We start from the raw sequence: 57671 nt of genomic DNA on the forward strand, positions 1-57671 counted from the left end.
CGGAAGTTACTTCCGTGCCTAACGAATAAATTAAAGGAAAGTCACGGAAATAACTTCCGCGCCATAGTAGGCAATCCTCAAGGGGGAGAATCACTTCTTCACTACCGCTACAGCCACATCTGTACGAACTTCCGGCAGCGTAAAGCGGCAGATTCCTCCTTGCATTTCTGCCTGGAACTGCTCGCACATTTTACCTTCTAACGTGTTCCAGGTAGTAACTTGGTAAAGGCCATCCTGCAAGCCGGGGATTTCTACCTCTACAGAGAGGGGAGCCGCCTCTGGGTTCATCAGGCGCTTTCTTTGGTAGAGGGCATCGGTACGTAAAAGCCACACCACGGCCTGCTGGGCATCGGCGCAGCCGAAAACAGAGAAAGAGGGTACTGATATCTTTATTTCTTGGTTCAGGTTTTTTCGCTTAAAGATAGACCAGTTGATCAGTTCCAGAAAGCCAACCATGTTCTTCTGCGCCACCCGCATACCGGGCGTTAAGGTGTGTGGGTGGCGGTTGGGCCAGCGCATGCCGCCGCCCGCCGCGCCCGAGGCCAGGTGCGCCCACTGGATGTGCCGGAAATACTCGTCGTCAAACTCAGGAGCCAGGGTGTGCTTTTTGTCTTTGAACAGGTGAATGGGGCCGTGTTCGCTATCAAAGAACGGACGGTTTTCGGGCGCGTGTTCCAAGGCTTCGCGCACCAGTTCCCCTACTTTGATGGCCGAGTCTACCGTATTTTTAGGGTAGTCAATGGTTTTGGCGTCATAGAAGTGGGTGCTGGCGAAATCAAGCAGGGGGTGCCGGAAGATGGTGTCGGCGGTGTCTGGGTGCGTGTGCAGGATGGGCCCGAAAATAGAAACCGTCTGTGGGTGCGAACGGCCGTAGAGGCGCAGTTCCAGCTCGCGCACGTGTTCGCTTAACTCGGTAGCGGCCTCTGAGAATCCGGCGGAGTTGTTGCCCATGTGGGCGGGATGCATCTCGTTCCAGAGGTCCCAGGCGAAGAGTACGCCGCTGCCGCCCCAACGCTCTATCACAAACGTGAAACGCGCCTTGATGGCCGCCATGGTGTCTGGGCAGAGCAGCCATTGCCCGCGCCCGGCGCAGGGGCCGCCCAGTTGCTTGTTGTACGGGTGGTATTTCCACTTGAGCCACATCCAGAAGGTGTCATAGGGCGTGAGTAAAATGCGGAGGCCGTACTTGGCACAGAGCGCAAAAAGGTCATCCCAGAGCTGGATCATTCTGGGGTTGAACGTGCCAGCGGGCTTTTCAAAATAGCGGTGCTGCACTTGGGCATATTCCAGCATAAGCCGCAGACAAGTGACGCCGTGCTGCGAAACGTGCGCCAGGTATTCTTCTACGGTTGCCAGGTCTTTGCGGCGGAACAAGCCCTCCAATTCGGGCCACGTGATAGCATCGTTCTGGCCCACAGGAGTCCAGGGTTGGCCGTCTTCGGTAATGAAATAGGGAGCGTCTGGTGCTACTTGTATCCAGGGGAGGGTAGCAGGAGCAGGCGGTAAAGGCATAGGAAAGGCAGGCGTGGTTTTATGATAAAAGGGTGATGGATTCTTCCTGGTCTTGAATCAATTGGTTGATTTCAGAAAGGATACTGTTGATTTCTTCCCGGTCCTCGGGGTTCTGGATGCTTCCATGCGCATCGTCTCTGATGACGAGGGCCTGGCGCACCAGTGTTTTGGTATGGGTCTGGTGGGCCTGGTCAGCGTACAGCATGTGCTGAAGCGTCATGAGCAGTTTGCGTACCACCATCACATCGGTCTTGCCATAGGTACGGATGGGGGTAAGAAAATTGTAGAGCAGCGTTTCCAAAGAGGTGGGACGCTTGATGATACGCAGCTGTCGGTTAGCGTCCAAGAGGCAACTGGGCGTGAAGCTCTTCATGCGCCGGATAAGGAGTAAGGCAAGAAAATCAAGCGAAGCCAGGGCGGTGCCGGGGTCATTGATGCCGGGGCTCAATGCTTTTACGCCTACTTCACATATCTGCCTCAGTCCGTTTTCAAAATCATACACCACCACTTCCTCTAAAGAGAAAATGAAACAGTCCTGTATGTCGCCTAAGAGCGGTTCGTCTTCTTGTATATTCCGGTTTACCCGTACAAACGGAAAGCCCGGTACAATGAACTTGCCGGTAGAAATAGTTATCTCCAGGACCAGGTCATTTTCCTGGGCCAGTTTGTTCAGACTTTCCAATTCTATGACCCGCAGGTAGCCGCCCTCTTTGCTTTTCACCTCAAACCAGGTCTCGGGGTTTTTAAAGTTTTTGAGCACCTCATTTTCCTGCATACTCTCCATTTCTTTCTCCAAGGCAGTGATGGTAGTGCCATAGATGCGGGTGAGAATGGTATCTGGTTTAATGGCCCGGGAGATGGAATGAATGAAGTACACAAACAGCGCCACGCACAGAATAGAGAAGAAAACCCCTAGCAAAATACCCAGCATGGGCACACTGGCGTTTTCTTCGCCGGGCTTGAAGCTCAGGATAAGAATAAGGGTGTAGAGAATAGTGCCTATGTTCACCCCCAGCACCACCTGGTTCATTTTGTCTGAAATAAGACCGGGCACCACCCTTGGGGTTAAGTTAGAAGTGGCCTGGCTTAAGACAATCATCACCATGGAGAAACTGAATACCATTAAGGTAATAGTACCAGAGGCAATGGTGGTTAAGACGGTGCGGGCGTTCTCTGGTTCACTGTTCAGCTGATAGAGAAATTTTCTCTCTATAAAAGTACCCAGTGTAGTACGTTCAAAGTATAAGACGAAAAAGCCCAGAAGCAGAAAACCTAATGCTATCACTGAGGGCCAAAGCGCAATGCTATTGGTAAGGGATAAGGAAAATTGGCTGAATCTCTTGTATAGTTTGTTCATGAAACAGACAGCATAGGTTCTGTGTTTGCAAACCTAAACGTAAAGCAAGGGGGTAGGGATGATGAATAAATACTATGAATGCCGAGACGTTTTTCTAAAAAAACAGCTCTGTCACCACAAAGGAAAAGACGGAGATCACAAAGCCTACCATAAAGAAAATGTAGGCAAACCGCAGGCTGGTGTACTTTTTCTGCAGCACCAGGCCCAAATGGTAATTGTCTTTGATTAAGCTGCCGTACAAGGTTTTAGGGCTGGACATCATATCGGTGACTCCTTGTTCGTATTCCAGCAGGCTCATGCTGTGGAAATCTCCAAAGAACATGAGGTTCACCTTTTCTGAGCTCGCATTGGTTTGGACTGGTTTGTCTTTCTTGATGCGGGGCATGGTGACCAGAATGGCTTGTACCATGGTGCTCAAAGAGGTAAGCAGAAACAAAATGGCCGGCACAATCAACTCTGGTTCCGTATCTAGTTTCCTGAACAGCACCGAAAGCAGGATGGAGACGATGATGGAATTGATGGTGAGCAGAATGTGGGCTTTGTTATCGGCCATGTCACTGAGCCGCATCTGGTTGGCCGCCGTGATCCGGAACATGGTCTCCACGCCCTTTCTGGACTTCTCTAGCTTGTCTTTCTTGATCTTTTCGTCAGGGAGTTGACCCTCTTTCACTTCAGCCATCGCGCTGCGGTCTTTAAGCATATTGGGGATTGGGTATTCTGCATGGGCAGGAAGAACGGGTAAGGTTCTTCTGCGGCTAATTCCCTATACTTAGTTTTGGCATTGTGGTTGAGGTCTGCCTCTAATTTCTTTCGGAGGGCCGTTTCTGAGCCGTTTTCAGCTTATCAGGCTTAAAGCACCTGAAGGTGCCGAAGCGCCAGAAAGCACAAGGCCACTGAGCCTGACACGCAAATCTCGCCGCTCAATACCTTGTTCAGCACTTGGTCAAGAGGCACCCGTACCACTTCAATGTCTTCGGTCACGTCAAGCACCTGAGACTTTTCTACACGCACATTCAAGGCCAGAAACGCATAAATACGGCTGGTGTCTTTGGCGGGGTTGTCATACAAGTTGGCCAGCGGAATAAGTTCTTGCGTGAGCACGGCGCCGGTTTCTTCCAGCAGTTCGCGGGTGGCGGCGTCTTCGGCTTTCTCTTCCTGCGGGAAGAAAGAACCGGCGGGCAACTCCAGAAATATTTTACCGGCGGCGTGTTTGTACTGGCGCACGAAAAGCACTTCGTTCTGCTCCGTCACCGGAAAAATATACGCGCCGCTGGGCCGCTCGCTTACAAAGAAATCATCTACTACGTGGCCGTTGGGCAGTTCCACCTCGTCGCGGCGAAGGGTGTACCATTTGTGTTTGTAAGCAATCTGGGAGCGAAGCAATCGCCAGGGGCGTGGGGTAGGCATGGTTTTAAACTGTTTGAAAACAAAGATGCTCGTTTTTAGCCTTATTTCAAGAATATCGGCTAAAAACGAGCATCCGTGAGGGGATATTCTTAGCGGGTGAGGGTTCGGTTTTTGCCTTCTACTTTGGCGGCCACCGCTTCTTGCCAGGCCTGCCCAGTAGCCGAGAGCAGTTCTGAGCTGTTCCAGGTATGGGTGCTGTTCTGGTTGTTGGGGTCTGGTTCGCAGACGTAGATTTCGTGGTCTGGCTTGCTGGTGACTTTCAGGCCGCAGGAGCGGAGCATGGCTTCAATGCAGGCGTGGTTGGGTGCCCACCAGTTGGTGACATCACCGGCCAGTTTGTTTTCAATGAAGGCCATTTTAGGGTAGCCTTTTTCCAGCATCACCTCGCGCTCGTTAAAATCAATATCATTCGGAATTTCGGCCACTTCCTCGCCCGGCATAGTCAAGGTCTGGAAGACCATGAGGCGGGTGGTTTTCTGCGAGAGAATATCCAAGGAAAGCAACGGGTACCGCAGGTGGTACATCACGCCCATGTACCAGATCAGGTCGAATTTATCGGGCAAGTGCGCCACATCATAGACTTGCATCTGCCGGAACTCCACTTTGTCATCCAGTCCGAACTGCTCGGCCACCCACTGGGCTTGGCGCAGGTAATGCGGGTCCACGTCAATCCCTAGCACATTCGCTCCTCGCTTGGCCAGTTCCATGGTGTAGAACCCGGCGTTGCAGCCCACGTCCAACACGCGCCAGCCGGTTAAATCCTGCGGAATGGATGCTTTGATGTGTTCCCACTTAAACGACGGAAAATCGCCTAAAGCATGATGAGGGGCCGTTTGGGTGCCATCTGGGAGGTGAAGGTTATGAAACCAGGGGCCTAGTTGGGCTATTTCCTGCGTTAGGTCCATATGTGTAGTTGCGTTAGAGTAATGTTTTACCGCTTCTACGGAAAACAGGATAGTAAAAGTTATATGTTTATGACGAAGAAGCAAGCGGCTCATTCTCTTAGGGTAAATTGCTCCTGAAAGCCATTTACTAATCAAGGCTTTAGCTTTGTTTTAGGCGAAACATGGTAAAAACGGGTGCTACATGCTGCACTTTTTAAGGAGTTAGTGTAACTTGAAGCAAACTTATCTTACACTCTCACGCCTTTTCATACGCCCAATGCTCCTGAAAAGAACCCTGACTTTCCTGCTCTGCTTGGTGAGTATTTCCGCTTTCGCACAAGACTGGAACAAGAAGAAATGCGCCGTGGTGCTCACCTATGACGATGCCCTCAACACGCACCTGGACAAAGTGATTCCGGCCCTGGATTCCCTGAAACTGAAGGGCACTTTCTATTTGATTGCTTCTTCCCCCGCGTTTACCAAACGCCTGCCCGAGTGGCGAAAAGCCGCCGCCAACAAGCACGAACTCGCCAACCATTCCCTTTTTCACCCTTGCGACGGAAGTCAGCCGGGCCGAAGCTTCGTCACCAAAGACTATGACCTCGCCACCTACTCCGTGCGCCGCATCACTGATGAAATCAAGATGACCAACGCCGCCCTGGAAGCAGTAGACGGCAAAAAAGAGCATACCTTCGCCTACCCCTGTGGTGATACCAAAGTGGCCGGGGTAAATTACATAGATGGCCTGAAAGGAGACGTGTTCGCGGCCCGTGGCGTGCAAGGTGTTTACGTGCAGAACAAACCCACCACAGACCTATACAACGTAGGTTCCTTCATGATTAACGGCCAAACCGGCGATGAACTCATTGCTATGGTGAAAAAGGCCATGGAAACCAACAGCATGATTGTGTTCCTGTTTCACGGTGTAGGCGGCGAGCATTCCCTGAACGTTTCCTTGGAAGCCCACCGGCAACTGCTTCAGTACCTCAAGAAAAACGAGAAAGACATCTGGAACACCACTTTTATTGAAGCTGCTAAGCATATGAAGGCTACTGCATCTGCTAAGAAGTAATTCAGTTTCTGGTTGTAAAAATCCCCTTTGCTTTCAGGCTGTTTTTAGTAAAACAAGCTGAAAGCAAAGGGGATTTTGTGTTTGTTGCTCCTATTTTTACTATTCTCTTTTTGATTTGCCTCACTCTTCTATCATTATTTCTATCCATGCTTCTCTCTTCTTTGTCATCCTGAAAGGATCTTGTGGGCGAACGGTAGTAGCGTTTACTAAAAGCTTTTCTAGTTCGCTCACAAGTTCCTTTCAGGATGACAGGAGGGTAGATGGTGGTGTTGGAGAAAAGTTTGTTGGACAAAGACGCACAAAAGTTCTGCGTTCTACAACTTCGTTCTTTCCATTTAAAAATACGTCGCGTACTGCTTCGGCATTTCGTCTAGTTCTTTGATCAGGATGTCTTTGTAGTACACCTCAGCGGCTTCGCTTTGAATTTGGATTTTGCCTTTGGTGAGCGGAATGGTTTTGTCATTTTCCACATAGCGGGAGTTTTGTAGTACCATGACTACCTGACCGTTTACAATGTGCAGACTTTTGCCTTGGAAACAAATCAGTTCTATCTCAGTCCACTCACCGTTTTTGCTTTCTTTGTTTTCACTGCGAAGACACAGGCCGTCTCTTCCGGAACCCCGGCCGAAACTAAGGAACAGCTGTTTTACATCTGCCACTGAGTTCATCATGCCCTCAGGCAGAAACGCCCTTATGTCAATGGCCGAGTTGGCGATGCTCCAGTAATCGCCGGTGTGGCCTTCCATAATTTGGAATTCCTGCGAGAGCATCCAGGCGCGCCAGTAGTCCACCCCAGACTTCCCGATGGAGTGGTATAGCACACCCGAGTCCTTCAGTAGGTCTTTCCTAGGCTCGAACTTGTTCTGGCCCCACTTGTATTTCAGTTTGAGGTGATAATTCTCGTACACCTGTTTGGTGTACACACATCCGTAAATTTCGCCGCTTACCTTCAGCATGGGTTCGCCTTTCTCCTCCAGGTACGTGAATACCGTCTGGCCTTTCTGGTTGTAGCCAATGGGCGCAATTTCATTTCCTTGAGCATCAACCGGTATTTTGCCGTTGTAGCCCAGTTTATGCCGGTAGCTTAGGTAAGTCTCCCATTGCGACAGGTCTTTGTCCAGCATGGGCGTCCATTCCTTTTTGGGAAGGAAGGAAGACAAACTAAAACAAAGGAGAAGACAGGCGAGGAACCCAAAGGTGATGTTGACCTTCATGTGGTGGATGGTTTTAGATGCGTTTCAGGAAAAGTAGGTTAAAACGGAAAGGTAGGAAGAAATTCTAAACCTCAAGGAAACAAGGAGGCCATCTACCAGAAAGGAAGCTTTTTACTTCTTCATTGGCAGATGGCCTCTCAGGTTTTCACGTGAGGAGCACCGATTACTTTTTGGTAGCTAGCTCATCCAGTAACAAGTACCGGCCACGGGTTTTATCCGCTTCGATGCGGGTGTTTACGTCTATGTTCAGGTATTGCCCGGCGTTTCCGGCAGTGGCAGTGGGCCACTTGGGTAAACCTGCCCCGTTAGGATTTCCAGTTTTGATGAAATTAGCGAAGTAGTCCTGCATCACTTTAGAGACCTTGTAATCCTCGGGAGTCCAGGCGAAGACTTTGTTCGTAGCTAGGTTGCCCATGGCGTACTCAATCTCGGCGGAGTGAACGGCGCCTCTGGCAGCCGGAGCTTTAGGAGCATTGGCGTCTTTTACCACGCCTCCGGCTAAGCCAGCCGAGGCATTGCCCATCTCGGGCACCATGGCTGGTCTGGGGCGGGAGTACAGGTAACGGTACACCGGTTTGCCGCTGGTTTTGGCGTGTAAGTCAATCCATTTCCAGGTACCGAAGGCAATGAAACGGTCTCCGGCTAAGTCGGTGGCGACTTGCATCACTTCCTCGTCTGAGTTGGCTGCGTATTGCTTCAGGATGTCATCGGCACGTTCGCCATAGAGTCTTTGCACGGCTTGGGTGAAGTTCTCTATGGTAGGAGCTTCCTGGCCCAGTACAGCTTTGTAATCCATTTCCTGCGAGTTCCAGCCAGCCAATAATGGAACCTTCGCCTGCTCACCGGCTGCGAAAACATCAGTGGGTGATTTAGGGAAGAAGTAGCCGTCCAGGTTCGCTGAAAAGCGGGGTACGCCTGGTTTTCCTGCTTCGTTCAATAGTTGGGTGGCGTCCATGGCTCTTAGCTGTGCCAAAGAAGTAGCGCCAATGCTGGTGGCGAATTTCACCCCATTTTGTTCTGCCTCAGCGAGCAGAATAGGACCTAAACTGGAGTTTACTAAGGCACCGCTTTCGCCAATGGCCCCGGCAATCAGGTTTTTGGACAGCGGAGAAGCCATCTGGGCGCTCACCGAGATAGAGCCCGCTGATTCCCCAGCGATGGTCACTCGGTTAGGGTCACCGCCAAATGCTGCGATGTTTGCTTTCACCCATCGCAAAGCTGCCGTTTGGTCAAGAAAGCCGTAATTACCCGATGCTTTGTGCGGTGACTCCTGCGTGATTTCTGGGTGTGCCATAAACCCGAACACGCCCAAGCGATAGTTCACAGTAATCGCCACAATGCCTTTGGTGGCCATGCTCTCGCCGTCATAACGCGGCTCAGAGCCGTCTCCGGCAATAAAGCCGCCGCCATAGAAGTACACCAGCACCGGCAGCTTTTCTTTACCAGTCTTCGCCGGCGTCCAGACATTAAGGTACAGACAATCTTCACTCATGCCATTACTCCGGAAATTCATATCCCCGAACACCGGCAACTGCATGGCCCTCGGCCCGAACTGCGTAGCCTTTCGCACGCCTTGCCAGTTCTTCACCGGCTGCGGCTCCCGCCAGCGCAACTCGCCCACCGGCGGCGCAGCAAACGGCACGCCCTTGAATGAGCGGATGCCGCTTTTCTCCAGGGTGCCTTCCAGCGTACCGTTGGCGGTTTTTACCTGGTTAGTAGAAGAGGTGGAAGTAGTTGATGCCTTTTTGGTTTGGGCGTTTACTACCGGTGCCAGAAATAAGGCAAACAGTAGCAAGGCTAAAATTTTAGGAATGCGGTGGTTCATAGTTTCTTGATTATAGCTAATAAAGCATTCTTGTATTAGTGAAGGTAAGAAATTGAATGATTAAATGAATAAGAGATAAATTTCTCGTAAAGCCTTTCCGATTAGCTGAACTCTAAAAATAATTTCGGCCTGTTTTTCTCAAAACAGGCCGAAAACGACATTCACGTATGTGGTAGCAGTACTAGCTTCCCAACTCTAATTCCTCTTTCCCGCTCAGGACTCCAGACTCAGAACTCAGGACTTCCAAAATGTAGCTTTCCAGTTCCTGTGTACGGTGCGCAGCGGTGTGGTGGGTCAAGACTTTCTGGCGAGCACGTTCGCCAATGGCGAGGCGCTCGTCTTCAGGTAAGTCAATCAGGAAGCCCAGCGTGTCCTCAGCGGAGTAAGAAACCAGAATCTCTTTCCCAAATTCAAATAGTTCATTCAGTCCGTCCCAGTAGTCAGAGATGATGGGAGTACCGCAGGCGGCGGCTTCAAAGAGGCGCACGCTGGGCGAGTAGCCGGCCTTGATCATATCGGCGCGGGTAATGTTTTGAGTAAAGCGCTGTTGGTTGTAGAATTTGCGGTGCTCGGCGGGCGGTAGGTGGTGGATGTACTCACAGTTCTCCGGCCACTGAATGGTTTCCGGGTACTGCGGACCAGCCACCACGAAGGAGCCCAACGGCCATTCACGGGCAGCATCCAACATCAGTTTCTCCAACGGCGGCTGACGGTCATCGGAGTAGGTGCCCAAGTAACCTAAATCCCACACTTTTTCTTCCTGCGGCTCAGGGAAGTACAGCTCAGGGTCAAAGGAGCAGTACAGCGGCCTAGCCATAGGCGAGCCAAACTCTTTCTCCAGTTTCTCCAGCGTAGGACCACCAGTGAAGGACAAGTACATGTTGTACTGCGGAATAAGGCGCGGATGCAGGTACTCGTAGTCTTCGCGGGCCAGTTTGGCTAAGGTCACCGGAGTATCAATGTCATAGAAACCGGTCACGCCCTGAGCGGTCTGGATAGCCCACTCGCCCACGGCCACACCTTCGGGCACGTACGAACCTACCAGCACGAAATCGGCATCGCGCACCTGCTGGGTAAAGCGAGTCTGGAGGTCTTCCAGAGACTGATACAGCTCAGTCTGGCAGTACTCAGGATTCGGTAAATCACGGTTAGAGGCATACCACGGCACATCGCGTTCCAGGAACAGGATGTGGTGGCCCCGGTTCCGCAACTCGCGCACCAAGCCTCTAAACGTGGTGGCATGCCCGTTTCCCCAACTAGAGGTAATGGACAAGCCCAGGATAACTATGTTCAACGGTTTTTGACTCATATTTTTAGACACAAGTATCAGGTATCATGACTTTTTCGCTGGCGCAAGCGTCCCGCTCGTGTCCGCACGTATTTCAAGATTATCCTTTTTTGTCATCCTGAAAGGATCTTGTGAGCAAACGGTAGTGGCGTTTCTCTAACGCTTTTCTAGTTCGCCCACAAGATCTTTCTAAGATGACAGAAGTGGGTGAATCAATATGCCCGGAAATGCGTGCGGACACGAGCTGCAAGCTCGCGCCAGCGGCTCAGCTATTTTCCCGTTCTGGGGCCGATATCAGAAAATCAGCCCCAGAACGGAAATCCTTTAAGACACCAAAGCGCCTGCCGAGGAAGGAGTGGCCGTGGTGGTGCGCGGAGTGGTCAAAAGCAATTGCTCCAGTTCATCGGCTCGGTGGCCGTAAGTGTGCTTGTCCAGTACTTTCCGGTAAGCGGCTTCGCCGATGGCTTTGGCACGTTCCGGGGTCAGGTTCTGTAACTGCTCGGCTACTTCAGCGCCGTCTTTGGCAACCAGGATTTCGGTCTCGGGCTTGAAGAAAAAGTCGATGCCTTCCCAGTAATCGGTGATGATGCAGGCACCTGCCCCGGCGGCTTCAAACACGCGGGTGGCAGGGGAGAAGCCGTAGCGGGCCATGCTTTCGCGGCTGATGTTCAACACGGCTTTGGGTGTGCAGTTAAAGGCGTTGTGCTCTTTGGTGTACACGTGCCCGATGTAATTCACGTTGGCAGACATGGGTTTGTCGCCCCATCCACTACCGCCTATGATGAACTGCTGCTCTGGCAATTTGGCGGCTACGTCCAAGAAGAACTGCTCCACGCGGGCTTCACGGTCTGGCAGGCGGTTGCCTAAGAACGCTAAATCACATTGGAAACGCTCCTCGGGTTCCACCGGGTAGTGGGTGGCAGTGTCTAAGGCATTGTAAATCGGCACGCATTTCTTTGCGCCCAATTTGGCATACGCGTTGATGACCGGGTCACCGCCACCGTAGGTTAGAATGAGGTCATATTGCGGAACATGGGCTCTAAACGGGTCGGCAGGGTCGTTTTCTACGCGGTCCAGCGTGGCGGGCGCATCTACGTCCCAGAAAATCACAAGGCAGTTCTGGCTTTGCAGTTTCAGTACTTCGGCTTCCAGCAACTCGTCAAAGACTCCTACGCCACTGGCTTTTACTACTACATCGGCCGAGGCCGCCTTTTCAAGCATCTGGTACACGGCTTCCTCGGTGGCCGGATACACGACTACTTTGGCATACTCCGGGTCCGGAATGTCGCGGTTTTCCTGGCGTTGGTAGGCATCGGGCTCGTAGAATGTTACCTGGTGGCCGCGGTCATGCAGCGCCCGCACGATGCCGCGGTAGTAGGTGGCGGCACCGTTCCAGTACGCGGAAACCAGACTAGAACCGAAGAAGGCGATATTGAGCTTTTTATTCTGCATGGGTCACAGGAGATTTTGAGGATGGATAGATTTTTTCAGGCGCGATGCCCAGTTCTTCGCAGATTTCCTCCAGCTCGTTCACGCGGTGCGAGCAGGAGTGTCTGCGGTTGATGGTGCGCAAACCGTCGGCCACCATGTCTTGAGTGAACCGTTGATCTTGTAACACGGTTTTTAGATATTTTTTCATTTCCTCGCCGTTTTTGGCCACAAGGAAATCTTGGCCCGGGGTGAATAGGTGTTCGGCATCTTCCCAAGGCGCGGTAATCAACGGAATACCACAAGCCAGCGCCTCAAACGGACGAATAGTGGGAATACCCGGCAGCGCCTCAACGTACGGTCGGCGCGGCACGTGCACCGTTACTTTGTACTTGGCGAACACCTCGGGGGCTTTGTAGTTGGGCAACCACTCACCGTATTCAATTCCGGCCTCAGCCAGAGATTTGATGGCGTGATCCGGGTAGCGCACGCCGTACACCTTGGCTTTCAGGCCGAGTTCTTTCACGGGGTTCAGCAGGAACTCGTGTAGTTCGGCGGTACGCTCTTCGTCGCCCCAGTTGCCAATCCAGACTAAATCGCCTTCTTTCTCCGTGGCGGTGCGCGGATAGAAAATGCGGGTATCGGCAGCTTCGTGCCAAGTCCAGGCTTCCTTCGTCCAGCCTTCGTTCAGGTACAATTCTTTTATAACATTCCCGAAGGCCAGCACGCCGTCATAGTGACTCAGGTCATAGGCGGCCATGCTCTCGCGCTCAGTTACGGCGCGGTGGTGGGTGTCATGGAAGAGCAGGCGGTAGTTGTTTTTGCTTCTATGCTCACCTACTAAGCGCACCAGGTCATGGTCGTTCCATTCGTGCACCAGCACCAAATCAGCGCCCGCCAGCACCTCATCTAAGTTGAGCGTGTCCAGCTCGTAGAAGTTGGTGTCCAGGCCCGGGTAGTACTGGTGAAGTTCCTCAATCTTCTCCTCGCCATATTGCGAGATGAGGTTGCTGAGGCTCCAGCCGTCTTTGGGTTCGTAGACCTGCACGTCATGGCCCCGGCTTTTCAGCTCCTGCACAATGCCGCGAAGGAAGTGGGCGTTGCCGTGGTTCCAGTCAGAGAGCAGGGAGTGGTAGAATAATACTAGTTTCATAGTTGTATTTGGATGCTAGTAGTTTGATCTTAGATACTAGACTTATTTGTTCTTTCTTTTTCCCATGGTTCAAGTCTGTGACTTGGACCTACAATGATGGCAGTTTGTAACTGCCGTGTGGCTTATGCCTGTCAACATGTGTTCTTGAGGCTCTCGCCTCACTGAAGTTGCAAACTTCAGGTCATTTTAGGTCCAAGTCGCAGACTTGAACCATGTAGATTTTTTATCAATCGCAGAGATTACAACGTCTCCACCTGATTAGGCGCTTTGGGTTTCACCCTAGAGGGCAAGGTAGCGTAGGCTTGCAGATATTCCTGAGCCATGAGCGCGGTGGTGTAGTCTTGGGCTTTTTTCACCGCCCGACAGGCCATGATGTTGCGCAGAAATTCATCTTTAATCAATTTCTGAAGGATAACGGCCAAACCTTCAGCGTCATTGGTGTTAACGTACTCAGCGGAGTTTCCCCAGATTTCCTTGAGGCTGTTGATTTTACCCAAGACCAAGGCGCAGCCTGAGAATGCGGCCTCCAGAATAGACAAACCGAACGGTTCATACATGGCGGGCAGCACGTACAAAGAGGCGCGGGAAAGCCAATCGGCTACTTCGCGCTGGGAGAGCTTGCCCAAGAAATGCACGTTCTTGAAAAGCTTGTTATCACCGGTGGAGGGATGCACGGCATCTCCGGCGATGTAGATGGGCCAGGAAACCTGGTCGGCTACCTGGGTGAGCAGGGTAATGTTTTTGGCCTCGTCCCACACACGTCCCATGCTGAAGATAAACGGCTCCTTCTGCCCGAAGTGAAAGGCATGCGGGTCGCGTCCATTGTTGATGACCTTCTTTTGGGAAAACTGCCCATAAACGGCAGTGGCTTCTTCCAGCATGGCTTGGGTAGGGGCAATTACCAAATCGGCAGCGTGTAAGCCCTCACGTACCCGCTCAAAATACGTGTTCCAGTTGGTGGGGGCGTTCTCCTTTTTGAGCGCTCGCCACCATGTTTGCACGCAGGAATGGATGACCATGAGCACCGGCTTGGTCCAGGGCAGTTGGCCATGGCAAAAGTTGTTCAGGTGAATGAGGTCGGGGTTGAGTTGTTCGTTCAGCTCCATTAACCACTCACCCGCCTGGTCTACCTCGGCCCAGGGATTGTCCATCCATTCTAACTGGTACTCACTCTCATACACGGTCACATTGGTGAGAGCCGCCAGTTCCTGCCTTTGCTGCAGGGTAATAGCCGCGCCCATGGTAGCCAGGTAAAAGTGCACGTTATGCGGTGCCAACGCGCGGATGAGCTCCAGACTGTAGGTCCAGACCCCGCCCACACTGTCGGTGGTCATGAATACGCGCCGATGCGGTTTATCTACCATAAATCTTGTCCAGTACTTCTGCTACTTTCACAAACTGCTCGGCTTCTTCGCTGAACTTCTCGCCCTTGGCCACGCGCTGTGCCCATTCCACCCCGGCACGTCCGCCCCAAGCATCCGGAGGGGAAACCAGGGTTTCGGTTTGGGTGCCCCAGAACCGCTCGGCCACGAAATCATAGAAAGAGCCGTTTACGTTTTTGAAGGCCGCGCCTCCCTTAGTGCCGTAGAACGTGGCGCTGATGATGGCTTCCTGCCCAGCGGGTAAGTTCCAGGAGCAAGTCAGTTGCACGTGCGGCCCAGTGGCTAATTGAATGCTGGCAGTGGCGTAGTCTTCCACCGTATCGGCAGAAGACGTCAGGCGTTTGCCTTTGGAGAAGAGACTGCTGGTCACGCTTTCCACTTCGGGAAAGTCAAGGGTCCAGAGCGCCAAATCCACCAGGTGCACGCCCAAGTCAATCACGCAGCCGCCGCCGGAGAGTTTAGGGTCATAGAACCAAGGCTTGTCAGGGCCATAGGCATTATGGAACACCAATTCCACTCCGTAGATGTCGCCCAGTTCTCCAGATTTTACCAGGTCATAGACTTTGCGCATGGCTACGGTGCTGCGGTAGGAGAGATCCACGCCCAAGAGCGTATCGGCTTTGCGAGCAGCTTCTACTACGCGTCTGGTTTCCTCCGCAAATCGGCCCAATGGTTTTTGGCAGAAAACGGCTTTGCCGCTTTCCAAGGCCTGAATGGATTGGTCGGCGTGGAAAGCGCTGGGTGTAGCGATTACTACGCCGTCAATTTCATCCGTCAATAGATCTTCAATGCTTTCCCCCACTTTGGCTGCAGGAGCGGTTTTCTGCGCTTCCTCTACGTTTTGCGGGACAGGGTCTACTACGGCAGTCACCTCGGCTACGCCTGCATTGGCAATGGCTTCCATGCGGTTGCGGCCAATCCAGCCGATTCCTAAAAAGCCTAGTTTCAAAGTGTCTGAAGTAGAAGCAGTCGCTTCTGGGGTAGGTTCTAGTAAAGTATCTTCAGTCATTAGAGTAAAGGGTCTGTATGGGTTAAGCTTCTTTGTAGAAGCAAAAGGTTTCCCACCTGTTTTGGAAAAAGAGGCGGGAAACGGGTTTGTTGTGGTCGTAGGGACAGGTCGCGACCTGTCCTAAACGGTTATTCAATGGAATACCAGCTGCCATTGCTATGAATTTTGGTTCATTGCGCAGGGAAACGGGTGGGACAGGTCGCGACCTGTCCGTACATAATCGTTATTGTTACATGGTTACAATCGCCTTCATGAATCCTTCGGGGCGGTCTATCAGGGCGGTAAAGGCCTCCTCCATGTTTTCCAGCGGGAAAGTGTGGGTGTAGAGCATCTCAGGTTTCAGGCGGCCGCTTTCCACGGCTTCCACGGCTTCTTTGATACCGTCTAAGTACATCTGTGGGTCGCGTTCGTGGGCGTTGATGACGTCCAGTCCGCGCCAGTTCCAAAGCTGGATGTTCACCTGGCGCATGCCGTCTTGGTGGAAACCGGCGATGATGAGGCGGCCGCGCTCTTTGCACAGTTCGCCGGCCAGGTTCAGCGGCCATTCTTTGCCGGTGCACTCAATCACGCGGTCGCAGAACACTTCGCCGGTGAGGTCTTTCACGCGCTCAATGATTTTGTAATGGTCATCCATCGGGATGATTTCATCGGCTCCGCACTGCTGCGCGATGTCCAGAGAGAACGGACGCTGGGAGATGGCAATAACCCTGGCGCCCGCCTCTTTGGCTAATTGTACGAGTAAAGCCCCCAGGAACCCGATGCCCAGAATGGCCACGGTCTGTCCGGCTTTGATATCAGAGCGTTTGAAGATGTTCATGGCGCAGCCCAAAGGCTCGCCCGGGAACGGTTTTCCCGCCAGTGACTCCGGTAACTTCACCACCGAGGTGGCTTCGGCTACGTCATAGGCGGCGTATGAATTATAGGAAAGGGCAGCTACGCGGTCGCCTACGTTCAGGTCTTTCACGTCTTCGCCCACGGCGTCAAGGATGCCCCAACCTTCGTGGCCGGGATTACCACCCGGGATAGGGTAGGTGAACCACTCGCGGCCTTCCCACACTGGAATATTGGACGCGCACAGGCCGCAGCCTTCCAGCTTGATGCGGACTTGCGTGGCGGTTGGTTTTGGCAGAGCCAGCTCCTGAATTTCTACTTGTTTAGGAGCGGTAATCACCGCCGCAGCCATGGTGGAGGCAGAGGCGGTGTGAAGGGTTTCTTGGAATAGGTCGGTTTGCATGTACTGTTATGCTACTGCTACGTTATCGGTTTCTTGTTCTAGAGCGACAGGCGCTTTCAAGGAGACTTCAATACCTCTGGTCTCGCAGAGCCACTGATAGAGTTTTGCTACACCTTCGGCCACACTGTTTTTAGGGTACCAGCCAGTGGCTTCGTGGAACTTGCGGATATCAGACACATAATAGTGCTGGTCGCCGGGGCGCCAGTCGCCGAAGCTCAGGTTTACTTTCTTGCCACGGTAGTTGCCAATCAAATCCAGCAATTCCAGCAAACTGGTGGTGTTTTTCACGCCACCGCCAATGTTGAAGGCTTGCCCGGAAAGGTCTTTCATGTTCTCTTGGGCCAGCAAAAACGCATCTACCAGGTCTTCCACAAACAGGATGTCACGTACCTGCTTGCCGTCGCCGTAAATGCTAATGGGTTTGTTCTCAATGGCCCTGATAGCAAAGTGCGCCACCCAGCCCTGGTCTTCGTTGCCGTACTGGTGCGGGCCGTAAATGCAGCTCATTCTGAACACCACGGCCGGAATGCCATAGGTTCTGGCGTAATCTACCACGTACTGGTCAGCAGCCCCTTTGGAGCAGCCGTACGGACTATGGAAATCCAGCGGACGTGCTTCTGAGATACCGTTGGCCTTGATGTGCTTGTCCGATGGGTTATACCGGGTGCCGTTCTGGATGAAGCGTAAGTCTTCCAGGCCACCGTACACTTTGTTGGTTGACGTAAACACCAAAGGCGGCGGATTGTCCTGGGCTCTGATGGCTTCCAACACGTTCACCACGCCACGGGCGTTGATTTCAAAATCCTGGATTGGGCCAGTCAAGGAAGTAGTCACCGCCACCTGTGCCGCGAAATGGAATACCTCGTTGGCATACTTCATCACGCGTTTCATGGCCTGCAAATCACGGATATCGCCTACATACACTTCCAGCCGGTCACCGTAATTCTGGTGCAGCCATTTCAGGTTGCGCTCTACGCCAATGCGGGAAAGGTTATCGAAAATGAGCACACGCTTGCCTTGTTCCAGCAGGCGCTTGGCAAGGTTGGTGCCCACAAAGCCGGCTCCGCCGGTTACTACCGAGTAGCGCTCCTGGTCTGAGAAATCTTCTTTGCGACGAATGAAATTGAACTTGTCCAGCCCATCCAAGCCGTTCTCGGCCCATAGGCGGTACAGTAGTTTAGGGCAACCATCCACGTGCTTCAACCCGAAGTGATATTTCCGCTCATCCGCGTGAAACTCTTCGGTGCTGTTCATGTCCAAGTCGTGCACACTAGACCAGTAAACTTTGTTTACCGGGGCCTTGCATACGTTGCGGAATTCCTGGAACTGCTTGAATTCATCATGCTGCCAAGTAGAGAAACCCGCCTCGGTAATCCAGATTTCAGCTTTGGTGTTGTTGCGGTCCAGTACCTCGCGCACGCGTTGAATGTTGGCATCCCAGCCTTCCCAGTCTTGGTCAACGACATCAGGGAACCCGTGAATGCCTATAGCGTCTATGTTCTGTAGCACACCCCTGTTATACATGAGCTGCAGCCAGTTGGGGTCAATGGGGCTCATGCCGCCCAGCACCGTTTTCTTGCCGTGTTGTTTGGCTACTTGGGCCGCAATGGCAATCATCTGGGAGAACGTGTTCCAGTTCTGGTCTAAGGTGTAGTCGTAGTGGGTCTTGTTGTTGGGCTCGTTCCAGAGTTCCACCCATTCAAAGTGGGTACCTAGTTCAGAGAGTAAGGTATCCAGAAAGGCAGCGAAGGCGTTAGGGTCTTGCGGCGGAGCTGATGTTTTTGGGGCAACTGCTAAGGAAGCTGGAGTCTCATGAAAGCAAGGCAATACCTGTACTTGCTTGGCTAAGGTTGGAAGTAGCCAATTGTACCAGGCCTTTCCTTCGGCAGTGGTATAGGCGGCCCAGGAGATGCCGGTGCGCAGTTCCGTGACGCCCAACTCCTTTACCTCCGCCAGAACAGTTTCTACGCGGGCGTGCTCACCAGGCTGGAACCATTGCACCAAGCCGATGGTGGGGGCGGCCAGGGGAGTATGTTTAGGATGTGTTTCGGCGATTCTTGTCATACGGTTTTAAGCTTCTTTTTAGGAAAACAGGTCAGAAACGCGACCCTACACGGTCAAGCCCCGGGCTGCTAACTCGGCGCTCGCCTCATTGACGCGGTCGTACGCAATCTGTCCTTCCAGCCAATCGGCTAGCTCCGTTAAACCGCTGTTGAATTCTACTTGTGGATAAAAGCCCAGTACTTCTTTGGCCAGGCTGATGTCGGCGTAGCAGTGGCGGATGTCGCCTACGCGGTACTTGCCGGTAATCTCGGGAGTTAATTCCTGTTTTCCCATTACCTCGGCCAGACGCTCGCCGATTTCTTTGATGGTGTAATTGTTGCCGCTGCCAACGTTGAAGACCTGTCCGTTGGCTTCTTCTTTCTCCATGGCCAACCGACACGCCAACGCCACATCGCGCACGTGCACGAAATCACGCTGCTGGTTTCCGTCCTCGAAAATCATGGGCGCATTGTTGTTCAGGAAGCGTGAGGCGAAGATAGCCAGCACGCCGGTGTACGGGTTAGACAAGGCCTGACGCGTACCGTACACGTTGAAGAAGCGCATGGCTACGGTTGGGATGTTATAGGCGCGACCCACCATGAGGCAAAGGCGCTCCTGGTCATATTTAGAAAGGGCGTACACCGAAGACAGGCACGGAATCTTAGATTCTGGCGTAGCCACGGGAGTGAGTACTTCGCCTTTTTCGCTTTTCAGTTCCCAGTCACCGGCTTTGAGTTGCTCTAAGCCACGTTCGGCAGCGATTACTTTTTCGCCGGTGGCGGAATGGTACAAACCTTCACCGTAAATGCTCATGCTGGAGGCAACCACCAGCTTGCTTACCGGCTTTTCAATCAAGCACTCCAGCAGAACGGCTGTGCCGATGTTGTTCACATCGGTGTATTCCTTGATTTCATACATGCTCTGGCCCACACCCACCATGGCGGCAAAGTGGAACACTGCATCAACGCCTTCCAGGGCTTTCAGCACGGCCGCTTTGTCGCGTACGTCACCTATCTGCAATTCTACCTCCGGGTGAAGGTATTCGGGGCGCTCACAGTCTTTGCCGTGCACCTGCTCAGAAAGGTTATCTAATGCGCGCACCTCATATCCGAAGTTGATTAGTTCATCTGCCAGGTGAGACCCAATGAAGCCTGCACCGCCGGTAATCAAGACTTTCTTTTTCATAGTTGTCAGTGGGTGTTATATTAGGGGGTTAGAAGGGTTGCGGAGTTGCGGCATGGTCGCGAGGTTCTCGTAGGCGCGCAGGGCTCCGTACCCAATGGTTTCAACCGTGTTATAGCTGGGAATTGTATTCTGAAAGAAGTTGGGGTCCGCGCTATGAGCGCTAAATTTTTCTGCGATAGCTTTCCCCTTCTAAACGCTCCGCCACGCCCGAGGGCAACCGAGGTCTGCGTACGGAAGGAGCTTACAACCATAGAAGAAGATGCTGATGAATTAATATATAGCTTTTTTACTTTTTTCTAATAGAATGAAGAACGTTTAAAAGCAGTTTTGGGTTGTAGCTACAAAGCTTAATTGGTATTTATACGGATGCTTTATGCGGGTAGATACTATGATTATTGAAGCTTAAGAACTGTTTAAGCCAAATATAGACGCTTTGATAGTAACCTGATTTTCTGAATGTTTTCTTAAAATGAGGCTAAATAGAGAGCAAAAAAATACCTTCTGGCTTTTGACCAGAAGGTAGAAAGAATATTCCGTTTTTAACCTAATTTCTTTGAAATGGGCCTGAAACAGCTTACAAGATATCGTCGCGTTTGTCTTCGGTGACGGTGAGCAGTACAGATTCTACGTTGCGCTCGGTTTTCTCCAGGATCTTGAATTCGTACACGCCATGCACCACGGTTTCGCCAATCTCAGGGATGCGGCCGTAGATCATGTTGAGGTAACCGCCTACGGTTTCGTAGTCCTCGCCTTCTGGCAGCGGGTAGGGCAGATCATCGTTCACGTCCAGGATGGAGGCCGAGGTGTCCACTTTGTATTGAAAGTCGCCTACTTTCTCTACCAGCGGTACTTCCTCATCGTACTCGTCTTGGATTTCGCCTACCAGTTCCTCAATGATGTCTTCAATGGTGACAATGCCCGAGGTGCCGCCAAACTCATCTGACACCACGGCTATATGCATGCGGTTGCGCTGGAAATCTTTGAGTAAACGGCTTATTTTCTTGGTTTCGGGCACAAAGTAGGGGTGGCGCATAAGCTTCTCCAGGCTCACCTGTTCGCCAGCCCGTAGGACTACCAGCAGGTCTTTCACGTACAGGATGCCCACAATATTATCAATGGAGTCGCGGTAAACGGGCATACGGGTGTAGCCTTCGTTGAAGACCACCTCAAAGATTTCCTCTTCGGTAGCGTCCAGGTCCAGGGCCACCAACTTGGTGCGGGGCACCATGATCTGCTTGACCATGCGCTCATTGAACTCAAACACGTTTTCAATCAGCTCCTGCTGGCTGCCGCCAATCTCGCCGCTCTCGGCACTCTGTTCAAAAAGCAGGCGAAGTTCCTCGGCGGTATGCACTTCAGAGCCGTGCATGGGCGTAATGCCTACCCGTTTCAGGATGAAATTGGAAAAACCGTTCAGAATCCAGATGAAGGGCAGTAACACGTAATACACAATCCGCAGCGGAACGGCCACGGCCAGGGTAGTAGCTTCTGGCCGTTGGATTGCCAGTGATTTTGGGGCCAATTCCCCGAAAACGATGTGTAAAACGGTAATGACCGCAAAGGATACCGGCAACGCAATCTGGTGGGCCAGTACCGGGTCTGGGGCGGCACCGAACGCGTGCATGGCCTCTATGATAATCTCTGACACCACGCCTTCGCCAATCCAACCCAAGCCCAGGGAAGCCAGCGTAATTCCTAATTGAGTAGCCGAAAGGTAAGCATCCAGGTGCCCAATCATGTGGTAGGCAATCTTGGCCAATTGATTTCCGGCCTGCGCCCGAAGCTCAATCTGGGAGGCCCGTACTTTTACCAGGGCAAACTCGGCGGCCACAAAAAAACCATTCAGGGCTACCAGCAGAATGGTGAGGAAGATGTTGAGAATCATAGTTGGAGGCGATTCCTCAGGGGTTAGAAAGAATCGCTTGCATCAAATTTAACTGTTTATCGGCACTATCAAAGTGTGCAGGCTCGTTTCCTGTACGTGAACGAAGCGAGAAAGTAAGCTGTTACAAAACATAATGGACCCGCGTGGGTTAGGTATGTTCGGGTTTACGAGGGATTTGTAGTAATTTGCCCCTCTTTATATAGAAGCAAAAAATCAATGACAATAATTTTGAAACGCGGCTGGGGAATTTTGCTGGCCTTGTTCTTTTTCGTGCTATCGGTGCAAGCGCAGGTACTCAAACCTTCTTCCTGGAGCCATGATGTATCAGCGGGCGAGGTGAAAGTGGGCGAGGAGGTAGAACTTATCTTCAACGCCAAAATCATCCCTGACTGGTACCTGTATTCTTCTGACTTTGACCCAGACCTGGGGCCCATTGTCACCACGTTCACCTTTCAGAAACACCCTTCTTACGCACTGGTGGGCAAAATCAAACCCGTTAACCCCAAGAAGAAGTATGACGATACCTGGGGGGGCGAGTACACCTATTTTGTGAAAACGGCCCAGTTCCGGCAACGGATTAAAGTGCTGCAACCCACACTGGTGGTGAAAGGAAGTTATGAGTACCAGGTGTGTTCTGAAGTGAACGGCCAGTGTATTCCCGGCGAAGGTGATTTCAACTTTACCCAGATCAAAGTGCTGCCCGGCACTGCCCCGGCTAACACGCCGGCTCCCGGCACGGGAAACAACAATGGGGGAGGAACGGCACCCACAGCCAGTGGCATAAACCCGGCCGCCCCAAGTGCCACCTCGGCTGCGCCGATCTCTGCTTCGGCGGTAGCCGTAACAGAAGACACCTCCTTGCTAACCGCCGATGCTTCTGTAACAGCTTTTCCGGAGGCCACGGATAGCAAACAGGCAAACATCAACACCCAACCTCAAACCCAGAGCGCTTTGGCCGGTATGTCTTCTGGAACCACTTCGGCTGCGCCCATTGGCCTTTGGGAGTTTATGCTGGGTGCTTTCCTCTCAGGCTTGGTGGCCCTGCTCACCCCCTGCGTGTTTCCTATGATTCCTATGACGGTGACGTTTTTTACCGGCGGAAGCTCCAGCCGCATGAAAGGCATTGTCAAGGCGTTGGTCTATGGCTTGTCCATCATTGCTTTCTACACCCTCATTGGTACGTTGGTGGCCAAATTGGCCGGGCCCGAAGTCGCCAATTTCTTGAGCACCCACTGGCTGCCTAACTTGTTGTTTTTTGCGGTGTTTTTGCTCTTTGCTATGTCGTTTTTGGGCATGTTTGAGATTACCCTGCCGCACTGGCTCGTGAACAAAGCCGATGCCCAAGCCGATAAAGGCGGTTACTACGGCGTATTTTTCATGGCGATAACGCTGGTGTTGGTTTCTTTTTCCTGCACCGGTCCCATTGTGGGTTCTTTGCTGGTGATGTCGGCGGGCGGTGAGACCTTGAAGCCCATCTCAGGCATGTTCGCCTATTCCATGGCGTTTGCGCTGCCGTTTACCATGTTCGCTATCTTTCCTAACTGGCTGAGCACGCTGCCAAAGTCAGGGGGCTGGTTGAACTCCGTGAAAGTGTGTCTGGGCTTTATTGAACTCGCCCTGGCTCTTAAATTCCTGAGCATCGCCGACCAGGTGTACCACTGGCGCATTCTGGACCGCGAAATCTACCTGGCGCTTTGGATTGTGATTTTCACGCTCATGGGCTTTTATCTGCTGGGCAAGCTGAAGTTCTCCCATGACTCAGACTTGCCGTACCTGAGTGTGCCGCGTACCTTATTTGCGGTAGTCGTTTTCTCTTTTGTGGTGTATATGATCCCGGGTTTATTCGGTGCTCCCTTGAAAGCCTTGGCTGGGTATTTACCTCCTCAATCTACCTTAGACTTTGACCTGATGACGAATCGGGGAAGTTCAGCAACTGCTACTTCTACCTTATGCGAAACCCCAAAATATGCCGATAAATTTTTACCTATGCCTCATGGCCTGAAAGGCTATTATGATTTAGAGCAAGCCAAGAAATGCGCTCAGGAACAAGGTAAGCCTGTTTTTATTGATTTTACCGGTCACGGTTGTGTGAACTGCCGCGAGATGGAAGCCAACGTCTGGTCAGACCCCGAAGTGCTGAAGCGCCTAAAGGAGAATTTCATTATTGCTGCTTTGTATGTTGATGACAAAACAGAACTTCCTCAAAATGAGCATTTCACCAGCAAATATGACGGGAAGCAGAAAACTACTATCGGCAAGAAGTACGCCGATTACCAGATTACCAAGTTCAACGTTAACGCGCAGCCGTACTACGTGCTCATGGATGCCAATGAGAACTCCCTGGTAACGCCTATTGCGTATGAGCCCAACGTGCAGAATTTCATCAAGTTCTTAGATGCGGGCGTAGCAGCGTACAAAGCGAAACAGCAGGTGCAGTAGGAAAACTACGCATATAAATAGAAGCCTCGGTTTAGCCGGGGCTTTTCTGTTTTAGGGCTGTTTTCTGGCAAACCGCTTCTAAACGCTACGGCTCATAATACCTGTCCCTAAACTGCTGTTTCTGCCTTAGGTACTCAGAATGGTCTTTGGCTTTGAACCAATATTCTTTGAAGATAGCCGCCGCCTGCGCTTTCTCATTGGTTAACGCATCTGCCTCTTGCGGAAGAACTTCGTTGCCTTTGTTCGCGCTGCCTGAGGAATAGGGATAAGGCAGTTCTTCGTTGTTTACCTCCGGGGAATTCTGGTACTTTTTGCCGCCTTTGTGGTTGGCGTAGCGGCGGGCGCGGGTAAAGCCCATCTGCAGAAATTTACGCGCCATGTCGGCCCCCACAAAATCTTGTTGCGCCAGGTATTCCTCAAATAAAACGTAAATTTTGTCTGCTGATTCTTGGGCTACCTCCACGTTTTTGAACCGCCAGTGCGGCAGAATCTCGCTTTTGTACGGTTCCACCAGCAGCACTCCTTGTTCGCCTATGCCCACGCGGTACAGTTCTGGATGCTGCCTGAAATCAGTGGTTTTGAAATCCAGGGAGTAATTGAAGCCGTTTTTTGCCATGGTGATTTATACGGAGTACGGGAAAGCACCCAATCTTTCTTAGCTTGCGTATGGGAGGTGTTTACAAGCCTTTTTTACTATGAAACGAGCAAATCAGTTTTCTATACGTGGGGTGCTGCTTCCTTTGGCGGTGGTAGCGCTCTTGGTTTCTTCCTGTGACACTACGCCCCGCCAGCGGGAAGAAGCCGTAGCCGATAAATTAGACAAACTAGACGAAAAAGCCTCTGAGGCCGCTGCCAAAACCAGAGACGAACTCAAAGAAGCGGGTAGAGCCTTGGCCCGTCAGCGGGCCGAACGCAAAGAGCGGGAGGCCCGGGGCACCACGGCTGGCAAACAAGCCCAGATGGAGCGCGAGCTGCTAGGCGAGTACAGAACTCTCTCCCAGGTTTCCGCCGATAGTCTGCGCGACGCTTACGTGTATTTCCTGCAGCAAGTCCGTAACCGGAAAGACGTCTGGACTTCAGAAGACTGGGACTATGCCAATGCTATCTACAAACGCCTGAACGAGCGCGAGAGAACCCTGCATGATGACATCATTCTTCGGCATGCCACTAAAATCAAAGCCTTGCAAGCCGAATATGTAGCCCTGGAAAACAGAGCCGACCTGAAAGATTACCAACGCATCAAGAAAGAACAGGCGGGTCAGTAATAATGTGCTGATTTTTTAATGTGCTGATGTGCTAATTTGGAATTTAGATTAGGGTGAATTAAGCTATAGAATGGCTGTTTTAAGCTTGTTTTTAACAGAAGAGGCCGGAAATGATTCCGGCCTCTTCTGTTTTATTGGAGACTGTCTTTGGGAAGAACGAAGAGCTTCACTTTGCCTTTCTGGTTGCGTAGTTCAGCAGATGGAAACAGTGGCAGAATGTCTTTTTCCCGTTCTTTCATCATCAGTTCAGGATGTTCCAGCACGCCGTTGTTAATGAGCAGAAAAACCGTATCGGCTGCTGCAGACGTGTTGTTGGGGTAGGCAGAATACTTTTGGAAAGAATAATTTTTGGGCACGTCAAATCCATAGAAATAGGGGTGTCTGCCTAACATGATGGAATCTAGGAGCACTACGTACTGTCCCTTGGGGTGATGAAGGTGCTGGTCCACTATCTGCTTCTGTTCAAAATAGTAAGAAACCGTCGGTTTAAGGATGAAGTAAGTTGGTCTTATGCAGAGCACCGCTGCTACTGCCATTAAGCCCAGCCACTGCGGCCAGGGTTTGTTCCAGAGCACTAAACCCAGGAAGAAAACGGCCAGGGGCGTGTACATCACCCATAAATCATCCTTCGCTAGGGAAGCACAAACGGCAAAAAGCAGCGTCAGGAAAAGGAAAGTGCTTCGGTTTTGCCAGCTTTTTTCCACCGCTAAGCCAGCTGTGATGCAGAAAGTAGGCAGCAACGGGTGAAACATGCGGGGCAGGAGCGGCATGGGTTTGTAGAAGTCAACTGTAGCGGTCCCAAACCAGATAACGGCTAACATACTGAACAGCGCCACAGCCCAAAAGCTGTGCGGCCGGTGCAAAGAAAAGAGCCGGAGTTTAGAGGCGTTGAAGCCAGAAAGGGCAGCAAAAGCCAGCGGAATGGCCAAGCCCGAGGCCACAAAAAACAAGAGCGGTTCATAGGTAAGCCGGGGGAGCAACGTGGCCGCTCTGCTATCTAAGTAGGCCTGCTTCGTTTCAGCGGTATTGGTAGCCTTTATGTCATGAAGCCGTTGCAGGGCATCGCCGGAGAAAATTTTGTAGAGCAGAAAATAGCCCGCCAACAGCAGAACACCAGCTATACCAGCCGCTACCCAAAACCGCAGATTCTCCTTCCGCAGCAGGTGGTACACGAAAAGGCATAGGTAAAAGGGGACGGTATAGACAATGGTTTCTTTGGTGAGAAAGGCCAGCATGTTCAGAGTAGCAAATGCAATTCCCCAGAAAACTTGGGCGGTAGCAGAAGGCAGTGGAGTTCTGGCTTTGTACAGCACTAACAGGCAAGCCGTAGTGAAGAATAGCAGAATATTGTCTGGGTACAGGTAATTGACAGTATTCAGCTGAAAGTAGTACAAACCCAATAGTACCAATGCCCAGGAAGTAGCCACCGGATGTTCCTTCCAGAACGTGCCATACAGCAGGAGCAAGGTGCCCAGCGTACACAGAAGCGGCCAAAGTGTGGTGGTGTACACATTCATGCCCCAGAGCCAATAGAACAGGGCAGTGGGCACAAACACCATAAACCGGTGGCAGAACGAGTAATCATCAAAATGGAAGCCGCCGTGCAGCAGTTGGTGCGCATAGAGGCTATAGGAGTAGTCGTCCCCGAAGTAAAAGCCTTCGTGCTCCAGAAAAAAGTACAGCAGGGTAAAGCCAAGAACTGCCAGCAACCAGAAGCGCGGAGCCGAGAAGGTGCGGGGAAGAAGGTTAAAAATAAGGTGCACAGGTTTGATTTTCCTTTAAAAGAGGGAAGGTCGGGAGAAAGAATACACAAAGCAACTGTTCAAATTTTGGGATTGGTTAAATTTGAAGCGAACTTTGTGCAACTGCAAATGCGTTAGTGCTGAACTTGCGTTATTCCAAGAAGTGAAATTTAAATTAAGTGCCTTCATGAAGTCAAGCCTTACCCGCTCATTACTGTTTGTTCTGCTGCTGTGCGCCTTTTCCAGCCAAGCCCAGGACATGATTCAGACCCGTTTGGCGTACAATTACTTAGATAAGTTTGAGTTCACAGATGAATGGCAGTACCTGACCACCGATATGTACCTGCTCAATGCGGGGCAGTTCTCCAAGGTGATCAATGAAATGGAGCAGGGTACCACCAAAGCCCGTCGGCGCGATTATATAAATTTAGAGTCCTTGTTTATATCGGCGCAGCTTAAAAATGCGAAGCTTTTTGGGCAGGAACCGGTGGTGTATCCGTTGTACAATTTCGCCCTGCAAGGGGCAAGTGACAAGAAGAACTATTCCACGCTTATCTCAGATAACATTGAATCCATTAGAATTATTGACAAACTTCCGCTGGATGCCGATGAGCGCAACATAGACGCTACCGTGGAGGCGAAGCTCTTCACTTCAGACAGCCGCGAGGTCTTTTTCAATATCATCGCAAACCAACTCACCAATATTTCCAAGCTCATGACCCCGCAGGCCGCCATGCTTTCTTTGGTGGGCGAGTTCGGGAATCTCATCAGAAACGCCGCCCAACGCAAGGAATACAAGTTCAGCTCTACCATCAGGTTGTACGAAGGGCAGAATTTTGATACCCGGCTGCACTCCGTACGAGTGTACGTGTTTGTGCCTGCTTTCGTGAAACTGCCCGCTTTACGTACCCCCAAGCTTACTGATATGCTGAGCAACAATCCCATGGGTTTTGAGCGGCAGAAACTAGAGACGGCCTTGAACTACAAAGATTATCCGGTGCTGGTGGTGGCCAATTATAAATCGCTCTACAAGATGGATGCGCTTTCGGGCAGCGATATTACCTCAGAAACCATTGAGAAACGCCGCGTACGCATTGAACAAGCCTATACCGCCGGTCTGGTCACCGATGACGCCTACAAGCAGGAAAAACTGTTTGTGGAGTTTCTGCGCAATTTCGGTGATTTAAAGCAAAATCTGAACAACTACCGGCTCAACTACAAAAACAACAGCCCCGAGGCGAACGCCAAAACGCTCTTTACCGTGGTGCAGGACTACAAACGCCTGAAAACCTTGGCCTACCAGCGCGACCGCGAGTTTTCTCGTAACTATACGTACCAGCGGGTTTTCAAAAACGAGTACAACTCCATTCTGGCCAACGCCGACAGCTACCTGGAATCTGACTACAATCTGAAAAACGGCAAAGAAATGGTGAACACCCTGCTGGACCTGGACCAAGAACAAGCCAAAACTTACACCGTGGCCCAGCGCGAGCAATACCTGAACAAACTGTACTCCGTGGAACTCCCAAACCCCGAGTTTCTGGCTAGCACCCTGGAAGGCGAGGGGCTTTACCGCCACCTGAACCGTTTGGAGTCTACGCTTTACAATGATGTGTACGCCAAAGAAGTCTCGCGCCTGCGCGACCTGCCGCCTTCCGAAGAAAACATCTCCTTTAGAAATACACTGCTGGAAAAAGCCAACACTACCAAATGCCGCAGTTGCCGCGAAGAGGTGAAACAAGCCGCCCGCCAGTTTAATCAACGCCTGGAAGAGCAACAACTGGAAAAGGAGAAGAACCGTTTACAGGATTTAAACCAGCAGGTAGAACGCCAGATTCTGGTCTACCTGAAACAGGACGAATGTGTTGAAAACACCTTCAAAACCCACTATCCGGCAGATGCCTTACCCGAGTACGCGCAACGTCTGTACGAGAAAAAGGAGGAGCTGAAAAAACACCTTTCTGAATTGGATACTCTGTACAAAGCTCCGCCCAAAGAAATGAAGCTGGACGCGGTAAAAGAGCATAACCAGCGCCTGAGTGGTTACCTGCGCCGCCTGGAACAAGGCTACGCCGATATCTGTACCGCTGAAAAAAAACTTTGCGGCTGCGAGTAGAAAGCTTCTTGAGAAAACCTCATGACCTCTTTTCGATCCGTTTTGCAGAAAATAGCCCGAAAGCAAGAAAGCCGCCCCTGAGCAGGAGCGGCTTTCTTCGTTATATCAAAGCAGGTGATGCTTACGCTAACTGACCTTCTAGTTTCTGGGCCAACACGTTCTTAGGAACAGCGCCTACTTGCTTGTCTACCACTTGTCCGTTTTTGAAAACCAACAGAGTTGGAATGCTACGGATACCAAACTTGGCAGAAGTCTGCGGATTGGCGTCTACGTCTACTTTTCCTACTACCACGCGGCCTTCATAGTCGCCGGCCAGTTCTTCTACTACCGGGCCTACCATGCGGCAAGGACCGCACCACTCTGCCCAAAAGTCTACCAGAACCGGTTTATCTGAATTGATGATCTCCTCGAAATTGGCATCGGTGATCTCGATTGCTTTATGTGCCATAATTGTCTGTTTGTATAAGTATCAAAAATGATGAAAGACGCAGTTCAAAAATAGAACCAACTCCTTTTGAACAGTAAAACTAACGCATTTGTGCCAGGTTTGTCACTATCCTTCAGGATACCGTTTAGGAGCCACCTTGTAGAAAATAAGCTAAAAACGTAGTATATCTACTGATTCATAAGGAAAAGGTTGGGGCTGAGGAAGAAAGAAGCAGAAATGACAGAATGACGGTACTTCAAACCACCATTGAGGGCTTTCCAGTCTAGAAACGCTCCTTAAACAGATGCCTCTTTGGCAGATGGAAACTCCGTTTCTGTGGGGCTAAGAAGCGTAGGTATGTGCCGGAACGTAGAAAGCAACACCAGCAGCCAGCACCCATTCCAGACATTTACCAGCACAGGGCTGCCCAAGAGTCCGCTCCCCGACAAGAAACCTACCTGAAGAAGCCCGTTCGCGAATTTGTTCATGAGCAGAGTCTCAGCCAGCAAAGGCACTGCTAAGAAGCTGGCAAATACGAATAGCTTGAGCTCTGGATGTAACAGCCGCCAGGCCCGTATGAGCACCGAAATTGTTAATAGGAGCACAAGTACTATCTCAGTACTCCATGACAAGATGGTCATGGTGTTCATGTCGATGATGTCTCGCGTCACCACAGATTCATCGCCCTCACGGTCCAGCACTGGCAAAATACGGGCAAAGGGCTGGTTGGCGAATAACAAAGCCAGTCCTATTACCTGTTGCCGAATTGGCCTTTTCGCAGCCATCAAAAAATAGCCCACCCACATAAGCCCATAAGAAAGAAGCGCCCCAGCTAGGGTAATCCACACCGTATTCACCGAAGGAGGGCAAGCCTGGCAAATCTTCCGACCCACAAAGTCCCTTTCTCCCCAGCAGCCGCACATAAGATGGCCTACTAGTATATGAATCAGTTCATGCAGTTCATGACAGATAAACAAGAGGGCCAGAAAAGCAAGGATGTTCTTTGGAGTGGGGGTGAGATGCATCTATCGAGTAATTAGTAATGATTTAGCATTATTTCAATACAAAATCATGTTAGTAGTATCTAATTGTGTATATTTGATGAAGTAATAAATTTATAATCAACTCCTTATGAAAGCTGCTAGTGAGGATTGCCAGTTAATAAAAAGACAAAGAAGAAAGTCTCCAGTTGCTAGGACACTAATGGATAGTGCTATCGCTCACATGAATCTTGCAATTGAGTGCCAAAATAAACCTTTCTGCCCTAATAGGTATGAAATTGTAGCAGAACTCTCAATAGCAGCTTGGGAAAAGGTACTTAAATCTTTTTTATACAAAAGGAAGGTTAAAGTATTTAATACAGATGGCACAAGTAAGGACTTTAAACATTGTCTTGAAGCTGTAAGGAATAGCATTGGATTGTCATTTAGTACAGTAGTAGAGAATCTCAAAGTTCTTTATGAATATAGATGTAAAGCTGTTCACTTCTATGGTGAGCCACTAGATGCAATGTTGTTCGCTTTGCAAGCGGAGTGTGTTAAACAATTTGCAATTTTCTTAAGACAGCACTTCAATAGAGAGTTATTAGCAGGAGACCAATTGGGCATAATGCCATTAGGATATCAAAAGCCTTTTGCTCCTGATGACTTTTTAGCTACTTCATCGGCAAGTTTTGGTGCATCTATAGAGGTCAGGAAGTTTTTAAAGAGTATAAACGATGCTGCTGAACGTTTATCGAATATTGGTATAGCTGATTCTGTTTTGGTGCAATTCAATGTTGCCCTAATAAGTGTAAAAAACGCGAAGACAGCAGATACTATTATAGGTATTGACAATTCTAGGAGCAATGAAACTACATTAAAGATTATCCGCCCTGTTGAAGGCGCTATAAAGATTAGTAATGATTCTAATGCATCTGTAATAAGAATCGATGAAGAAGAAATGATTCAAGCTGGATTTAATCTTACTTACAGGGATATTCAAAGCTTCTTAAAAGTAAGATTGCCCCATGTAAAGCAGAATGCTGATTTCCATAAAGTGATGGCTCGGTTGGAAGTTAGCCCTAATATTTGTCTAAGGAGACCTAATAATCCTTTAAAGCCTGCTGGAGGATTTATGAAGCTTTATAGCGATTTAATTTATCAGGAGTTAATAGATATCTATCCTGAACCTATACAGGGTAATGAGAAAGCATCTACAGTAGCTGCATAGCAAAAAGCCCCACCTAACAAATTAGGGTGGGGCTTCTTCGTGCTACTTTTTTCTAGTTATATCAACTGACAAGTCGCTACCTCCAAGTCTTTCACGTTCTGCAAGAACGCTTTAGGGTCAATGCGGTAACGGCGGGAGAACAACTCCACGGCCAAACGTTCTCCCGGTTCGGTTAAAACCAACTCCAGCTTCTTCTGGCCGGGGCTGTTGATGGCGGCTTCCTCCAGCCTATCAATGAGCATAGCGTTGATGTTGCGGATGTCGATATCCATGCGCACGCCTTTGGCCATTTTCTCAGCCACGTCGCTCAGTAACTGCATGGAAAGCGGCTTCAATTCCCACTGGTCTTCAGATTTGTACCGGAGTGTCACTTTGGCCCGGATGAACAAATACATGCCTTCTTTCACGTACGGCGAGAACTTCACGAAATCCTCTCCAAACAAAGCTAGCCCCATGGTGTTGTCATAGTCTTCTAAAGAGAAGAGCAGGAACGGGTTGCCATTCTTGCCCGTGCGCATGACCACGTTGCTGATGATACCGGCCACGTTCACGTCACGCCCTTTAAACTCCTCAATCCTATCAAGGCTGCACGTGCAGTAGGAGTCAATCTCCAGCTTGAACTGGTCTAGCGGGTGGCCAGAGAGGTAGAAACCGATTACTTCTTTCTCGCGGCGTAGCATCTCGGTCAAAGTCCAGGGCTGTACGTCCGGTACTTTGGGCAACGGCATGTCTACGGCACCGCCACCGCCAAACAATGATTGCTGAGCGGCGTTCTTCTCCGCCTGGAACTGGTTCCCGAAGCGAACGGCCTTTTCAATCAGATTGATGCTTTCGCCTTCGGGTGTCTCTAAATATTGGGCGCGGTGGTAGCGTTCAAACGAGTCAAAGGCTCCGGCCTGGGCAAGGCTTTCAAAGGTCTTCTTGTTCACGGCGCGCAGGTTAACGCGTTTCGCGAAGTCAAAGATATCAGTATAGTTGCCGTTCTTTTCGCGCTCTTCAATAATGGCTTCCACGGCGGCCTCGCCGGTTCCTTTCACAGCCCCCATCCCGAAACGGATTTGCCCCTGCTGGTTCACGTTGAACTGGTGGATGGATTCGTTCACGTCTGGCCCTAATACCTGAATTTGCTGCTTGCGCGCTTCCTCAATAAAGAACGTCACCTTCTTGATGTCGTTCATGTTGTGAGTGAGCACGGCGGCCATGTACTCGGCTGGGTAATGCGCCTTGAGGTAACCGGTCTGGTAGGCCACTACGGAGTAAGCCGCGGAGTGCGAGCGGTTGAAGCCGTACTGCGCGAATTTCTCCATCACGTCAAACACCTCAGAAGCATGCTTGGCCGGAATGTTATGAATCTCCTTGGCACCGGCCACGAATTTCTCGCGCTCCAAGGCCATTTTCTTCATGTCCTTCTTACCCATCGCGCGGCGCAGCAAGTCGGCGCCACCCAGGGAGTAGCCCGCCAGTACCTGCGCCGTCTGCATAATCTGCTCCTGATACACCATGATACCGTAGGTGTTTTTCAGGAGCGGCTCCAACAGGATGTGCGGGTATTCCACTTCTTCCTTGCCCTGCTTCCGGTTAATGAAGTTCGGGATGAACTGCATCGGGCCCGGACGGTACAAGGCGTTCATGGCAATCAGGTCTTCAATGTTGGTGGGCTTCAGGTCTTTGAGGTACATGCGCATGCCCTCAGACTCAAACTGGAACGTCCCGATGGTGTCGCCGCGCTGGTAGAGGGCGTACGTCTTTTCATCGTCCAGTGGAATGTTGTCGATGTCAATCTCTACGCCGTGATTCCGCTTGATAAGCGCCATGGCATCTTTCAGAATGGATAGGGTTTTGAGGCCCAAGAAGTCCATCTTCAACATGCCCGCACTTTCAATCACCTTTCCGTCAAATTGCGTCACTAGCAGGTCAGAGTCTTTGGAGGTAGACACCGGAATGTAGTTGGTGATGTCATCTGGCGCGATGATCACACCCGCCGCGTGAATACCAGTGTTCCGAACCGAGCCTTCCAGCTTTTCAGCTAGTTTTAGGGTTCTGGCCTTTAAATCATTTCCGTCTCTAATAGCGGCTAGTTCCGGCGATTCAATGAAAGCTTTGGCCAGCGTGGTGCCCGGGGCTTCCGGAACCATTTTGGCCAGTTCGTTCGCCTCGGATAAAGGTAAATCCAGCACGCGGGCCACGTCTTTGATAGATGATTTGGCGGCCATGGTACCGAAGGTGATGATCTGGGCCACCTGCGTTTTGCCGTACTTGTCTACCACGTAGTCAATTACGCGCTGGCGGTTCACGTCATCAAAGTCAATATCAATATCGGGCATGGATACCCGCTCAGGATTCAGGAAACGCTCAAACAGAAGCGAATATTTAATCGGGTCAATGTTGGTAATTCCCACGCAGTAGGCCACGGCAGAACCTGCTGCCGAACCACGGCCCGGCCCCACGGCCACCCCCATGCTGCGGCCTTTGTTGATGAAATCCTGGGTGATGAGGAAGTACCCGGCAAAGCCCATGGTTTCAATAATGCCCAACTCATAGTTCAGGCGTTCCTCTACCTCGGGGGTGATCTCAATATAGCGTTTCTTGGCACCTTCAAAGGTTAAGTGGCGTAAAAACAAGTCGGCGGTAGGGTGCTCCGGAGGAAGCGGGAAGTTAGGCAACAGGATATCGCGCTGCAGTTTAGGCGGCGTGATCTTGTCTACGATCTCGTTGGTGTTATCCACGGCAAACGGCACATCAGAGAACAACTGGTTCATCTCTGCCTGGTTCTTGAAGTAGAACTGGTCGTTGGGGAACCCGAAACGGTCTTGCGGACGTGGTTTCTGCTGCTCTTCCTCAATGCGGTAGAGCATGCGGCGCACGTTCTCGTCGTGCCCGTAGGTGTTCCGAATGTTGTTTAACGTATCATAAATCACCTCGCCGCTACCCGACATCATCCGGAAGTACTGCGTCTGGAAATCGCCCACAGGCACAGTTTCCTGCTCACCGGTATTCACGCATAGCAGAATGTCGTGTGCGTTCCAGTCAGACTGCTCCACATAGTGGGAGTCATTAGTACAGATGACCTTCACGTTGTATTTGATGGCAAATCTGAGAAGCACCTGATTTACGTCTTCCTGGCTCAAGCCGGTGCCATCAATGTTCATGAGGCCGTGCCGCTGAATCTCGATGTAGTAATCTTCGCCAAATAAATCCAGCCACCACTTGAGCAGTTTCTCCGCTTCTTCCTCGCCTTTCCAGAGAATGGCTTGCGGCAGCTCGGCACCAATACAGCAGGAAGTAGCGATGAGGCCTTTGGAGTACTTCATCAAAAGCTCCTTGTCAATGCGGGGCCACTTGCTGTAAAGACCGTCAATGTAAGAGTAGGAGCAGAGCTTGGCCAGGTTCTGATAACCTTCCTGGTCTTTGGCCAGAAGCAACTGGTGGTGGCGCACGTCTTTCTGCTCCTTGGAGAAAGTTTTCTGGTGCCGGTCGGCCACTAAATAAAACTCGCAGCCCACAATGGGTTTCACGTTGTACTTGTTGGCCTCGGCCACAAAGTTAAACGCCCCAAACATGTTGCCGTGGTCGGTCATGGCAATGGCTTTCATGCCATCGGCGGAAGCCTTTTTCATGAGCGCGCCAATGCTGGCAGCCCCGTCTAGCAAGGAGTACTGGGTGTGGGTATGGAGGTGGGAAAAATCTGGCACGGCGTAAAGAGTCTAGAGTTCTGAGTCTTGGGTCCTGCGTTGAAAAAGGACCCGAAACGGACTACGAAGATACGGGTTTTTGCCCGGATTTTGGCCAGGAAAAATGTGGTTTGTAGAAGGGTTTTGGGCTTGTTTTCTGAACATCAGGCCGAAAACAGATTTGCGGGTTCTTTGGCTTAGGAGCTACTTTTTGGGAGCGCCTTCTTACGCCGAGTTGGGTAATGGCCTTGGGTTTCAGCACCTACGCTGTACCTTTGTGCTTTCTTATACTAAGTCTGTTATGAGTTTACCCTTAAATACCTCTTTGGGCCGTTTCCGGCTGATTGCCATTTTGGAAGGAATCTCTTACCTAGTGTTGTTACTGATTGCCATGCCCCTGAAATACATGGCCGGCATCCCTGAACCAGTGAAATACGTGGGTTGGGCGCATGGCGTACTCTTTGTGCTTTTCATAGGCTTGCTCTTGCAGGTGTGGGTGCAGTACCGCTGGTCTTTCCTGAAAGTAGTGCTGGCTTTCATCGCCTCACTTATCCCGTTCGGGACGTTTATTCTGGACAAGAAAATAGCCCACGATCAACCGCAAGCCAAATAATTCTGTTTCGGGCCTGTTTTCTCATAAACAGGCCCGAAATGTTTTATATGGGTTCGTCACTTATACATTTTCGCCTAGACGTAGATTGCGGCGATAACCATTCAATCTTGGAGAAATAAGTAGCAGGACAAAATAAACTATCTATTTTGTCATCCTGAAAGGATCTCGGTGGCGAACGGCAAAGGCGTTTATTTATAGCTTTTCTAGTTCGCCACCGAGATCCTTTCAGGATGACAAAGAGAGAAGAAGATATTGTTATTGCTGTCCAATTACTTACACGAGCAAGGCCAAGGGTTTTTGGACAATTTTTGAGAAAACAGCCTCTAAACCTAAGATGCTGAATATGGCCACAAAGAAGAAAACTGAACATTAGAGTGGGTACTGCACGTACACATTTTCGGCCTAAAAGGGCTGTGAACCAATGGCAGATACTCTTTCCTCCAATAATACCGATAAACCATCGCGCTTGGGCGACATGTTCCGGGCCCTGAAATACCGCAACTACCGCCTGTTTTTCATGGGGCAAAGCGTTTCCCTCATTGGTACCTGGATGCAGCAGGTGGCTATGAGCTGGTTGGTGTACCGCCTCACCGATTCGGTTTTCCTGCTGGGGATGGTCAGTTTTGCGAACCAGATTCCGTCCTTTCTGCTGGCCCCCTATGCCGGGGTAATTTCTGACCGATACAACCGTCACCGAGTGCTCCTGATTACACAGTTCCTGTTTTTGGTGGAAGCCAGTACCCTGGCCACGCTGGTGCTCACAGATACTATCTCTATCACCTACATCATGGCGCTGGGAGTCTTTGCCGGTATTGTGAATGCCTTTGACATGAGTGCCCGGCAATCTTTTGTGGTGCAATTGGTTGAGAAACGGGAAGATATGAGCAATGCCATCGCCCTGAACTCCTCTATGTTCAACATGGCCCGTTTGGTGGGCCCCTCTGTAGCGGGTGGAATTATTGCCGCGGTAGGCGAGGGAATGTGCTTCCTGATTAACGCCATCAGCTACCTGGCCGTGTTGGCTTCCCTGCTCTTCATGCGTTTACCGAAAATGGAGCGAAAGATTCAGAATGCCCAGGTGCTGAAATCCTTGGGCGAAGGGTTCCGGTACGCCTTCGGGTTTGCGCCCATCCGTGATATCCTGATTCTGATAGCTACCCTCAGCCTCTTCGGGATGCCGTTTACCGTGCTTATGCCCGCCATTGCCCGTGACGTGCTGCACGGCGATGCCAGTACCCTGGGCTTGCTCATGGGTGCCTCTGGCGTGGGCGCTTTGCTGGGCGCGCTATACCTGGCCTCCCGTAAGACAGTGTTGGGACTGGCCAGAGTCATTGTATGGGCCTCGGTTTTGTTTGGCGTGGGACTGATGGCATTCGCTATTTCTACCAACATGCTGCTGGCCATGGTCAGTATTTTTGTGGTGGGCCTGGGCATGATTTTGCGCATGGCTTCCAGCAACACACTGCTCCAGACCATTGTAGACGATGACAAACGCGGCCGCGTGATGAGCTTTTACTCCATGGCTTTCATGGGAATGGCCCCTATTGGAAGCCTCTTGGCCGGTTGGCTCGCCGAACGCATAGGCGTCGCTTACACCCTGCTGGGCTGCGGCATCATCTGCCTGCTGAGCATTGTGCCATTTATCCTGAGTCTGCCCCGGTCCCGGCAATTAGTCCGGCCCATATACCAACGTTTAGGCATTCTGCCCGAAATAGCTAACGGTCTGCAAACCGCTTCCCAAATGACTTCTCCGCCGGAAGGAGGGAAGATGTGATTATGGGTTGGTTTTCGGAAAGTTAGGTTGAAAAGCGTGAAAGCCATTTTGCTTTATTCTCCTATGGCGCGGAAGTTACTTCCGTGGCTTTTGCTCATAAGGCACGGAAGTAACTTCCGCGCCATAGAAAAGAGGGTGTTTAGAGGCAATTGGCACAGACACTACTTGCAGGTATTCGAGACGCTACGAGGTCTTTTGAGCAAACGGTATAGCGTAAATAACAAAACTCCCCTCCTAATTTAGGAGGGGTGCCCAAAGGGCTGGGTGGTTATAAACAGAGAGAGCCGACTCAAAAGTCGGCTCTCTCTGTTTGAAAGAAGATGAAAGCTTATTGCTTTGGTTTGATAACCAAGTTTTCGCCGATGCTCACGTTGTGATCTGCTTTGTTGTTCCATTCCATAATCTGCTGGATGGTGACGCCGTACTTGCGGGAAATGGCATACATGGATTCGCCAGCGGAAACTTTGTGGGTAACGGTTTCAGTGGAAGCAGGCGCAGCAGTAGTGGTTTCAGGCTGAGTAGTTGCCGTTGGAGCAGATACAATCAGTGTCTGTCCGATGGCGATAGAGCCGGTGCCCAGTTCGTTCCAGGTCTGCAGGTCTTGCACCGAAACGCCGTACTTGCGGGAGATAGCATATAAGGTCTCACCAGCCATAACGGTGTGCTCCGTGGCCGAAGTAGCTGCTGTTGCTACCGCAGGCGCCGTTTTGACCGGAGACGTGGTAGAAGCAGGGGCGGTAGTGTTGACGGTAAGGTTGGAGTTCGCGGAAGTTGTTCCGGTTAAAGTGAGTTCTTTGCCCAAAGGCAGCGGCGCACCAACCTCCAAGTTATTCCAAGCCAACAGGTCTGTCATGGCGATGCCATATTTTCTGGTAATGGAGTACAACGTCTCACCTTTTTCTACCACGTGTTTGCCAGAAGCCGGGATGGGCATGGTAGCCGTAGTGGCCGGAGCTTTTATAGTGCCAGTTACTGGTTCATCGGGAGCTTTGCGCTCTAACACTGGAGCTGGTTTTGCAGCGATGGCCGGGTTCTTTGCTGGGTACGTAGTGGTGGCTTCGCCCTGAGGCGTTTTGCGCACGTATGGTGCCGCCGCAGAGTCTTCTACTTCCACGCTAATAGAGCCTTGTTTAGGGGTAGCAGGCGTTTTTACCGGAGTAGACACTGGTTTCTGAGCCAAGACCTCTGTAGCTACCGGAGCCGCTTCTTCCTCCAACGGTCTGATTTCTACCTCAATGTTGGCAGGTCTGGTTTCCTGCAACCACACTACCCTGCCTGGTTGCAGGCTCTCGGTTTTGGTCATGCGGTTTTTAGACAAGAGTTTGTTCAGTTTAACCGCATACTTCTGGGAGATGGCGTGCATGGTTTCGCCCCGTTGAGCTACGTGGTACTCGGTGTCTTTAGCTTTGTTGAGCTTGCCTTGGAAGTAATAGGTCTGACCGGGTACAATTACATCATTGGCTTGCATGTCGTTCACGCGCAGGAACTTGCTGGTAGAGATATTTCCCTTCAGGGCCAGCATATCCTTGGTGTCGCCGGCTTGCGCTACCACCGAGGCAGGCATGTACGTGTTGTTCAGCTTCGCCTTAAGGGTCTGGAAGAAACCTTTGATTCTGCCTATGCTATCCTGAGACCTAACTGCGGTAGTTCTGGTTCTGGTAGCGGAACTGGTTTGGTTTCTAACCGGTCCGGCACTGGCCAGCACCGGACGTGATGCTCCGGAAACGTACGGTACCATTACGGTGTATTCCTTGTCAGAAGGCACGGTAGAGGCCATGAGCCATTTGTTGTAGCGCTCCACTTCGGCCGCATCGGCCTGGGCCGCCATCGCGATTTCTGTTAAGGTTTGGCCCGGCGTGGCTTTTACAGGCTGCAAAGTAATGGTAGGGTTGGGGTTTTTCCCGATGGCGTTTTCATAGGCTACTTTGTGCGCCAGAAACGTGAGAAGGTACTTGTTTGTCTGGCTAGTTACCTCCATTTTCTTCGCCCCAATGTCTGACGTTTTGGTCAGGGCTTTGGTGCCGTTCAGGCCTTGGTAATACGAAAGCAGGGTGTTGAACCAGTTTTTATAATAGGCGTTGCTGCGCAGCATGTATCTGGCGGCCCCACGGCTGGACTCAATAATGTGCTTGCGCTCATCTACCTGCGAGTTCACTTTCACGCCCAGTTCGGTGGCCGATGCTTCTTTGAACTGCCAGAAACCCACGGCATTAGACGATGACACGGCATCAGACACCAGGCCACTTTCCTGCAATACCAGGTATTTGAAATCTGTAGGTACGCCTTCCTGTTTCAGCGTCTGCTCCACAAACGGGAAATAGGCATCTGCTAATTCTACCTTTTTCTGGAAATAGCCGGGGTGCTTGAGGAGCGCATCTACCAGTTTCTGGATGTCGGTTTGGGCGTCTTCCCGTATCTGGAGGTGGATGTCTGCGAAGTAAATATTGTTGGGAACTACGGGGCTCTGGGCTTGCGCTACCAAGCACAACAGGCTGAGTAACAGGAGCGATAAAGATTTCTTCATCTGTTTATCGGGGAAATTGGTAAAAGAATAGTAGAAACGCTATGCTCTTGTAAAACTGGAATTACATATAGCTAAGTTGCTATGATGTAAAGGGTTGTAGCAATAGGTTTTGCTACAAAGTAGGTGATTTTGAGGGGCTAAAGGAAGTAGAGGGGCGGTAAAATTTATCCACCCGCTTTTCCACGGGCTTGTCCACAAGTTGTGGATTACTTTTTACGGGCCACCAGAATGCCGTCTCTAATGGGCAGCAGCAGGTTTTCTACCCGGGGGTCTTCGTGCACCTTTCGGTTGAAGTCTAGCACCAGCTCAGTGTCTTTGTCCAGCTTGGGCCTGAATTTTTCTACTACCTTGCCGCTCCAGAGCACATTATCCGTCAAGATGAACCCGCCGGGCCGCACATGGTCTATGACCATGTCATAGTAAAGCCCGTTGCTTTTCTTGTCGGCGTCAATGAACACCAGGTCCCATTGCTCTTGGAGTGTAGGAATCACCTCGGCCGCCTGCCCAATGTGCAGTTGAATCTTCTGCTCCAAGCCAGCCTCTACAATGTAACCGCGTACCATGTCTTCCAACTCATCATTCACGTCAATGGTGTGCAGCACGCCATCTTCTGCCAACCCTTCGGCCAAGCAAAGCGCTGAATAACCCGTGTACGTGCCAACCTCCAAAATTCGGCGCGGCCGAAGCATCTGCGAAAACATAGCCAACGTGCGCCCCTGCAAGTGCCCCGAAAGCATGCGCGGCTTCATCACGTTCAGGTGCGTCTCGCGGTTAAGCCGGTGCAGCAGCGGCGTCTCCGGCGACGTATGCGCCTCGGCGTAGGCATTCAGGTCTGGGTCCAGGAAGTCCATCTGTTTAGATTTGGTGATGTGGAAATTTGAAGATGTGGAAATGATTCTTGGGCAAAGGTAATGCAGCGGAGTTTAGGAGGATGGTTTTGGGTCTGTTTTTAGGGAATACGCTTGAAAACGCCACCCATCTTAATCCATAAAAATGGGCTGAATCAAACACTAAAAAACATGGTTCAAGTTTTCAACTTGGACCTAAAATGTCGGAAGCTTGCAACTTCCGTGAGGCGAAAGCCTCAAACTAGCTTTGCTGATTCAGATAGGCTTTCTATAGCTCCTATGGCGCGGAAGTTACTTCCGCGACTTTCTTGCAAGGCACGGAAGTAACTTCCGCGCCATAGAAAAATCCTCCCATTGAAACGACAGGTTTTCCCTTCTTTTTCTGCCTATTTTCCTAAAATGACCGCTAAAACAAAGCCTTTCTAAAACCGCTTAATCAGACAACCCGTGGCGCGTTGCTCCGCATTCGCTATTGACCTTCCGGCTAACAAGGCATCTAACGCTCCGGCTAAGTGGCGTTGTTTCACGTAGTTCTCCGCTTGCGGATTATCGTCTATGGCGCCTTTGTAGCGGAGGTAGAAACCGTCAGATGAGTTCTGGAGCACGAAAACCTCGGGGGCTTTGGTAGCGCCGAATCGTTTGCTGAGTTGCTGGCCATCGTCTACCAGGTACGGGAATTTTGCCAGGCTGGGGCGGTCGGGCTGGGCTTTGTCGGTTTGGCTGCCTTCTTCCAGGCCTATGTTGGTGTTCACGTACACAAACTGAACGCCTTTGCCGGTATACGTCTGGGAAAGAGTAAGGAGGCGGTTCTCGTACAGCTTGGCGTAGGGGCAACTCACACTGGTGAAAACGACCACTAGCACGGGCGCATCCTGGAAGCTAGATAGCTCCACGGCTTGGTTCTGGGCATTTTTGAGGGTGAAGTTGTCTACTTTGGCGCCAATGCGGTAACCACCGGTCTGGGCAAAAGCGACACTTGTTAAAAACAGCGTCAGCAAGAATGTAAAAGATTGTTTCATATAGAGGAATTCTAAAAATCGGTTTTGGGAAAAGGTAAAGTATTGGCTTATAAGTGAGCTGGTTTTTCTACCAGGGGGGCCAACACGTACGTCAATACAAAATCTGGGTGTACTTCATACTGAACGGTATAGTTTTGCTGGAAAGTATCTGTCACCACTCGCCCCGCAAACGCACCGGCTGGTTGCCTGTCAAAATTATCCAGAAGTAGATGCTCCTTGAAATCCAGCTTTTTATTTCGGTACACTTTATAAAGCGTTTCTTTGGCGCTCCAGTAGAGGTGTATTTTCTTCGTATCAGCCGCGGCGGCGGTAAGTTCTTTTTCGTTCAGAAACCTCGGTGCCAACCGGGGAGCCTTATTTCCAAGCATTTCAATATCTATGCCAACTTGGTGCGAGCACGAGACGATGGCCCCCACCCACGGGCCTGAGTGCGTGAGTGACACCTGCCACGCAGCATCAGAACAAACCGGTCCGCCCGTTTCCTGGGTCTGCAAATACATTTCTGGGGCCAAAAGCTTTTCTAACAAGGTGTACGCCAGTACCCGTGCTGCCAGCCATTCTTTGGTCCGGCTTTCTGCTTTGAACACCGGAATCTCATGGCCGGATCGTTGCAAAAGCAGTTGTTCGCGCAAAGCCTCCGCAGATTCATCTACCCGCCAAAGGCCTAGCAGCGAAGTAGCGGAAATGGAGTTGATTTGGTGAAGCGGCATAGAAGCGAACGGGCGGAAACGGTTTTTGGGTGGTTTTTGGTAAATTTAGCCAAAAATAGCTTCCGTCCTTTTTCCCGTAGACCATGGCCAGCCCGTTTCAGGTTCAGAAAATCACCACGCTCACCGGTCACCGCGACTGCGTTTACACGCTGGAACGAGCCCCTGTGCCGCAGAAATTCTTTTCGGCCGGGGCCGATGGCCTGGTAGTGCAGTGGGACTTAACCCAGCCCGAAAACGGCGAACTGGTGGCGCGGGTGAGTTCCAGCGTGTACGCGCTCAAGTACGTGCCAGAACGCAACTGGCTATTGATTGGGCACAACCACAACAGTTTGGAGGTGCTGGACCTAACCGCGAAAGCCATCGTGAAAACTATTCCCTTGCCGCCCGCCGCCATCTTTGATATTCAGTATTCCTGGGAAACGCAGCAAGCCTATCTCGCTTTGGGCGATGGTTCTCTGGTAGTGGTAGACCTGGAAAAGCTGGAGGTGCAGAAGGCGGTTCGGTTCTCCGAGAAAAGCGTGCGCAGCGTGGCCTTGCATCCGCAGAAAGCAGAGCTGGCATTGGGTTTGAGCGATTACCGCATTTTAATTCTAAACCGAGAGACGCTGCAAGTAAAGCAGACGTTAGGAGGGCATACCGGCTCGGTGTTCACGGTGGCCTACACGCCAGATGGGGATTACCTGTTGAGCGGCAGCCGTGATGCCCATTTGCGCGTATGGGAAGCAGAAAACCAGTACCGGGAGCACACCAGCATCATCGCGCATTTGTTCACGCTTAACCACATCGCCTTCAGCTCCAACGGGCGGCTTTTTGCCACCTGTAGTATGGACAAAAGTGTGAAAGTGTGGGATGCGCAAACGTTTAAATTATTGAAAGTGATTGACAAAGCCCGGCACGCGGGGCACGGCACCTCGGTCAACAAATTGTTTTGGTCGGCTCATTGGAATCAGTTAGTTTCGTGTAGTGATGACCGTAGCATTGCGGTTTGGGCATTAACCTTGAAGGAAATATGAAGATTACACCGTTAGAAATCAGACAGAAAACGTTTGAAAAAGCGTTTAGGGGCTTGGACAAAGAAGAAGTGCAGGCGTTTCTGCTCACGCTTTCCCAGCAATGGGAAAAACTGCAGGACGAAAACAAAGACCTGCGCCTGAAGTTGGAAGTGGCCGGCCGAGAAGTCCAGAAACTACGGGAAGTGGAATCTTCGCTCTACAAAACCCTCAAGACCGCCGAGGACACCAGCACCAGCATTGTAGACCAAGCCACCAAAGCCGCCGACCTACAGATCAGGGAAGCCCAGCTCAAAGCCGACCAGGTGTTGGAGGCCGCCCGCCAGAAAGCCCGCAGCGTGCTGGAAAGCGCCTACATGCAGGCAGACAAAACCGTAGCCGAGATGCATGCCGAGGTGAAGAACCTGGAGCAGGATTACCTGCGCCTGGAAGATTACCTGGAGAACATGGTGCGCGACCTGCAGAACCTGGCCTCAGACGCCTTAGACAAGGTGGAGAAAACCAGGGCAAAACCTAAAGCCTCTCTTGCCAGTATCTTACAAAGAGCCGCCCAAATCAAAGCGCAGCGGCCCGATGACGAAAAAGATACCACTATGAACGCATTCACCTCAGCACCTATAGCCCCGGCCACCAAACCGGCCCACATACCTGCCGCTGTTCTCACAGACCAGCCCCAAGCCGGTGGATATGAAATTGGCGGTGGCGGAAGCCGCGAGTCTATTCCGGCCACGCCAGGTACTATTCCGCCGGTACATACACCAAGTCCGGCCCCAGACGTGCACCCGCGCACGCCAGAGATAGTGCCCCCGCATATTCCAACGCCATCTATTGACCCTCCGCACAGAGAGGAGCCTAAACCAGATATTCCGCCAGCGCCCAGCCCAACTCCGGTAGAGGAACCAGAGCCAGAGCGCGAGCAACCGGTGCCTACCACGCCAGAAGTGCAACCTCCTATGACCACCCAGGCCAAACCGGCCCCGGCGGTAGCAGTAGGCGGCGGTTCTTTCTTTGACGAAATCTAGTTCCTGCGTTTATGGGGCAGATTGCGTTGGAAGGCATGGAGTTCTTCGCCTTTCACGGGTTTTATGACGAGGAGCAGAAAATAGGCAATAAATACGGCGTAGACCTCTACATCCAAACCGATTTACACGCCGCCGCCGCCTCAGACAACCTGGACCAGACCGTGAACTATGAAGTCTTGTACAAACTGGTGCTACACGAGATGAGCCTTCCCGCCCGTCTATTGGAGCATTTGGGCCATCGCATCATGGAAGCGGTAATGCAGGAATTCCCGTTTGTGCAGCAAGTGAAAGTCTGTGTCTCCAAATTCAACCCGCCTTTGGGCGGAATTTGCCACAAGGCCAAGGTCACATTAGAGAAGGACAAAGCTTGAAATTGAAACGATGCTTTTGGCCTGTTTTTAAGAAATCAGTTTAAAAGCGGAGTTTATAACATAAGAAAAGCCCCACCTGTGAAAAACGGGTGGGGCTTTTTTGTGCACAATTACATGTTAGTGTTTTGTAGGGGCAATCCCTTGTGGTTGCCCTTCGGCGTTCGCTGATGGATGCTTTCTGCTACCGTAGGACAGGTCGCGACCTGTCCGTACATGTTCTGAGAAATAGCGTGTGGAATGGAAAAGGGCAACCATAAGGGATTGCCCCTACAAAAAATGACAAACTATATCGTCACATCTCCTCATCTCTAAATTTCCACATCTCCAAATCTTCAAATTTCCATATCACCTCATCAGCCTAATCCTCCCGGCCCCACCGGCCGCGGGCATTTCCTTTATCTCTTCTTTTTTCCAGTTCTTTCTCCAGCTCCTTCTGCCAGTCTTTATCACGGTTTCTATCTTTATCTCGGTCCTTTTTGTCCTTCCGTTTGAAGAGGTCTTTCAGCTTGCGGCCGCCTTTTTTGAATAATTCTTCAATGCCGTTCTCATGCACTTCTACCATGGGTGCCTCCACGTAGGGTGGTTGGTAGGGAGGGCAATTAAGGTAGCTTTGCAGGTGGGAAGGCAGCGGAGAGAAGTGGCTGGAGCCAAACCGGCGGTACGCACGGTCTGCGCTGAGGCGCTGGAAGAAGGTGCCCCAGATGGGAAGCGCGGTGTGGGAGCCGCCACCCTGGTCCAAATCTCGGAAACGGATGCGGCGGTCTTCGCCTCCTACCCAGGCCCCCGCTACCAAGTCGGGCGTGAACCCGATGAACCAGCCATCGGCTTGGGATTGGGTAGTGCCGGTTTTGCCCGCAATGTCCATTTTTAGGCGATAATCACTACGCAGGCGGCGCCCAGTGCCCTCATTGACCACGCTCTCCAGCATGGGGCGCAGCAGAGCCGTGGTTTGGTTGGACAGCACTTGTTTGCCTTGGCCGTTGGGGTTGGATTGATCGAAGAGGATGGTGCCTTGCCGGTCGGTGATGCGCAGGAGATAGCGGGGCTTTACTTGGTAGCCGCCGTTCGCCAAAGAGGCGTAAGCTGCCACCATTTCCAGCAAGCTGGCATCGGCGGTGCCGAGGGCTAAGGAAGGCGTGGCGGGAAGTTCACCGGTTATGCCTAGGTTATGCGCCGTCTGCACCACATTGGGAAGCCCCGCCTGCAAGGCCACATTCACCGACACCGTGTTGATGGACTGCGAGAGTGCCCCCAGCATAGAATAGGCCCCGCCATATTGGTCATTGGCATTGCGGGGCGACCAGTTCTCGTATTCAGGGAAGACGCGCCGCTCGTTGGGGAAATAGGTGCAAGGAGTGATTCCTCTTTCCATAGCGGTGGCGTATACGATGGGCTTAAACGTGGAACCTACCTGACGGCGGGAGCGCACGTGGTCGTACTGGAAATAATTGTGACTGATGCCGCCCACCCAAGCCCGTACAAAACCACTATTGGGTTCCATGGCTATAAAACCGGCGTTCAGGTAGCGCAGGTAATGTCTTAAGGAATCCATGGGACTGATGGTACGGGTCACTTCGCCCCGCCAGCGGAATACCTTCATTTTACGAGGGGTATTGAAGATTTTATCAATTTCCTCGTCAGAGAGACCGGCGGCTTTGTGGCGTCTGTAACGGAGCGACCTGAGTTTGGCGGCTTGCACCACATCGGGCTGTCCCGCCCACGGCGATTTGTTGCCCCAGTGTTTGTCAAACTCTACCTGTAACGTTTTCATGCGTTGCCGAAGGGCCAGTTCGGCGTGCCGCTGCATTTTACTGTCAATGGAGGTGTAAATCTTGAGGCCGTCATTGTAGAGGTTATAAGGGTCTCCGTCCTCGTTTTTCTGGAGGGCGGCCCATTGGCCCAGTTCTTCGCGCAGATGCTCACGGAAGTAAGGGGCCAGTCCGCTGTGGTGAGAGTACGGGTTGTAGCGGAGTTTGAGAGGGCGCTTTTGCAGGGAATCTTTCTGCGCGGACGTGAGGTAGCCGTATTTCGCCATTTGGGCCAAGACCACATTTCGGCGCAGCAGAGACCGTTCTGGGTAAAGTTTAGGGTGGTAAGAGGTGGTCCCTTTCAGCAAGCCAATGAGCACGGCGGCTTCCTCGGTCTTGAGAGAATCTGCGGAGGTGCTGAAGAAACGCCGCGCCGCCGATTCTATGCCGTACACGTTTCCGCCCATGGGTACGGTGTTCAGGTACAGCGCCAAAATCTCTTCTTTGGTATAAATGGCCTCAAAACGGCGGGCCAGAATTACTTCGCGCAGCTTGTTCACGGGCATTGACAGAAAGCCCAGGTTCTTGCGCGGAAACAGGTTTTTAGCCAACTGCTGGCTGAGCGTACTGCCCCCGCCGGAGCTCTCATTTTGTAGTAACAGGCTTTTAACGAACACACGAGCCAGGCTTCGGTAATCTACACCGTCGTGCTCATAGAAACGGACATCTTCGGTGGCTACCAAGGCTTTGATAGCTGGTTCTGCAATCTGGTCATAGGCTACGTTGGTGCGGTCCTGGATGAAATAACGGCCAATCAAGACGCTGTCGGCGGTGTAGACCTCAGAAGGCATGTTGTTCTGCACCGACTTTAGTTGCCGCTTGGTGGGCAGCCAGCCAAACAACCCGAAATACACGGCCAGATAGAACACGAAAAGCACCAGCAACACCGCTGCTACTCCTTTGCCCAGCACGCGCAGCCAGCCTTTTCCGTCTAAGGACCGCCAGTAGCCCATGGTTAGTTTGTGCCCGTGCCTGGACAGCCACCGTTTGCGCCGGGTATTCAGCCAATCAGAGAAACTGCCGAAGTATGAGTTAAAAAAGGGCATGCGTTAGGAACGTCTAAACCGAGGCAAAAGCTATGATTACCCCAATGATACTACAAAGGTTGCGCCATTTATGGCACGTTTCCGCCAAATTAGCCGTAAAACGGAGGCGGTGGCTGTCTTCTTGCGCCCGCCGGACTCATTGAACTCTAACGAAAAGACGCAAATGGCGGAAGCGAAAAAGATAAAGTTAAGTGTTTTAGACCAATCGCCGGTACGGGAGGGCGGAACGGCGGAACAAGCCTTGAAAGAAACGCTGGAACTGGCCAAACTAGCCGACAAGTTGGGCTACACCCGCTTCTGGGTTTCTGAGCACCATAACTCGTTGGGGCTGGCGGGGCCTTCGCCCGAGGTCCTGATTCCGCATTTGGCAGCGCATACCCAGCACCTGCGTATTGGCTCGGGCGGCGTCATGCTGCCCCATTACAGTGCGTTGAAAGTGGCCGAGAATTTCCGGATGCTGGAAGCCTTGTACCCCAACCGCATTGACCTGGGCATTGGCCGCGCCCCCGGCACCGACCGCAAGACCGCCGCTTTGCTCAACCCCTACAATCAGTTCAATGAGCAGGATTTCGTAGACCAACTCATCAACCTGGACCGCTACCTGCAAGACGGCCTGAACGGTTCAGAAGCCGCAGAGGTGAAGGTAACGCCCCGTTCTTCCACTACCCCTGAGCGGTGGCTGTTGAGTTCCAGCGGCCAGAGCGGTGTGTTTGCGGCCCACTTCGGGATGGGGTTTTCCTTCGCGCATTTCATCAACCCCAACGGTGGCCCCGAGATGATGAAGTCCTACCAACAGCGGTTCACCCCTTCAGCCTTGTTGAAAGAACCCGCCGGGAACTTCGGCATCTTTGTCATTTGCGCCGATACCGAGGAACGCGCCAAAGAACTGCAACTCTCCATGGACATGCTCATGCTGCACATCCGGCAGGGCAAGGCGGGCGGCGTGCCTTCTCTGGAAAAAGCCAAAGCCTTTTATGCTGACTTAGAGCCTGATGAACTGGGCCAAGTGCAATATAACCGTCAGCGCATGGTGGTAGGCACGTCTTCCCAAGTGAAAGCAAAACTGGACGCCTTGGCCGAAGCCTATAACGTGGATGAGATTGTGGTAGTGACGATTACCTATGATTTCAAGGATAGGCTGCGGAGCTACGAGTTACTGGCGGAGGCGTATGGGTTGGAACCACGGGGGTAGGTGCTAGTTGTCAGTTATTAATTTTCAGTTGTTAGGCAGATGCAATTTTACCGTGCTTCGGGCACCCCTCCTAAATTAGGAGGGGAGTTTTTGCCTGCAGCCTCTATACTGTTCGCTCAAAAGACCTCGTAGTGTCTGGAAGACCTGCGAGGGTCTGTGTCTATGGCCTGCACTCATCGCCAATCTGGAGATTGGCTGTCCCGTGGTGCGTAGAGCGCTGGCGCTAACTCTACGCACAGCACGAGTTGTTTCTGGGCTGTTTAACTAAAATTAGCCTGAGAACACTGGCGGAAGCAAGACTTAGCATTACTTCTTTCCATCGCTGGCGCGAGCATCCGGCTCGTGTCCGTACGCATTCCTGATCTTCTCTTTCAATTGAATAAGTAGTGGTAATTTTTAAATGCGTGCGGACACGAGCGGGACGCTCGCGCCAGCGGGAAGTCAGCGGAAGCAAAGCTTATATTATTCTTTCACCAGTTCCTGTAGCCGGATGGCATTAACGGGGGCGTAGCCATGCATGTCGTTGTCAAAGTAAACGTACACGTCTTTCCCTTCTTGGGCCCATGTGCGGCAATGGGTGGCCCATTCTTGCAAAACAGCTTCTGAGTAGCTGCCGTCGTATTTTCCTTCAGGGCCGTGCAGGCGCACGTACACAAAATCAGCTGTAACTTCCAGCGGAGAGAGGTGTCCGGCCAGGTCATAGATGCAGAAGGCATGGTTGTGGGCGCTAAGCAGTTCATACACCAGTGGGTGATACCAACTCTGGTCCCGGAACTCAAAGGTGTAGCGGTGGTACGGGGGCAAGACCCTTAGGAAATCCTGGAAGCGCTCCAGGTTCAGGCGCCAGGCGGGCGGTAACTGGAACAGAATAGGCCCCAGTTTCTCTTCCAGTGCCTGCGCGTTGCCCAAAATTTGTGCCAGTCCCTGCTGCGGGTCTTTCAGCTTCTTCATATGCGTAATGTAGCGGCTGGCTTTCACAGAAAACAGAAAGTCTTCGGGCACGCTGGCGCGCCAAGCGGCAAAGGTCTCAGGAGTGGGGAGGCGGTAAAAGGAGTTGTTGATTTCTACCGTTCTGAAGAAGCGTAAATAGTGCTCGGTAAACTGCTTGGACGTAACGCCGGGCGGGTAGAAGTTTCCCTTCCAGTGGTTATAGTGCCACCCCGAGGTGCCGATGTAAATGCTTCCTTTTTCCTGCATAGCCCTCCTTATACGCAGAGGCTGTGACAGGTTCAGAGGCGAAGTAGGTTTGCTGGTCTTTTGCGGAAAAGAGGGGTAAAACGGAATGAGCTCAATTGTTGAGAAAACGGTAGAAAATCCATCCGCCAACGGCGTACAAACTTGCATCCCATACATCACCGGTATAGCGCGGCAGAAACAGGGGGAAGACCAGCTCAAAAGCCAGCGAGACATAGAGAACTACAAACTCCACGTGGTACACTGTGAACCGAACCTGCTCCCCGAAGAGGAACCGCATCAGAAACAAGGTAACAGTAAGAATCAGCGGCAGGCAGAGCAAATCATCCAGGTAGAACCGCATCCAGTGGGGGCGGGGTACATCTAACCAAGCCAGGCAGCGGTGGCCCGCATACACGGCGGCCAGAAGCCAGAACAAAGGCGAGAAGGTGCGCCAGTTTAGCCGGCCAGCAGCGCGATAAGCCATAGAATGAAAGAGATAATGCCCACAAAGGCCAACTGAAAGCCCAAGCCTATGCTTTTCCAGAATTTTGTAAAGACAGAATCTGTAGGATTGATTTGGATGAGGTCTACGGTAAAGCGCTTTTTTTCCTCTTCTTTCCGTTCGTGTTGGGCTTGTTGCCGGTCATAGGCTGCGGGGTCTAGCAAGCGCTGGCAGTGTTCGCAGCGGTCTGTAGGGGCGTGGCTCCAGACCGACCATTGTCCGCAGTGAGGGCATTTCTTGCTTCCTTTCATGGGCTTGTAAAATGAGGTCAACGCCTAAAGGTACTACGGGAAAATAACGTTCTTCCGGTTTTAGGCTACTTTTGCCAGTTTAAAGTAAAAACGAGTGGCCCTTCCGCAGGCTATTCTTTTTATCTTTGCCTAAACCCCAATCTGCCGTGTACAAAAAAATCATCCGTCCGTTACTTTTCCAGTTAGACCCCGAAAAGGTGCACCATCTTACCACCTCTGCCTTGAAAACCGGGTATCAGCTGCCTTTTGCCAAGTCGCTTAGCCGGGGCATGTTTCAGGTTACTGACAAACGGCTGGAAAGAAACGTCTTCGGACTTACGTTTCCGAACCCGGTGGGCTTGGCGGCCGGGTTTGACAAAGATGCCCGCATGATAGATGAGTTCTCTGAACTGGGCTTCGGGTTTATTGAAATCGGGACGCTCACGCCCAAGCCGCAGGCCGGTAATCCCAAACCGCGTCTGTTTCGTCTGCCGCAAGACGGGGCCATCATCAACCGCATGGGCTTCAACAATGAGGGCGTAGAGAAAGCGGTAGAGCGGTTACGCAGTCGGAAGAGCAGCGTGATCGTGGGCGGCAACATCGGGAAAAACAAAGTCACGCCTAATGAACAGGCCCTCCAAGATTACCTGTACTGCTTTGACGCCTTGTATGACGTGGTAGATTATTTTGTGGTGAACGTAAGCTCACCCAATACGCCAGACCTGCGCGCGTTACAGGAAAAGGAGCCGCTGCGGGATTTGTTGAGCAATCTGCAGAACCGCAACCAGGGCAAACGTAAGCCCAAACCGCTGTTGCTGAAGATTGCCCCAGACCTGAACCAGTCCCAGTTAGATGACATTGTGGAGATTGCTTCCCAAACCCAGTTATCTGGCGTGATCGGGACCAACACCACCATCAGCCGAGCCGGTTTGCAAACATCGGGAACCAGAATCACAGAAATTGGGGCCGGTGGCTTAAGCGGGAAGCCTTTGACCAATGCTTCTACGGAGGTCATCAGGTACCTGCGGAAGCAGTTGCCCCAGGAGATCAGGATTGTGGGCGTGGGCGGTATTATGACTCCCGAAGACGCGGTGGAGAAACTTTCGGCCGGGGCCGATTTAATCCAATTATACACGGGCTTTATTTACGAGGGTCCGGCTCTGATTAAACAGATTAATCAGCGGTTACTTAGATAAATACTATATTCTGAAAACCATATACAGGTAAATTGTTCAAGGCTAATTGAGCGGAATAGTGTAGATTTGAACTTTGGAGACAGCATGGCAACGAACACATATAAACGGGAAGTAGGGACGGCTCCGCGGCCTAAAAATGCCCCCAGGGTTCAGCAGAATGAACCTAGGGGAAAGGTAGACGCACGTGCTTCTAAAGAAGCGAAAGAGGCGAAACCCAAAAGAACGCTTCCCAAACCGCAGTTATCCTTCAACTTTCTCAAAGACCGGCGACTACAGTTGTTCATTGGGTTTTTCTTCCTGTTGTCCTCGCTGTACCTGACCATTGCCTTTGTGTCTTTCCTGTTCACGGGCACCGCTGACCAAAGCATTGTGGAGTCGGTGACCGCCGAAGATGTGAAGGCGGCCGGGCTAGAATCTGAGAACTGGCTGGGTTTGTTTGGTGCCTGGATTTCTGACTATTTCATTAACCGCTGGTTTGGGGTAGCCTCGTTCTTCTTCGTGCCCGTGGTGTTCTACATCGGCTATAAAATCGTTTTCCGGCGCACGTCTATTACGCTTTCCTCGGTAGTGACCCTTTGCCTGTTTGGGTTGCTGTGGGGTTGCATGACCGCCGGTTACCTGGTGCTCCTGAACCAATCAGCTGATACGTTCGGCTTCATGAGCGGCGGTATTGGCTATGAAACTGCGCTATGGCTGCAAAGCTTGCTAGGCTGGGGAACCGGTCTTCTGCTTGGTTTCGCGCTGATTGCCTTTGTCATGTTCTTCTTCAACATTACTACCCTGGGCAGACCAAGATTCCCGAAGATGGTGGCTTCCACTCCTGCCGCGGCTCCTGCGGTAGAGAAACCTGAAACCGGCGTTTACGCTTCGCCATCGGCGGGCATGAACCACCTCACTAATCCCAGCGGTATGTTTGAGCCTGAAGAGGAACCAGCGTTTCCGGCCCCGTTTCTGGTAAAGCAAACGGAACCAGAAGAAGAGGAATTGGAAGACGAGTTGGAGGACGATGACCTGCCGGAAGAAGAATACTTTGAAGAGGAGGACTACGACCAGGACGAGGAAGACGAAGTAGAGGAGCCGCAAGCGGAAGTGTTCCCCGTGGCTGAACTGCCTATCACCCCAAGAGCAACCGTTCCGGTGACTTCCGTGCCACTGGCGCTGGAAGTTGAGGATGAGGTGCTGTTAGAGGAACCCGAAGAAGAAGTAGAACTGGATATTGCCAACTTAGCGGCCGAAGACGAAGCGGATGTAGCTGTCAGCGAAAACTACGATCCTACCTTAGACCTGCCGCGCTACCAATATCCTTCCATAGAGCTGCTCACCGACTACGGCGTGGCCAAAGTGCAGGTAACCAAGGAAGAACTGGAAGCGAACAAAGACCGCATTGTAGAGACGCTCGGGAACTACAACATCGGCATCGCCAGTATCAAAGCGACCATTGGACCAACCGTGACGCTGTATGAAATCGTGCCCGAGGCCGGGGTGCGTATCTCTAAAATCAAGAGTCTGGAAGACGATATCGCGCTAAGTTTGGCCGCCTTGGGTATCCGGATTATTGCCCCTATTCCGGGCAAGGGAACCATTGGTATTGAGGTGCCGAACAAGAAAAAGGAGATGGTGCCCATCAAGTCTATCCTGAGCACCGAAAAGTTCATGAAGAGCGAGATGGAACTGCCTATCGCCTTCGGAAAAACCATCACCAACGAAGTCTTTATCACCGATTTGGCCAAAATGCCCCACTTACTCATGGCGGGTGCCACGGGTCAGGGTAAGTCCGTTGGTCTGAACGCCATCCTGACCTCATTGCTGTACAAGCGCCATCCTTCGCAACTGAAATTTGTGCTGGTTGACCCTAAAAAGGTGGAATTGTCTTTGTTCAACAAGATTGAGCGCCACTTCCTGGCTAAGTTACCGGACACCGATGAGGCTATCATCACTGATACCAAGAAGGTTGTAAACACGCTGAATTCGCTCTGTATGGAGATGGACCAGCGCTATGATTTACTCAAAGATGCGGGCTGCCGGAACCTGAAGGAATACAACCTCAAGTTTGTGGAACGCCGCCTCAATCCGAAGAAAGGCCACAAGTTCATGCCGTACATTGTTCTGGTGATTGACGAGTTGGCTGACTTGATGATGACCGCCGGTAAAGAGGTGGAAACCCCAATCGCGCGTCTGGCGCAGCTGGCCCGGGCCATTGGGATTCACCTAGTAGTGGCTACGCAGCGTCCATCAGTGAACGTGATTACCGGTATTATCAAAGCCAACTTCCCGGCCCGTATTTCCTTTAAAGTAACGTCTAAGATAGATTCCCGTACCATTCTGGACACCGGCGGCGCCGACCAGTTGATTGGGCAGGGTGATATGCTGTTCTCGTTGGGTTCAGATCTAATTCGGGTGCAATGTGCCTTCGTAGACACGCCTGAGGTGGACCGCATCTGTGATTTCATTGGCGAACAGCAAGGCTATTCAGATGCCTACTTGCTCCCTGAGTTCCTGGGTGACGAAAGCGGCAATGAGAAAGCTGAGTTCGACCCGAGCAACAAAGACGCCATGTTTGAAGAGGCCGCCCGTATTGTGGTTACGCACCAACAGGGAAGTACTTCGTTGTTGCAACGTCGTTTGAAGCTGGGCTATAACCGTGCCGGTCGTTTGATTGACCAGTTGGAAGCCGCCGGCGTAGTGGGACCGTTTGAAGGAAGCAAAGCCCGTGAAGTTTTAATTCCGGATGAATACAGTTTGGAACAGTTATTGAATAGTATGCAACCGTAAGCATTTATGGTGCATTAATTTCAACTTAGATAAAAAACATGAAACGATACTTTTCACTTCTGTTCGCGCTGTTCGCCTTGGTTAAACTTATCCACGCTCAGAACGTGCAGAAAGATCCGCAGGCCGAAAAGATTCTGGATGCCATGAGCAAGAAGTACCAAGCCATGAACGCGTTCAAGGTAGGCTTCACCCAAACCGTGGAGAGCCCATCGGCCAAGGCGAAGGAATCCATCTCCGGTGATATCACGGTGTCTGGCAACAAATACCGCTTGGCCGTGGCCGGGCAGGAAATCATCAACAACGGCGCCACCGTTTGGACCATCATGAAGAAAGAGAATGAGGTCACCATCTCTGACAATGACCCAGATGAGCAGGAAATGACGCCCAACCAAATCTACAACCTCTACAAAAAAGGTTACCGCTACGTATATGCCGGGGAGGAAAAAGAAGGAGGCGAGGCGGTGCACGTGATTGACCTCACCCCAAATGAGCGGGATAACCAGATTTTCAAGGTACGCTTGCACATCAGCAAAAAGGACAACTCCCTTAAATCCTGGAAGATGTTCCGTAAAAACGGCAACCGCTACACTTATAAAATCAACAAGTTTACTCCCAACCCACCCGTAACGGCCACTACTTTTGCCTTTGATAAAACTAAATACAAAGGCCTGAAAGTGGTAGACTTACGATAGTATCATGTATCAAGATGTTGGAAAGGCTCCTGCTGAAAAGCGGGAGTCTTTTTGTTTTGGTACTGTTTTCTGGAAAATGGATTGAATTGGCCTAGGCACTCGTATGTCTGATTCATTTTAAATGATGATTGCCATTGTTCTTGTAGCGAACATCATTGAAGTTTTCACCCCACGGAAGTTGCAAACTTCCGGTCATGGTAGGTCCAAGTCACAGACTTGAACCATGTTTCCCCGCCATCATTTATCAATATTGCTACTTTCCCTTATTCCAGTCTTTCCCGAGCGCGCCTCGCTTTTGGCCCTGGAAAGGATTTAGCTAAGCGCAAAGGACAATGCAGGGCCGAAAGGGCAGTGCGGGAGGGGAAGACGGGGCCTCGCGGCCGTGAGCGCACGGAGGGAAACCATGCAACAACAAAAGCATAAGGGCACCGCATCAACCACCCACCACGCCAGCAACAGGCAAATCTCATCCCCATCTGCAAACCGCACCGCTTACCTCTCATCTATTTTCCGCTGGTTTTTTCTAAAACAATTCGAAAACAGGTTAGTTTTGTGACAATGTACTCTTCGGCTTTACCATGACCAGACAAGAACTCTTTGAACAAATCCAGCGCAAACGCTCCTACCTATGCATTGGGTTAGATACAGACATAAAAAAGATTCCGCCACACCTGCTCCACCTGGAAGACCCACTCTTTGAGTTTAACCGGCAGATTATTGAAGCTACCTCTGATTTATGCGTGGCGTACAAGCCTAATGTGGCTTTTTATGAAGCGCATGGCCCCAAAGGCTGGGTAAGTTTGGACCGTACGTTGAGCGTTATTCCGCAAAATGTGTTCACCATCGCTGATGCCAAGCGCGGCGATATTGGCAACACGTCAGAACTCTACGCCCGGGCGTTCTTTGAGCAGATGAGCTTTGATTCCCTCACAGTAGCGCCGTACATGGGCCAGGATTCCGTGACGCCTTTCCTGCAATTCCCCAACAAATGGGTGATCTTGCTGGCTCTCACGTCCAACCCCGGGCATGATGATTTCCAGTTGCTGAGCGTAGTGTCTGAAGGAAAGTCGTACTTCATGTTTGAGAAAGTGATTCAGAACAGCCAAGTCTGGGGCTCCGCCGATAACCTGATGTACGTGATTGGCGCCACCCGCCATGATTATATAGAACGCGTACGGGAACTGGCTCCAGACCACTTCTTGCTGGTGCCGGGGGTAGGTGCCCAAGGTGGAAGCCTGGAGGAAATCTCCAGATTCGGGATGAACAAGCAATGCGGGTTGTTGGTGAATTCTGCCCGCCAGATTATCTATGCCTCGCAAGGCGAAGACTTCGCTGAGAAAGCCCGCGCCGCCGCTTTAGCCGTGCAGCAGGAGATGGAACGGTATCTCAACGACTATCTACCTCAGTAACCCCATTG

At 51.5% G+C, this 57671-nt stretch carries 44 protein-coding genes; 15 read left to right on the top strand and 29 right to left on the bottom strand.

What is annotated here, in order from left to right; genetic code table 11:
- Positions 1 to 90 precede the first annotated feature (90 nt).
- The 5 genes from ACY0JR_RS19100 to ACY0JR_RS19120 all read right to left on the bottom strand — a co-directional run bounded on the left by ACY0JR_RS19100 (position 91) and on the right by ACY0JR_RS19120 (position 5181).
- Positions 91 to 1512, bottom strand: a complete 1422-nt coding sequence (locus ACY0JR_RS19100; RefSeq protein WP_462635765.1) for a glycoside hydrolase 5 family protein — start codon at positions 1510 to 1512, stop codon at positions 91 to 93.
- 19 nt (positions 1513 to 1531) lie between these two features.
- The gene (locus ACY0JR_RS19105; RefSeq protein WP_462635766.1) at positions 1532 to 2869 is read right to left on the bottom strand and encodes a DUF2254 domain-containing protein; all 1338 of its coding nucleotides are present in this window, start codon (positions 2867 to 2869) and stop codon (positions 1532 to 1534) included.
- Between the two features lie 94 nt (positions 2870 to 2963).
- Positions 2964 to 3569 (bottom strand): Pycsar system effector family protein, encoded by a 606-nt coding sequence (locus ACY0JR_RS19110; protein WP_462635767.1) that lies wholly within the window; start codon positions 3567 to 3569, stop codon positions 2964 to 2966.
- 149 nt (positions 3570 to 3718) lie between these two features.
- Entirely contained in the window at positions 3719 to 4276 is a 558-nt protein-coding gene (locus ACY0JR_RS19115; RefSeq protein ID WP_462635768.1) for an NUDIX hydrolase, read from the bottom strand.
- An 89-nt stretch (positions 4277 to 4365) separates the two neighbouring features.
- Positions 4366 to 5181 (bottom strand): TIGR04290 family methyltransferase, encoded by an 816-nt coding sequence (locus ACY0JR_RS19120; RefSeq protein ID WP_462635769.1) that lies wholly within the window; start codon positions 5179 to 5181, stop codon positions 4366 to 4368.
- Between the two features lie 256 nt (positions 5182 to 5437).
- Here ACY0JR_RS19120 and ACY0JR_RS19125 point away from each other — a divergent pair, with 256 nt between their 5' ends.
- Positions 5438 to 6232 carry a polysaccharide deacetylase family protein gene (locus ACY0JR_RS19125; RefSeq protein ID WP_462635770.1) on the top strand — a complete coding sequence of 265 codons (795 nt, stop codon included), beginning with the start codon at positions 5438 to 5440 and terminating at the stop codon, positions 6230 to 6232.
- A gap of 335 nt (positions 6233 to 6567) precedes the next feature.
- Here ACY0JR_RS19125 and ACY0JR_RS19130 read toward each other — a convergent pair whose 3' ends face one another.
- The 11 genes from ACY0JR_RS19130 to ACY0JR_RS19180 form a co-directional block, all read right to left on the bottom strand.
- Positions 6568 to 7446 (bottom strand): 3-keto-disaccharide hydrolase, encoded by an 879-nt coding sequence (locus ACY0JR_RS19130; protein WP_462635771.1) that lies wholly within the window; start codon positions 7444 to 7446, stop codon positions 6568 to 6570.
- Positions 7447 to 7609: 163 nt separating this feature from the next.
- Positions 7610 to 9271 carry a carboxylesterase/lipase family protein gene (locus ACY0JR_RS19135; protein WP_462635772.1) on the bottom strand — a complete coding sequence of 554 codons (1662 nt, stop codon included), beginning with the start codon at positions 9269 to 9271 and terminating at the stop codon, positions 7610 to 7612.
- A gap of 181 nt (positions 9272 to 9452) precedes the next feature.
- Positions 9453 to 10580 (bottom strand): CgeB family protein, encoded by a 1128-nt coding sequence (locus ACY0JR_RS19140; RefSeq protein ID WP_462635773.1) that lies wholly within the window; start codon positions 10578 to 10580, stop codon positions 9453 to 9455.
- Between the two features lie 303 nt (positions 10581 to 10883).
- Positions 10884 to 12011 (bottom strand): CgeB family protein, encoded by a 1128-nt coding sequence (locus tag ACY0JR_RS19145; RefSeq protein ID WP_462635774.1) that lies wholly within the window; start codon positions 12009 to 12011, stop codon positions 10884 to 10886.
- On the bottom strand, positions 12001 to 13140 hold the full coding sequence (locus ACY0JR_RS19150; protein ID WP_462635775.1) for a CgeB family protein: 1140 nt from the start codon (positions 13138 to 13140) through the stop codon (positions 12001 to 12003). The genes ACY0JR_RS19145 and ACY0JR_RS19150 overlap by 11 nt, the downstream gene beginning before the upstream one ends.
- Before the next feature lie 239 nt (positions 13141 to 13379).
- On the bottom strand, positions 13380 to 14504 hold the full coding sequence (locus ACY0JR_RS19155; protein WP_462635776.1) for a glycosyltransferase: 1125 nt from the start codon (positions 14502 to 14504) through the stop codon (positions 13380 to 13382).
- Positions 14494 to 15531: a Gfo/Idh/MocA family protein gene (locus ACY0JR_RS19160; protein WP_462635777.1), complete on the bottom strand. Its 1038-nt coding sequence runs from the start codon at positions 15529 to 15531 to the stop codon at positions 14494 to 14496. Before ACY0JR_RS19160 ends, ACY0JR_RS19155 begins: the two co-directional genes overlap by 11 nt.
- A 229-nt stretch (positions 15532 to 15760) precedes the next feature.
- Complete coding sequence (locus ACY0JR_RS19165) at positions 15761 to 16765, bottom strand: MDR/zinc-dependent alcohol dehydrogenase-like family protein (protein ID WP_462635778.1); 1005 nt, start codon at positions 16763 to 16765, stop codon at positions 15761 to 15763.
- 6 nt (positions 16766 to 16771) lie between these two features.
- The gene (locus tag ACY0JR_RS19170) at positions 16772 to 18829 is read right to left on the bottom strand and encodes an NAD-dependent epimerase/dehydratase family protein (protein ID WP_462635779.1); all 2058 of its coding nucleotides are present in this window, start codon (positions 18827 to 18829) and stop codon (positions 16772 to 16774) included.
- A gap of 45 nt (positions 18830 to 18874) precedes the next feature.
- The gene (locus tag ACY0JR_RS19175) at positions 18875 to 19993 is read right to left on the bottom strand and encodes an NAD-dependent epimerase/dehydratase family protein (RefSeq protein WP_462635780.1); all 1119 of its coding nucleotides are present in this window, start codon (positions 19991 to 19993) and stop codon (positions 18875 to 18877) included.
- A gap of 574 nt (positions 19994 to 20567) precedes the next feature.
- Complete coding sequence (locus ACY0JR_RS19180; protein WP_462635781.1) at positions 20568 to 21878, bottom strand: hemolysin family protein; 1311 nt, start codon at positions 21876 to 21878, stop codon at positions 20568 to 20570.
- A gap of 216 nt (positions 21879 to 22094) precedes the next feature.
- On the opposite strand from ACY0JR_RS19180, the gene ACY0JR_RS19185 reads away from it, so the two are divergent.
- On the top strand, positions 22095 to 24317 hold the full coding sequence (locus tag ACY0JR_RS19185) for a protein-disulfide reductase DsbD family protein (protein WP_462635782.1): 2223 nt from the start codon (positions 22095 to 22097) through the stop codon (positions 24315 to 24317).
- Between the two features lie 85 nt (positions 24318 to 24402).
- Here ACY0JR_RS19185 and ACY0JR_RS19190 read toward each other — a convergent pair whose 3' ends face one another.
- Positions 24403 to 24933, bottom strand: a complete 531-nt coding sequence (locus tag ACY0JR_RS19190; protein ID WP_462635783.1) for a DUF4385 domain-containing protein — start codon at positions 24931 to 24933, stop codon at positions 24403 to 24405.
- A 79-nt stretch (positions 24934 to 25012) separates the two neighbouring features.
- Here ACY0JR_RS19190 and ACY0JR_RS19195 point away from each other — a divergent pair, with 79 nt between their 5' ends.
- Entirely contained in the window at positions 25013 to 25582 is a 570-nt protein-coding gene (locus tag ACY0JR_RS19195) for a hypothetical protein (RefSeq protein ID WP_462635784.1), read from the top strand.
- Positions 25583 to 25713: 131 nt separating this feature from the next.
- Here the strand turns inward: ACY0JR_RS19195 and ACY0JR_RS19200 are convergent, their stop codons facing one another.
- Positions 25714 to 27345: a hypothetical protein gene (locus ACY0JR_RS19200; protein WP_462635785.1), complete on the bottom strand. Its 1632-nt coding sequence runs from the start codon at positions 27343 to 27345 to the stop codon at positions 25714 to 25716.
- 166 nt (positions 27346 to 27511) lie between these two features.
- On the opposite strand from ACY0JR_RS19200, the gene ACY0JR_RS19205 reads away from it, so the two are divergent.
- Positions 27512 to 29440, top strand: a complete 1929-nt coding sequence (locus tag ACY0JR_RS19205; protein ID WP_462635786.1) for a hypothetical protein — start codon at positions 27512 to 27514, stop codon at positions 29438 to 29440.
- A gap of 121 nt (positions 29441 to 29561) precedes the next feature.
- On the opposite strand, the gene trxA is transcribed toward ACY0JR_RS19205, so the two are convergent.
- Entirely contained in the window at positions 29562 to 29888 is a 327-nt protein-coding gene (trxA, locus tag ACY0JR_RS19210; protein WP_149089150.1) for a thioredoxin, read from the bottom strand.
- A gap of 275 nt (positions 29889 to 30163) precedes the next feature.
- Positions 30164 to 30892 (bottom strand): hypothetical protein, encoded by a 729-nt coding sequence (locus tag ACY0JR_RS19215; protein WP_462635787.1) that lies wholly within the window; start codon positions 30890 to 30892, stop codon positions 30164 to 30166.
- Positions 30893 to 30998: 106 nt separating this feature from the next.
- On the opposite strand from ACY0JR_RS19215, the gene ACY0JR_RS19220 reads away from it, so the two are divergent.
- Entirely contained in the window at positions 30999 to 32078 is a 1080-nt protein-coding gene (locus ACY0JR_RS19220; RefSeq protein WP_462635788.1) for a DUF3644 domain-containing protein, read from the top strand.
- Between the two features lie 56 nt (positions 32079 to 32134).
- Here ACY0JR_RS19220 and dnaE read toward each other — a convergent pair whose 3' ends face one another.
- Positions 32135 to 35770 carry a DNA polymerase III subunit alpha gene (gene dnaE, locus ACY0JR_RS19225; RefSeq protein WP_462635789.1) on the bottom strand — a complete coding sequence of 1212 codons (3636 nt, stop codon included), beginning with the start codon at positions 35768 to 35770 and terminating at the stop codon, positions 32135 to 32137.
- A gap of 280 nt (positions 35771 to 36050) precedes the next feature.
- Here dnaE and ACY0JR_RS19230 point away from each other — a divergent pair, with 280 nt between their 5' ends.
- A complete protein-coding gene (locus tag ACY0JR_RS19230; RefSeq protein WP_462635790.1) occupies positions 36051 to 36362 on the top strand; it encodes a DUF3817 domain-containing protein in 312 nt (103 codons plus the stop codon).
- Positions 36363 to 36783: 421 nt separating this feature from the next.
- Positions 36784 to 38136, top strand: coding sequence for an MFS transporter (locus ACY0JR_RS19235; protein WP_462635791.1), 1353 nt, complete (start codon positions 36784 to 36786; stop codon positions 38134 to 38136).
- A 328-nt stretch (positions 38137 to 38464) separates the two neighbouring features.
- Here ACY0JR_RS19235 and ACY0JR_RS19240 read toward each other — a convergent pair whose 3' ends face one another.
- From ACY0JR_RS19240 to ACY0JR_RS19255, 4 genes are all read right to left on the bottom strand, one after another.
- Positions 38465 to 40660, bottom strand: a complete 2196-nt coding sequence (locus ACY0JR_RS19240; protein ID WP_462635792.1) for a LysM peptidoglycan-binding domain-containing protein — start codon at positions 40658 to 40660, stop codon at positions 38465 to 38467.
- Positions 40661 to 40866: 206 nt separating this feature from the next.
- Positions 40867 to 41511 carry an O-methyltransferase gene (locus tag ACY0JR_RS19245; protein WP_462635793.1) on the bottom strand — a complete coding sequence of 215 codons (645 nt, stop codon included), beginning with the start codon at positions 41509 to 41511 and terminating at the stop codon, positions 40867 to 40869.
- A 419-nt stretch (positions 41512 to 41930) separates the two neighbouring features.
- Complete coding sequence (locus ACY0JR_RS19250) at positions 41931 to 42527, bottom strand: redoxin domain-containing protein (RefSeq protein ID WP_462635794.1); 597 nt, start codon at positions 42525 to 42527, stop codon at positions 41931 to 41933.
- 47 nt (positions 42528 to 42574) lie between these two features.
- Positions 42575 to 43237 carry a 4'-phosphopantetheinyl transferase superfamily protein gene (locus ACY0JR_RS19255; RefSeq protein ID WP_462635795.1) on the bottom strand — a complete coding sequence of 221 codons (663 nt, stop codon included), beginning with the start codon at positions 43235 to 43237 and terminating at the stop codon, positions 42575 to 42577.
- Positions 43238 to 43320: 83 nt separating this feature from the next.
- Here ACY0JR_RS19255 and ACY0JR_RS19260 point away from each other — a divergent pair, with 83 nt between their 5' ends.
- Genes ACY0JR_RS19260 through folB form a run of 3 tightly spaced genes read left to right on the top strand, consistent with a single transcriptional unit; the run spans position 43321 to position 45640 of the window.
- Positions 43321 to 44250, top strand: coding sequence for a WD40 repeat domain-containing protein (locus tag ACY0JR_RS19260; RefSeq protein WP_462635796.1), 930 nt, complete (start codon positions 43321 to 43323; stop codon positions 44248 to 44250).
- Positions 44247 to 45269 carry a DivIVA domain-containing protein gene (locus ACY0JR_RS19265; protein WP_462635797.1) on the top strand — a complete coding sequence of 341 codons (1023 nt, stop codon included), beginning with the start codon at positions 44247 to 44249 and terminating at the stop codon, positions 45267 to 45269. Before ACY0JR_RS19260 ends, ACY0JR_RS19265 begins: the two co-directional genes overlap by 4 nt.
- Before the next feature lie 11 nt (positions 45270 to 45280).
- The gene (folB, locus tag ACY0JR_RS19270) at positions 45281 to 45640 is read left to right on the top strand and encodes a dihydroneopterin aldolase (protein ID WP_462635798.1); all 360 of its coding nucleotides are present in this window, start codon (positions 45281 to 45283) and stop codon (positions 45638 to 45640) included.
- A gap of 358 nt (positions 45641 to 45998) precedes the next feature.
- Here the strand turns inward: folB and ACY0JR_RS19275 are convergent, their stop codons facing one another.
- Positions 45999 to 48494 (bottom strand): penicillin-binding protein 1A, encoded by a 2496-nt coding sequence (locus ACY0JR_RS19275; RefSeq protein WP_462635799.1) that lies wholly within the window; start codon positions 48492 to 48494, stop codon positions 45999 to 46001.
- Between the two features lie 70 nt (positions 48495 to 48564).
- Here ACY0JR_RS19275 and ACY0JR_RS19280 point away from each other — a divergent pair, with 70 nt between their 5' ends.
- Positions 48565 to 49686 carry an LLM class flavin-dependent oxidoreductase gene (locus ACY0JR_RS19280; RefSeq protein WP_462635800.1) on the top strand — a complete coding sequence of 374 codons (1122 nt, stop codon included), beginning with the start codon at positions 48565 to 48567 and terminating at the stop codon, positions 49684 to 49686.
- 462 nt (positions 49687 to 50148) lie between these two features.
- On the opposite strand, the gene ACY0JR_RS19285 is transcribed toward ACY0JR_RS19280, so the two are convergent.
- The 3 genes from ACY0JR_RS19285 to ACY0JR_RS19295 all read right to left on the bottom strand — a co-directional run bounded on the left by ACY0JR_RS19285 (position 50149) and on the right by ACY0JR_RS19295 (position 51615).
- Complete coding sequence (locus ACY0JR_RS19285) at positions 50149 to 50883, bottom strand: DUF72 domain-containing protein (RefSeq protein ID WP_462635801.1); 735 nt, start codon at positions 50881 to 50883, stop codon at positions 50149 to 50151.
- 91 nt (positions 50884 to 50974) lie between these two features.
- Positions 50975 to 51346 carry a hypothetical protein gene (locus ACY0JR_RS19290; RefSeq protein ID WP_462635802.1) on the bottom strand — a complete coding sequence of 124 codons (372 nt, stop codon included), beginning with the start codon at positions 51344 to 51346 and terminating at the stop codon, positions 50975 to 50977.
- The gene (locus ACY0JR_RS19295; RefSeq protein WP_462635803.1) at positions 51319 to 51615 is read right to left on the bottom strand and encodes a hypothetical protein; all 297 of its coding nucleotides are present in this window, start codon (positions 51613 to 51615) and stop codon (positions 51319 to 51321) included. The genes ACY0JR_RS19290 and ACY0JR_RS19295 overlap by 28 nt, the downstream gene beginning before the upstream one ends.
- Before the next feature lie 146 nt (positions 51616 to 51761).
- Here ACY0JR_RS19295 and ACY0JR_RS19300 point away from each other — a divergent pair, with 146 nt between their 5' ends.
- From ACY0JR_RS19300 to pyrF, 4 genes are all read left to right on the top strand, one after another.
- Positions 51762 to 52790: a quinone-dependent dihydroorotate dehydrogenase gene (locus tag ACY0JR_RS19300; RefSeq protein WP_462635804.1), complete on the top strand. Its 1029-nt coding sequence runs from the start codon at positions 51762 to 51764 to the stop codon at positions 52788 to 52790.
- Positions 52791 to 52874: 84 nt separating this feature from the next.
- Entirely contained in the window at positions 52875 to 55562 is a 2688-nt protein-coding gene (locus ACY0JR_RS19305) for an FtsK/SpoIIIE family DNA translocase (protein WP_462635805.1), read from the top strand.
- A 38-nt stretch (positions 55563 to 55600) separates the two neighbouring features.
- Positions 55601 to 56254 carry an outer membrane lipoprotein periplasmic chaperone LolA1 gene (gene lolA1, locus ACY0JR_RS19310; protein ID WP_462635806.1) on the top strand — a complete coding sequence of 218 codons (654 nt, stop codon included), beginning with the start codon at positions 55601 to 55603 and terminating at the stop codon, positions 56252 to 56254.
- 578 nt (positions 56255 to 56832) lie between these two features.
- The gene (pyrF, locus tag ACY0JR_RS19315) at positions 56833 to 57663 is read left to right on the top strand and encodes an orotidine-5'-phosphate decarboxylase (RefSeq protein ID WP_462635807.1); all 831 of its coding nucleotides are present in this window, start codon (positions 56833 to 56835) and stop codon (positions 57661 to 57663) included.
- Positions 57664 to 57671 lie beyond the last annotated feature (8 nt).

It is taken from the genome of Rufibacter sp. JT3400010 (assembly GCF_054956755.1).

What these genes read in the sequence shown, in the direction of transcription:
- ACY0JR_RS19185 (WP_462635782.1), top strand. Translation starts at nt 22,095, where the DNA reads ATGACAATAATTTTGAAACGCGGCTGGGGAATTTTGCTGGCCTTGTTC.
- ACY0JR_RS19100 (WP_462635765.1), bottom strand. Translation starts at nt 1,512, where the DNA reads ATGCCTTTACCGCCTGCTCCTGCTACCCTCCCCTGGATACAAGTAGCA.
- ACY0JR_RS19135 (WP_462635772.1), bottom strand. Translation starts at nt 9,271, where the DNA reads ATGAACCACCGCATTCCTAAAATTTTAGCCTTGCTACTGTTTGCCTTA.
- ACY0JR_RS19110 (WP_462635767.1), bottom strand. Translation starts at nt 3,569, where the DNA reads ATGCTTAAAGACCGCAGCGCGATGGCTGAAGTGAAAGAGGGTCAACTC.
- ACY0JR_RS19230 (WP_462635790.1), top strand. Translation starts at nt 36,051, where the DNA reads ATGAGTTTACCCTTAAATACCTCTTTGGGCCGTTTCCGGCTGATTGCC.
- ACY0JR_RS19120 (WP_462635769.1), bottom strand. Translation starts at nt 5,181, where the DNA reads ATGGACCTAACGCAGGAAATAGCCCAACTAGGCCCCTGGTTTCATAAC.
- ACY0JR_RS19140 (WP_462635773.1), bottom strand. Translation starts at nt 10,580, where the DNA reads ATGAGTCAAAAACCGTTGAACATAGTTATCCTGGGCTTGTCCATTACC.
- ACY0JR_RS19190 (WP_462635783.1), bottom strand. Translation starts at nt 24,933, where the DNA reads ATGGCAAAAAACGGCTTCAATTACTCCCTGGATTTCAAAACCACTGAT.
- ACY0JR_RS19130 (WP_462635771.1), bottom strand. Translation starts at nt 7,446, where the DNA reads ATGAAGGTCAACATCACCTTTGGGTTCCTCGCCTGTCTTCTCCTTTGT.
- ACY0JR_RS19235 (WP_462635791.1), top strand. Translation starts at nt 36,784, where the DNA reads ATGGCAGATACTCTTTCCTCCAATAATACCGATAAACCATCGCGCTTG.
- ACY0JR_RS19125 (WP_462635770.1), top strand. Translation starts at nt 5,438, where the DNA reads ATGCTCCTGAAAAGAACCCTGACTTTCCTGCTCTGCTTGGTGAGTATT.
- ACY0JR_RS19265 (WP_462635797.1), top strand. Translation starts at nt 44,247, where the DNA reads ATGAAGATTACACCGTTAGAAATCAGACAGAAAACGTTTGAAAAAGCG.
- ACY0JR_RS19295 (WP_462635803.1), bottom strand. Translation starts at nt 51,615, where the DNA reads ATGAAAGGAAGCAAGAAATGCCCTCACTGCGGACAATGGTCGGTCTGG.
- ACY0JR_RS19205 (WP_462635786.1), top strand. Translation starts at nt 27,512, where the DNA reads ATGAAGTCAAGCCTTACCCGCTCATTACTGTTTGTTCTGCTGCTGTGC.
- ACY0JR_RS19115 (WP_462635768.1), bottom strand. Translation starts at nt 4,276, where the DNA reads ATGCCTACCCCACGCCCCTGGCGATTGCTTCGCTCCCAGATTGCTTAC.
- ACY0JR_RS19170 (WP_462635779.1), bottom strand. Translation starts at nt 18,829, where the DNA reads ATGACAAGAATCGCCGAAACACATCCTAAACATACTCCCCTGGCCGCC.
- ACY0JR_RS19145 (WP_462635774.1), bottom strand. Translation starts at nt 12,011, where the DNA reads ATGCAGAATAAAAAGCTCAATATCGCCTTCTTCGGTTCTAGTCTGGTT.
- ACY0JR_RS19240 (WP_462635792.1), bottom strand. Translation starts at nt 40,660, where the DNA reads ATGAAGAAATCTTTATCGCTCCTGTTACTCAGCCTGTTGTGCTTGGTA.
- ACY0JR_RS19105 (WP_462635766.1), bottom strand. Translation starts at nt 2,869, where the DNA reads ATGAACAAACTATACAAGAGATTCAGCCAATTTTCCTTATCCCTTACC.
- ACY0JR_RS19250 (WP_462635794.1), bottom strand. Translation starts at nt 42,527, where the DNA reads ATGAAACAATCTTTTACATTCTTGCTGACGCTGTTTTTAACAAGTGTC.
- lolA1 (WP_462635806.1), top strand. Translation starts at nt 55,601, where the DNA reads ATGAAACGATACTTTTCACTTCTGTTCGCGCTGTTCGCCTTGGTTAAA.
- pyrF (WP_462635807.1), top strand. Translation starts at nt 56,833, where the DNA reads ATGACCAGACAAGAACTCTTTGAACAAATCCAGCGCAAACGCTCCTAC.
- ACY0JR_RS19275 (WP_462635799.1), bottom strand. Translation starts at nt 48,494, where the DNA reads ATGCCCTTTTTTAACTCATACTTCGGCAGTTTCTCTGATTGGCTGAAT.
- ACY0JR_RS19215 (WP_462635787.1), bottom strand. Translation starts at nt 30,892, where the DNA reads ATGCATCTCACCCCCACTCCAAAGAACATCCTTGCTTTTCTGGCCCTC.
- ACY0JR_RS19165 (WP_462635778.1), bottom strand. Translation starts at nt 16,765, where the DNA reads ATGCAAACCGACCTATTCCAAGAAACCCTTCACACCGCCTCTGCCTCC.
- ACY0JR_RS19195 (WP_462635784.1), top strand. Translation starts at nt 25,013, where the DNA reads ATGAAACGAGCAAATCAGTTTTCTATACGTGGGGTGCTGCTTCCTTTG.
- ACY0JR_RS19175 (WP_462635780.1), bottom strand. Translation starts at nt 19,993, where the DNA reads ATGAAAAAGAAAGTCTTGATTACCGGCGGTGCAGGCTTCATTGGGTCT.
- ACY0JR_RS19305 (WP_462635805.1), top strand. Translation starts at nt 52,875, where the DNA reads ATGGCAACGAACACATATAAACGGGAAGTAGGGACGGCTCCGCGGCCT.
- ACY0JR_RS19290 (WP_462635802.1), bottom strand. Translation starts at nt 51,346, where the DNA reads ATGGCTTATCGCGCTGCTGGCCGGCTAAACTGGCGCACCTTCTCGCCT.
- ACY0JR_RS19255 (WP_462635795.1), bottom strand. Translation starts at nt 43,237, where the DNA reads ATGCCGCTTCACCAAATCAACTCCATTTCCGCTACTTCGCTGCTAGGC.
- folB (WP_462635798.1), top strand. Translation starts at nt 45,281, where the DNA reads ATGGGGCAGATTGCGTTGGAAGGCATGGAGTTCTTCGCCTTTCACGGG.
- ACY0JR_RS19180 (WP_462635781.1), bottom strand. Translation starts at nt 21,878, where the DNA reads ATGATTCTCAACATCTTCCTCACCATTCTGCTGGTAGCCCTGAATGGT.
- ACY0JR_RS19160 (WP_462635777.1), bottom strand. Translation starts at nt 15,531, where the DNA reads ATGACTGAAGATACTTTACTAGAACCTACCCCAGAAGCGACTGCTTCT.
- ACY0JR_RS19280 (WP_462635800.1), top strand. Translation starts at nt 48,565, where the DNA reads ATGGCACGTTTCCGCCAAATTAGCCGTAAAACGGAGGCGGTGGCTGTC.
- ACY0JR_RS19220 (WP_462635788.1), top strand. Translation starts at nt 30,999, where the DNA reads ATGAAAGCTGCTAGTGAGGATTGCCAGTTAATAAAAAGACAAAGAAGA.
- ACY0JR_RS19260 (WP_462635796.1), top strand. Translation starts at nt 43,321, where the DNA reads ATGGCCAGCCCGTTTCAGGTTCAGAAAATCACCACGCTCACCGGTCAC.
- ACY0JR_RS19285 (WP_462635801.1), bottom strand. Translation starts at nt 50,883, where the DNA reads ATGCAGGAAAAAGGAAGCATTTACATCGGCACCTCGGGGTGGCACTAT.
- ACY0JR_RS19150 (WP_462635775.1), bottom strand. Translation starts at nt 13,140, where the DNA reads ATGAAACTAGTATTATTCTACCACTCCCTGCTCTCTGACTGGAACCAC.
- trxA (WP_149089150.1), bottom strand. Translation starts at nt 29,888, where the DNA reads ATGGCACATAAAGCAATCGAGATCACCGATGCCAATTTCGAGGAGATC.
- ACY0JR_RS19155 (WP_462635776.1), bottom strand. Translation starts at nt 14,504, where the DNA reads ATGGTAGATAAACCGCATCGGCGCGTATTCATGACCACCGACAGTGTG.
- ACY0JR_RS19245 (WP_462635793.1), bottom strand. Translation starts at nt 41,511, where the DNA reads ATGGACTTCCTGGACCCAGACCTGAATGCCTACGCCGAGGCGCATACG.